The following is a 57,186-nucleotide window of genomic DNA, read 5'->3' as shown; positions in this document are numbered from 1 at the left end:
GCCCTGTCATAGCCCGGACAATATCACCCCAGATCAGAGGTAGATTTTCGTTTTCCCATACGGTCAGTTTAAACTGAGGCGCAAGTTCGCGCAGGTCTTCGATCATGCTGAGCCAACTGAGGCAACTGAGGTCGGTGCTGGCCAGAATATCTCGCCGGTGGTCTTCGTGAATGGACATCAGCGTTTTGGGAATAAAAAGTCCGGGGTTCACCAGGCCGATAAACAGCTCAAGCTGCGCGCCTTCCAAAAGGGTCTCGGTAAAGGCTGCCCGCCTTCCCGCAAAAGGATAAATCTGACCATGTTGCAATGCAGTCCGTCGGGGCCCAAAGAACTTGTCGCTCGACAAAATTACACGCTCCAGGTTGACGTCTTGTGGAAAAAGAGGGGCCAGACTGTCCCGCGTTTCTTCGATCGATGTCCCATGGATCAGTGCATCCGACATGATCTTGACGAAATGACGGGACATGCGCGGGCCCATCGGAGCAGTCTTCATCTCTGCCAACATCTGTCTGTTTGCAACAAGCGACGACAAAATGTGGCCTTCATCGGCAAAGGCTGCACCGGCATGAATGATTACCCGCATGTCGTCTTCCGTACCCCCAGCCAATGTGCCCAGCCTTGCACATGTCCTTTACTTTACCAGACGTATGCGGTGTTTTTGCCTGTGTGGTTTTTGCACTTTCTCAGGAAAACGGACAATACCCTAGTTCAAGTTGAAAATGAGGCTTGCAGTCCCCCGCCAGAGGAAGTAATCGACTGCCAAAGCCCCTATAGCTCAGCTGGTAGAGCAACTGATTTGTAATCAGTAGGTCCGCGGTTCAAGTCCGTGTGGGGGCACCATTTAAAAATCAATGGTTTACACTAACGTTACACCATTTGTCTCGTATCGCTTTTTCACGCTGGGGGACAAATAGGGGACAAAGTGCGTGAATTTCTGCATTTGGCGCGGAAATCGAATCGCGTGGTGAGAAAGAGATCGAAGCCATACGCCGAATGGATTAGAACCCAAGATAGCGTTCCCTACCATTGACCAATTTAAGCAATTCGGTACTTCGACACTTCACATTTTGGTTCACGTTCATCGGAATCAAGCATGTGCATTGATAGCCTGTAGGCAATGCTTCTACTTTGTTGAAGGTAGAGCAGTTAACCGCAACACAACTTGAAGTTAAAGAACAAGAGGAACATTCTCACCCTTGTTACGCGCAATATCGGTTATATCAAAAGTTCCTCTTTCGAGCTCTGCCTCGCCCCGCACAACCAATACGGAATGGTTCTTGACGATGACTTCTCGAACAACATCAGGTCTGCAGGCACAGGCAATGACACATTGAAGCACCAAATTCGCCAATCCCTCTTTGTCCTTGAAGTAATCGGACTCGTAGTACTCCTCCATTGTAGACCATTGCCAGTCTTCGATAACAAATACTCCGCCTTCAGACATACGCGGGAAAACAAGATTGAATGACAACAACGTTTCTAGATAGTGATGCGAGGCGTCGTCGATAGCGAGATCGATTTTTTCGTTTCCGAACTCAAAATCCAGCAATTCAGTAAACCGGCTAAGGTCAGCCTGGTTCACTCCTTTGTAAACTCGCACATTTTCTTGTCGAGATTGCTCTTCGACATATGCATCAAGATGCGGCAACTCTCGGGTCGAATACTCTATTGCTAACAGTTTCTTGGGCCGAAACACGCTATCGAGAAGAGCAACGCTACCCCCCTGCCACACTCCAATATCAACGATGTTTTGAACTTCAAGTTTCGAAGTCCACTCAAGCTCCGCTTCAATCATTTCTCGGTTTTTTACAATAAGCAGCTCGTTTTCGTTTGAAGTGATCGAGTGATACTCGTCGCTGTTGACAGTAGCAAAAAACTTGACGTCTCCAACGCGACACCGGTTCGTCGAAGTCCAAACAATTGGTTGGATTTTTTGTTTTGACGACCCACCTAACAGAGAACGCAATACAGCTGAGGTAGTTTCTTTAAACGTGCTCACCACACAATGCCCTTATTTGATGACTTTCTCGTTACTACGCGCGAATGCTGGACTCTTGCAAGTCTCCTTATTTTGCAAATAAATAGAGTGCTTTAGATAGTGTAGTGCAGCCTTCGGAGTGGGATTAATCTCCTGTGAATAACTAGTCGCTCAAATGAACTAATAGTCAGGTTGCAGCAGGTGTCCGACTTGCACGATGGGAGCATTGAGACATCTCGCAGGCTCTATATTTTGGCTGGTCTTGTCAGAAGAACTTTGCTTGAGCGGGGCAGGGCGGTTTCGTAGCGTTTAAGGATGACCAATCCTGCCTCTTTCAAATATTTCAAAACCAGACCCGAGATCATCCGCCTTGAAGTGATGCTTTGAATTCGGTTTCCACTCTCGCGTCATAATGGCTTCGATCAAACAGAAATCCTCAGTTGCTCAATACCCTAAATCTACCCGGTAGGTGCAGAAGTCAGTCCGGCAATAGATGCCTAGTTAATTGACCGTTGCCAACCAAAGCTCTAAAGGACCAAAGGGATTTGTTCCCCTTTGTTGCGTGCAATATTGGAGATGTCGAAATCGCCGTGATGCAGTTCTGTTTCACCGCGTATAATGAATACAGAGTCCTTGTTTACGACGACTTCGCGAATAATGTCGGGTCGGCACGTGCAACCGATCACGCATTGCATTACCAGATTTGCAAGCCCAGGCTTGTGGGCGAAATAATCTGAATTGTAGTGGTAGTCCTTTGTCGACCACCCCCAATCTTCGATTACAAAAACTCCGCCGTCAGACAAGCGAGGAAAGAGAACATTAAACGAGGACGTGGTTTGCACGTATTGATGAGACGCATCATCAACTACGAGATCAATCCTCTCAGTTCCGAACTCGGTATCAAGAATTTCGTTGAGCCGTCCTGCATTCCCTTGGTCAACTCCGTTGAACAGACGAACATTGTCGCCGCGCGCATGCTGCACGATATATTCGTCAAGCGTTGGGAGATCGCGGGTTGCGTACTCAATGGCTACTAGCTTTTCGGGTTGAAAGATGCAATCAAACAGGGCGACACTACCTCCTTGCCAGATGCCAATATCAACAATATTCCGCACGTTTAAGCTCGCCGTTATTTTAAGCTCCGCTTCAATCATTTCCCGAGTTTTTACAATAAGAAACTCTTGGTTGCTTGAAGTCGTTGAGTGATATTCGTTTGCCCTAACGGTCGCAAAAAAGTCGACTCCACCTACATGACACCGATTGCTTTCCGTCCAAATAATGTCCTGCATGCTTTTTTCCTGCTTAAAACCAGCGAAATTGGCTCACACGTATCATCGGACAGTTGAATGCCTCAAGTCCTTACCCGTCGGAGAAAACGAAAAGCCTCTGAAACAGTCAGCTTAACGATTTTCAAAGAGGGGGTACGAGTTCGGCGCGTCGCACCCCATATCGATCCCTTGCTTTCCGACAATAGACTTAACGTCAGCGTTCGATAATTCCTTTCCACAACAAAGCTTGAGCGCCAATTCCGGGCAGTCAGCCGCGACTATGAATTGAAGGTCCTCGTCGCTCAGCTCGTTGGAACGGCATTTTTCTAAACCCTTGGAAGTCGCGTAAGCCTTGAACGCTCTTTGACAGAACTCGCCAAGGTTTTCGCCTTCTTCCCTGTGAAACCCGCCGTCAAGCCCGGGGACAATCGCCCATTGCGTATCCATACCTTCAAAGGCAACGAATTTCGGTGGCAAAACAAGACAGTCAGTTGAACTTGCAGTTTCAAGCTTCTTCAGCCGGTTCTTAATCGTCATTATTTCTGCCCCTCATTACTCGGTCCGCAGCGGCAAATGCCGTCTCTCGTTCTTCTTTGGTCATGCCCTCAATGTGCTTTCCACCTGCCTTGATGGCAAAAACCCGACGTTCGAATTCGCATTGGCTTTCACTTTTATGTGGGCAGATCCGGCCAAGACTGAGGCCAGGAATTGTTGCCGGGCCATGCTCTCTTTCGACTACTCGACTTGTTCCCTCAGTACCTTTCTTGATCCCGTAGATTTGATAAAACACGATGGGAAGCTCGAGCGCGTTTGGCGAACTCGCTTCCAGCTTCTTCACTCTTCGTTTGATGCTCATTTAGCGGCCTCCAGTGCGGTGATCCTGCGCTCCAGTTCAGTGGTTTCCAGCACCCGTCTGTACTGCTCAACCAGCCCCATGACTGTTGCCCCTTCCAATGGGGTCACCTCACCGTGAGAAACGGCCTGTAGCACCGCCTGAGCGGCCTTCGCGGCGTCTGCAGCGGATTTAATGGGGGGAAGGTCGAAACTGACCGGTGCGTCCTTTCTGGTGGGGGCAATCCGCTCCAGACAGAGACGCAGGGCCGTGCTGTCGCCTTCGAGCGCCATCTCGACCGCTTTCTGCGTGATTTGCTCAGATTGGCCCTCCAGCAGATCCTCAACTGCCCGTGTGACCCGGTGCCGTGCGCCTCTGGGCCTGCCCGAATTTCCGGGTGCAAAAGTACCGTCCGGGTTGCGTTCGTCCGTTGTCGTGCCGTTGTTACGGTCATCATCCGTCATTGCTCATGTCTCGCTGTGGTTGGTTGTCGGTGGTTTATGGGTGCAGAGCCCCTTTTTGACCGGAAGCGGTCAACATAAGTAATTGATAAACCCCTCCCCCCCGCATCAGGACGCCTCCTTGGCCACTAGAAGCGAACGGACGCTAGGCGCATTTGGGCGAGAGCGCGTCAGTTGGTACGACCGAGGATGATTGCCGGCGGAGTATTCCTTTGCGATGCTCAAAAGGCCCGCAGAGCGTAGTGTTTGTACGGCAGCACTGAAGCGGCGGCGGCCAAGGTTGGTGTGCCCCGATTTGGTCATGGCAGCATGGTCGAGCGGGAACGTCTGGCCGGGAATATGCCCGTGGTTGGATTGAAGGATTACAAAGAGACCAATGGCCTCAAATGCATTGTCAAAAGCTGACAGCCTATCGAGAGCAGTTCTGTTGATGGGAAATTCACTGTCGCGGTCGCGGTACACCTTTCCCTCCAACCTTTTGTTCCAGGCCCAATCGGCAATCTTACGAAGCTCACTGTCAGGTAGGGATGCTGGATCTTCGCATTTGTCGTCGCGGACGAAGACGAGATTGCAGAATAGCTCGTCGGGCGTGTCGACTGCTTCCACCATCCCGATGGCAGTAAGGCTAAGTTCCCGATTTCGGTTACCCTTTGCCATTGCACCCGTACCGATTGCAGCCGCACTTGGTTGCAGTGATATGGCGGGCAAGTCGTCGGCCCCCAAAACGCCTTGGACGGGCTTGTAGACGCCACCGTCAGGCCGTGTTGAATGGGGGCCGACGACATAGCTGTTGGATCCTCGTTTCAGGTCTACAGGGAAGCCCTGTGCGCGTAGGTTGGGTGTCTGACCACCATTGTCCCTGTAGTAAAGGTGAATGCCGCGTGGCGTAGAAACCTGGACGGGCGACGGCCCAAAGCGGTCTTCCATCTCATCAACCAGTCCGGCGCTGTTCTCGTCACAATCAATGACGACCAAACCTGGCAACCGAACCCCATAGCAAGCACTACCTTTGCCGAACATCGGGCCAAGTACACGCTTGAGTGGGTATCTGTTTTGCTCCTGAAGGCTGCACAAAGGGGCCTTTGCATCGGACCCTCCACCCAGGGGCAACAAATCGAACCCGGCACCGTGAAGCCGGGCAATCTCTTTCACTGGGATTTGAGGCAAGGGGTTACGAACAATTGCCGTTATTGCTTACCCCCGTCCCGCGCAAGGTCTGTCGGTGTCTGGCGACAGGTCACGCCATGCGGTAACCCACAATGCGTTTCTTACGAGTAGTTCGCGTGTTTTGGTATTCATGCTCAATTCCTCAAGCTTGCGCTTTAGGTCAGAACACGTTACATTTCTCTTAGTCATTGAGCCGACTAAAAACGAAATGCCTCGAGCCCATGGTGACCTATGGTGTGCGGGTTTCGTTTATGTGGCAGCGCGTTGCGCCTTGGCCTTCTCAACTAGATTATAGATTTCGGATTCGAACCAACGTGTAGTCCCGTCCAGTTTAACCGGCGGGGGGATTTTCCTTGCGGCGGTCCTGCGCCAGACGGTAGCGACGCTGCAGCCAAGAATTGCTGCGGTATCCCTTACCGAAAGTAGGCGGTCTCCTGTAATTGCGTTCATTCTCGCCCCCTTGCGACTGATTGCAAGGATAAGATAAGAAACGCTAAAGCATTGATAAATAAATAAAATAATGACAAAAATTAGGAAAGTGCGGGCTTTCTGTCCCTACAGAATTGCCCAGAATTTTGATATTCTGTCCCCCTCTTTCCTGTAGAGAGCCACAAGTTCTTTTCGGCCTCACTTCCGAAGGGAAAAAACGTACCCTTGTAGCCGTTTGATTTAATGGCAATATCGGCCAATCGCCCAAAATTCTCACTATCCATGCCGGGAATTCCATTACAAAAGCGTGTCAAAAACCCTTCAAAGCTCCGAACGGGAAGGTTTCGCGCGGGCCTGTAACCCGTAACACTCAGGAAAATATCAGCGGCGTCGCGAACGAGGTAGTGGTGTACCCAGTTTGGCGGAGCGCCCCTGGTATTTATTTTACCCGAGAATGCCGCAATAAATGCCTCTACGGTGCCTAACTCGCTCTCTACAATCTCCAATCGGGCGGTAATCGCTGACAGCGCCCCCTCCATGGCGTCTTCAAACTGAATCTTGTACGCAAACCTACGAACGCTTCGAGGGACTGCATTTACTTTCACAGCTACTTGTTTCTGATGCGCTAGCGCGTCTAGCAATGCCTCCCGCGCCTTTCTCAATTCTCCGACGCTGGGTACGCCATCAGAAACAAAGAGCATTTGAATTGTGGCGATCCGGCAAAACAATTCTTCCGACCTTGCGGTGTTTAGCAGAACCATATTGTCGAGGCTTAGGCCTTGCAGCCAAGCAACGGCTTTGAATTGCTCAGTTTCTGTTATCTTTGTCTCAATCCCACGCTCGTTAAGCTCGTCAACAATTTTCTGTATTCTTGGCGTCGGCAGATGCACCCATCCGTAGTATTTTGCTGAACGCTCGGGGGGCATGAGGGCCTTCACTAGACCTCTGGGGGGGAGCAGTGGTTCGCTCATGGTCCTGTCCCTCTAATTTCTATCACTTCAGCACTATCCCGAGTTACCAGCTCTGCCCACTTATCCAGCGCTACCGCGCGCTCTGCCAGCAATTCGGCCTGATTGTAGATACGAGCAACGGCGCTTGGCTTTGATCCAGTCGCAGCGTGGTTCAGCACTCGATCCACCACAGATTCCGATACACCACGCTCGGCCATGTGAGTTGCGAATGCAGTCCTGAAATCGTGAAGCCGCCACGGCTCAAAGTCTTCGCCAAGAAGCTCATCAAGACGTGCTTTCATTTTGCTCCAACCGGAAATTGGAGTGCGTCCCGTGGTCGTGAACAAGAGGTCGGATGTAGCGGATGTAGAAGGGGTCCTACCCGATTTCTTACTTTTTCTGGCCTCGGTCTTTGCTTGTTTTTGACGGAACAACAAGGCTTGAATCTCGGACAGCGCAGGGGGTGAAAGGTGGGTAATGTGCCCACGGTCGTTCTTTTCCTGTGAAATAGCCTTTTTGAAGCGGGCCTTTGAAAGTTCCAGTTCGCTTTCGCGCAAGTTATTGATCGAGGTGCGCCGCTGAACCGTTAGGATCAAGAGCCGAACTGGCGGACCCCACAAGTCCCCGAGCTCGGAGGTTTTCCGCCAAATGGATCGGATTTCATCCAGGCTGAGAACGCGCTCCCGGATTTGCTCCTCAGTTGCGCGCTCAAGGCGGTCCCCGAGATCCTGTTCCAGATATTCCCGACGCCATGCCCAGCGTGTGAAGTGCTTTAGAGCGGCCCGGATGCGGTTGGCCATGAACAGCTTGCCCTCTTTAGCCTTTTCATCGATTGGCCTTTGCAAGCTGGCGCGTGACAGATCCCCGATAGGCAGGGCAAGGTGTTTCCCTAGTGCGTCTTCAAGCTGGCGCTTTCTTTCACCTTGACGCTTCAAATTGGACAAATGCAGTTCGTCATAAGCGTCCAATACGTCTTGTAGCGTTTGAGCCGTGGCTATGGCTCTTTCCTGTTCTCTGCGGGTCTGTTGGGCCTCCAACACGCGGTCAAAACCACGCGCTGCTTCGGCTTCAATTTCCAGAGCGAGTGAACGAGCCTCAGCCAACCCAAGTGCGCCATCCTCACGTTTTCCGGTTGGGGACCAGTTGCAATAGGTGCCAAAGGTATGCTTGCGCTTTGCTCCGCCCTTTACCCGTTTTTCGTACATCCAAACCGCGCGGGCCGGGTAAACCCTCAGCCGCAAACCGATGCGCTTTGTGTCTGATATCTCGTTCCGCCCATCCGCTGGCGGCTTGATTTTCATAAGGTAAGCGTTGGTAAGCTCTTTTCTCACAGTTTTTGCCTCTGGGGGACTCATGGGGGACAAAATGCCCAAGATTGAATGATATGGATTGCGACTATACTAGACGTCATTTACTCAGTGGGCAACCGGCCAAACCCTAAAACGGCTTTGTTTTAAAGGTTCTTTGCGACTAGTTGCGACGACGTGAGGTTGCCCGAGGCTTTAGGCTTAAGTTTCGGTATTTCTGATTTGTAATCAGTAGGTCCGCGGTTCGAGTCCGTGTGGGGGCACCACTTTAAATCATAAAAAATATTAAATTTCATCGTGTTAAAGCGCATTCGCTGGATTCGAAGGTGACATGCAAGGTGACGCTATGCATCTAGTCATCGCTGAATTTGGAGCGACTTTGATCTCAGCGAAGTACGTTACTCAGAAGAAAGTGGGTGGTGTTTACTACTTTCTTAGGGGAGTTTAGGAAGATATGCGTCGCACCTCTCGGTTGTTGCCGGCGGCGCAAGGCGTTCAAAATGTCGAGAAGTCGAGCGACGTGCAGCCGCTTTGGGCTGGGTGTCGCGACCAACACGAATTGCAGAGAAACTTTGTTGATCTACTCGCTCTTCGTCTGGGATGGCAACTCGCCAAAGAACATCCTGTAGTCGCGTGCGAACTGTCCCATGTGCCAAAATCCGTGCCGGTTGGCAGCGTCGGTTATTGTGCCCTCTGAGTGCCCTGCAAGAAGGTCTTCACGAACTCGGTTCAACCGAAGCCGCAAATAGTATGACTTGGGGCCTTGTCCGAACTGTTCTTTGAACGCGCGATCCAGTGTTCGCCAGGACGCCCCGCTTTCCTTGCATATCTCTTCTATCGATTTTGGCTCTTCCAGATTGACGAACATGAGGTCGATTGCACGGCCAAGAACGCGCCGTCGGGTATCGACCTGACTTTTGTCGAAATGTGCTTCGTTGTCAGTCAGGATGTTCAGGGCGTCAAGCATCAGAGTTCCCTCAGTCTCTTGAGACCATCGCGCATCGGTACAGGTAAGCAAGTGGGATACACGACGCTCCAACTGCATTAGGCTGGCTAAGCCTTCTTTTGAGCTCAATTTTCGAGCATCCGGTTTGTCGCCATCCAGGTGAAATCCACAGGTCTCAGCCAACTTTTCCAGCCGCCGGGTTTCAAACGAAACAACATTGCCCGTAAATCCGGCCGTAGAAACACCATCAAACCCGTCGCTATCTCCAAAAGACAAGAATGCGCTATCGGTTACGTCCTTTGTTTGCCATCTTTCGACAGCACCCTGTGATGGAATGCCAAATGTTATCCATCCGCTTGGAGATACACCCCGCTGGTGTACACGTTGATTCATCGCGATGTTCAAAGCGGACACCGAGTGCCCTGAGCGCACTTTTATTCTCGTAGACAATCGACCTGGGTCAAGCTGTCGAAAGTCGATCTCCCAAGGTGTAAAGTCACCGATCATATTGGGATGGTCAAAATCCAGCGCGATTGCCGGTGCCACCCCTTCCCATCTGGGGGGGGCAGTATTCTGCAAATTTGGCGAATTTTTGATGTGGTCCATTTACAGAGCCTGACAGTTTACCGGTAATGTAGCTAATTCGATAGGCGAGGTGTCAAGTGACTGGGGGGTCCTCAAACGATACGACTATGGGTCGCCCGCGGCTTGCTGAAGCCGATGCGCGGTCAGAGCGGGTCGTGACGTTCCTTACGCCACCTGAGCACCAACGCCTTTTGGAGTTGGCGCAGAGATCAAAGCAATCGCTCTCGGCCACGTGCCACGCACTGATTGTTCAGGCCATGGAATCCATGAGTACTCAAGGGGGATCTAAGAGTGACTAACGTTACACAGAAGATTGGTATCGCTGCCTGTATGCTTACAGTGCTAAGTGCGGTGCCAGCGGTCGCACAACAAGACGCAATTGTGCATGATGGCGAGTATGAGTTCCTGCGCGCTCAATTTGGCGAACAATGGGATGCGCAGGACACCGAGATTGAAGCGAGGTTGGCGGAAATCCGGGACGCCAACGGCGGCAAGCCACCGAACTTTCTGTACATCCTTATCGATGACATCAGCTTCGGCCAGATGGGCGAGCGCAAGATGAACTACGTGATGGGGATAGAAACCCCGAATATCAATGATTTTGCCAGCGAAGGCATGTCGTTGATGCGTATGTACACCGAGCCCTCTTGCACTCCAACGCGTACGGCCATGTTGACCGGACGCCATCCGATCAGGGCCGGTGTGGAAGAAGTGAAAGTTGCTTTGGTCGGGGAAGGGCTGCCTGCCAGCGAAGTGACGCTGCCGGAAATCCTGAAACAGGCGGGTTACAATACAACCCACGTCGGAAAGTGGCACCAGGGCGATATCGAGGAGGCCTACCCGCACAATCAAGGCTTCGACTGGGCGGCTTTCCCGTTGCATCAACAGGTTCAGCTAAGCCTGATGACGCGCGAAGCGATGCAAGCGAATAATATGCTGGGATACCATGCGTCCGGACAGAACAATGCGTTTCTATTGGATGAGCGGTTCAAACCCTACGGTTTGGTAACGGGCGTCGAGGCGGAAGCAGGCGGGCCAGCGCGCGAGGTCGAAATGGCTGTGGGTGAAGAATGGACTCAAGCCAAGTATGAAGAGATGAACGAACGCTATCAGGCACAGGCGATCGAGCAGCTTGAGCGCGTTGCAACCCTGGATGAACCGTTTTTTCTCCAATACTGGCCGCTGTATCCGCTGAACTTTGCCTATCCTGATCAAGCACTGTCGCGTAACGGAGGGTTTCACGCGGACAAGTTGCAGCTTCTGGACGGCTGGATAGGTGAGGTCCTCGCCGCGCTGGAACAAACCGGCGAGGCGGACAACACCATAGTCATGATCATGGCTGATAACGGGTTGATGTACCATTACGAAGGGACATCCGGCTTGAACCAGCTGATATACCGGGGGGGCAAAACCCAACACCTCGAAGGGGGGGTGCGCACTGATGCGTTCATTCGCTGGCCCGGTGTGATTGAAGCTGACAGCGCTGCTGGTGACATTTTTCACGTCTCGGATATCTACACCACAATCGCGCGTATCGCGGGCGCTACGGACTATATCCCGCGTGACCGGGTGATCGATGGCATCGACCAGACAGCATTGCTGCTGGAAGGTGAAGGCAATGGGCGCAGAGACTACGTTTATGTGTACGAAGGTCCGGTCCTGCGCTCGGTCGTAAAGCAGGAGTTCAAGATGCACCTGCCGGCACCAGGCGCACCCGGAGCCGCAGCACCCACTTACAACATCTATCGCGACCCGCGCGAGCAGCATCCGCTTGTGGGGTACTCGCTTTGGGCCGGCGCGTCGTTTCAGGACATGATCAAGCGCCACCAGAAGATGATCGCCAAGTATCCGAACTCTGAGATCGGCAAAGACATCCCTTACGGCGGTATCGAAAACCTGCGCCCCGAAAGCGAAGAAGCACGACAGGTCTTCATGAGCTGGCAAGAGTGAAGCCCCAAGGGCGCGCGGGGCTGTCCACGCGCGCCTCAAAGGTAACGAAAGTGCATCGCGATGAGTAGCCAGCACATCAACAGGTCAATGTCATGATTGAAAGAACCACACCAACCCAAAGACAACATCTGGCCGTCACAAGCGTTGCCCTTTTTTAGGCTGGTCAGCAAATGGGAATGCGCAAGACGCGGACTGGGATTTCACAGGCTACCTATACCTCTGGGGCCCGGCACTGAGCGGCGAAACAACAACCGGTCGCAGCATTGACATCAGCTTCAGCGAAATACTCGACAATCTCGATTTCGCATAGATGGGCGCGGTCGAGGCGCGGCGTGGCAAATTGTTGGTTTTTTGCGGACACGTTGTATCTGGATCTGAGTGATGACCAGGACGCCGCCGTGGGTCCAGGCATTCCAGCCAATGCGGATGCCGAAGTGCGCGGGACAGTATTTTCCGACTCTGTTGGCTATGATCTTGTCGACAGCACTGACACGCAGGTCGCCGTTTTTGGCGGGTTTTGAGCCAACCAATGTCAGACCTCGTCGATCTACGCGGGGCAAAGACATCAAAGACCTAAGTCCTACACGGCAATGGAGAGAGACATGAACCTGGTTAGATCAATTGGCGTTACCCTCCTTCTGATGACGGTTGGCACATTTCCCGTTATCGCGGATGAGGAGCGGGCTGTTCCCCTGGAAGGTGTCCTCAACACCCGAGACCTCGGTGGCTTGAAAACGGAGGACGGTCGCGTTGTACGTGCGGGGCAACTCATCAGATCCGGCGAGATAGACGAGATCAGTGAGCGCAGCAAACAGCGCCTGGACGACATGGGGGTCAGCGCAATTGTTGATCTCAGAACCACATCCGAAGCGACGGCCCACCCGGCGCAATGGCCAGAAGGGGAGGGACCCAAACGCCATAATTTCCCTGTGATGGAAAGTGAAAGTCAGATGATTGAAGACATGCGCGCCAGCATAAAGTCAGGGACGGCCACCGCGGAGGGAACAGATGCCTTGTTTGCCGGTGCCTTTGGTTACATCGCAACGGATTATACAGACGAATACCGCGATCTGTTCGACGTTTTGCTTGGCCAGCCGGAAGGGGAGGCAGTTCTATTTCATTGCTCCGGCGGGAAGGATCGCACCGGTGTCGCGACCGCGCTTGTCCTGACCGCGCTTGGTGTCACAAAGGAAGACATTCAAGCCGATTTCATGATGAGCAACGTGCTTAAAGATGCTGACAACAAGGCCGAACAGATCGCGGCGGAAGTCAATGCGGCTTACGGCACAAATATGACGGCAGCAGCCGTCTGGCCTTCGCTCGGGGTTCGGGATTCCTATCTCGACGAGTTCTACAACAGCGTTGAAAAGAGCTATGGTTCGGTCGAAGGCTACCTTCGCGAAGGTCTTGGTCTTACAGATGAGGACTTGGACTCTCTACGAAACAGATACCTTCAATGAGGCTACCCTCTCCTCCCGCAAGTAGAGAGGGTCCGCCCCAAAGATTCCCCCAGGGCTGTTAACAAGTGGCTCGGGTGGTGGGGGCATAAACGGGGGCATTTCCCGGAGCGTTTAGCCCCAAGTGCCTGTCGTCGTTCCATGTTCTGATGAACTGGCTGGGGTGGTAGGATTTTTTGTCAACATGTTGAAAATTAACAAAATAAAGGAAATGGGGTCAATGGGTAGTGTTCGGAAATTGGTTTAAGTCCAGTATTGTGCCTCACTTTTCTGCTTTTGACTTTGTGTTTGCACTTTGTATGTCCGGAACGGACCGAGCGAGTAGCCTTAGATTGGAGGTACGGCACGTACGGTGACCAACTGCCTGGCCGCCATCCTTTCGCGATGTATCATATACAGCCCCGCACTGATGATGATCGCAATGCCAAGCAGGCTAAGCGTGTTCGGGAAATCATTGAAGACAAGATAGCCGAACAAGGTTGCGACCGGCAGCTCAAAATACTGCAGCGGTGCCAGCGTGACGGAAGGTGCAAAAGACAGCGCATAGGTCATCATCATGTGGCTCACCGTCGCGAAAAAGCCAGCGCCCAAAAGCCACAACAACGCGATATCTGTCGGCCAAACGGGATCAAACAAATCAGAGCCGGAACCTTGCGCAACAATTAGAGCTGGAATGCAAACCAGGCTGGCGATCAGGCCGGTGTGGAATTGCAGGGTCACAGGGTGCACCCGACGCGACAACCCCCGGGTTAAAAGAATGTAGAAAGCGAAGGCAACTGCCGTGCCAAGCGGAATAATAGCAACAGCGCCGAAAGCTGCGAAACTTGGCTGGATGACGAACAACACCCCGACAAACCCCACAAGCGCCGCGCCAACGCGACGCGGGCCAACGGCTTCTCCAAGATAGAACTTGCCGACCAACAAGACGATGAAAGGGGCAACGAACACGATTGCCAGCGCATCGGCAAGGGGCATCACCCGGATCGCGGCAATGAAGCAAAATGTTGCGAACACCAGCAGCAATGAGCGGAAAACCATCACCATCACCTGATCTTTCGCCACGCGCAACGACAGTCCCATTATCCAGATGAAAGGCGCCATTAGCACACATTGCACCACAAACCGAGCAGCCGTAATCTGCCCAACCGGCACACTGGTCGACGCGAGTTTCGCAGACACATCCAGCAAAGGAGCGGTTAGACAAAACCCCAGCATCAGCGCAACGCCAACAAGGGTGCGATCCGGAGATTGAGGTATGGGTTCGGCAGAGGTCATCGTTTCATTTAGAGATGTTGCCAAATGCTTGTCTGTTCTCAATACGACGACAGGCAAAAGTCCCGCAATCCACGAGTTCGGGTTGAATTGGATGTAGCGCTCGTGGCGAATTTCTCCTCTGAAGGGCCGCACAGCCGCGTCAGGTGGCCGGGCCAAAGGGCAGCTAAGGGCCGTTCACAAACTTCTCGATTTAGACTTAGAATTTTGAGATTTTCACTGCCAAGTCGACCTGAAGACGTCGAAGCACGCAATCAGCATGCCGCCTTACATAGCCTGTAACGTGTGGGTGAGGCCGTTTCGGATGTGATCCTCCAACAGTTTCTTGGCCGTGTCGGCGTCTCTGGCCAGCGCGGCATCGAACATGCCCTTGTGCTCCTTGACCGCCTCTTCGCCGCGATAAGTCAGCACAAGCATCTGATACCGCAGGTACTTGTCGTAGATGATTGAATGCAGAGACAGAAGGTTCTTGGAGTTACAGGCTGCGATCATCGCTTGGTGAAACTCCCAATCATATCGTTTCCAGGTTTCTTTCTCGGACTCGTCGCCTTTGAGAAGCTGCTGTTCCATCAGATGCAGTTTGTGGTGTGCGGCAACAAGGTTGCCTTCCCAGTCTGTGTCGCCATTCGCGATGGACAACTCCAACGCGTGGCATTCCAACAAGACTCGCAGCTCTGATATCTCGGTCAGGTCTTCTCGTGAAACCGGTGTGACCAGGAACCCCCGTTGCTCAGGAGCTTCAACAAATCCGTCGCTGGCGAGCCTGTTCAGCGTTTCACGAAGTGTCGAAAGGCTTGCCGAGTAGCGTTCCTTCAAGGCGTCCAGCTTCAGTTTGGAGCCGGGCTGCAACTCCCCGAAGATGATGTCCCGCTTGATTCGCTGATAGGTGCTTGCACCTATCGTAGACGGCTGTTTCGCCATGCGTTTCACCCGATATTATCAGTTTCCTCGTTCAATTAGCATTTTTCAGAGACATCAGCAATCCAAACTGATGTATGGTAAAAATAAAAATATCATACATTATTGCGGAATCGCGAAAACCCCAATACGGTCGTGGCCAAGTTGGGCAAAGCAGCCCGATCGCAATCATCGGTTTCGGGATTCGCCGGGCCCTCCGGAAGGAAGCAAAGTGTCTAAGAACTTTCGCATTGCCATTGTCGGCATTGGTCTTGTTGGACGCCGCCACGCGGACGCTATCCGAGCGTTGCGCCATGTTGATCTCGTCGCGGTGGTCGACCCCAGCGATGAAGGTCGTGCTTACGCCGTTGAGCACGGGGTCGCATGTTACGAGACCCTTGAGGAAATGTTTGTAAATCAGACGCCGGACGGAGCTGTCCTTGCGACCCCGACCACGCTTCATGTTGAACAAGGCCTCACGTGTGTTCGACATGGTTGTCCTCTTCTTGTCGAAAAGCCGATCGCCGTGGAAGCCACCGCTGCACTTGAGCTTGTTGAAGCAGCGGAGAAGGCCAATGTGCCACTGATGGTCGGACACCATCGTCGACACAATCCTCTGATCCGGTCGGCTAAGGAAGCCATTGTCGATGGGAAGATTGGAGATGTGCGCGCTGTCCATGCGAATTGCTGGTTTTATAAGCCAGACGAGTATTTTGATGCTGCGCCCTGGAGAAAGAAACCCGGTGCAGGGCCCATCTCGGTCAATCTTGTCCACGATGTGGATCTGCTGCGGTACCTGGCCGGAGAAGTCTTGACCGTTCAGGCTCAGTCGGCTGTATCCAAGCGCGGTTACGACAACGAAGATGTTGCCGGTGCTCTGTTGACGTTCGAAAGCGGGGCGATTGGAACCATAAGTGTGTCCGACAGCATCGTCGCTCCATGGAGCTGGGAGATGACGTCTCAGGAATATCCAATCTATCCTTCAACCACTGAGAGTAGCTACATGATAGGTGGCTCTCATGGTTCGTTGTCCGTTCCCGATCTTCGATTGTGGAGTTACCAGGGTGAGCAAAGGGACTGGTGGACGCCAATCTCATCAACCGCGCTGAAGAAGGGGGCGTCTGACCCTCTGGTCAATCAGCTTAGGCACTTTGTTGAAGTAGCTCGACACGAAGCAGAGCCGATTGTGTCTGGATGGGAAGGTTTAAAAACACTTCAAGTTATTGAAGCTATTCAGAATTCCTGCAGAACAGGTGAAACAGTCAGGATAAGAAACCTTCAGGAAACGCAGCAACAGAGATTGCAAGTAATGAAAAATATCTGATATTTTGTAAAACATCTTGCAAAATGTCCAAAATAGGTCAAAACTCTGAATCGCAAAAAAGAAGCATCATGATGTCTCAGGGAGGAGCAAAGTGATTACCAAACTTACCCGCCGGGCTGCTGTATCAGCCCTGGTTGCAACCGGTGTTCTGTTTAGCGCAACAAGTGGTGCGCTGGCGGAAGACAAAGTGCAACTTCGCCTCGCAACATCAGGATCAGAGACCGATCAACGCTCGGTCGCTATGGCCGAGGTTTTCGCGCCCATGGTCGCTGATTTCGCAAGCTACGAGCCCAGCTATAATGGAACCATCTTCGCCCAAGGAACCGAGTTGGACGCCATCAGCCGGGGTAACCTGGAAATGTCGATCACCTCGGCGCAAGAACTGGCACAGTTCTTCCCCGAGTTTTCGATATTTACAGCAGGCTATGTCCATCAGGACGCCGCGCATCAGGTGGCTGTCTTCAACGATCCCTTGATGGATGCCTTCAAGCAAAAGGCCGAAGAAGAACTGGGCGTCAAACTGCTGTCGGTCATGTATTTGGGCCGTCGTCAGGTGAACCTGCGCCAACCCAAGGATGAACTGACCGTCAGCACCCCGGCTGATCTGGAGGGTGTGAACCTGCGGATGCCGGGCACCGATGCGTGGCAGTTCCTTGGCAAAGCGCTGGGTGCCGCCCCGACACCAATGGCGTTCTCAGAGGTTTATACAGCTCTGTCGACCGGCGCCGTTGACGGTCAGGACAACCCGCTGCCGACCGTGGTTGATGCCAAGTTTTACGAAGTGACCAATCAGATCATCCTGACATCGCACTTGGTCGACTTGAACTATATCGCCATTGGCAAAGAAGTTTGGGACGGGTTGACGCCGGAACAACAAGCCAAGGTTCAGGAAGCTGCGGACGCAGCAGCGGAATCAGGCCGTCAGAAGCAACTTCAGAAAGAAGAGGATCTGGTCAGTTTCCTGAAAGAGCAGGGGATGGAAATCTACGAACCTGATCTGGCAGCCTTCCGCAATCAGGTACAGTCCATGTATCTGGATAGCGAATTTGCGGGTTCCTGGCCGGATGGTGTTCTGGACCAGATCAACGCGCTGGGCAACTGAATCCAGTAAATCGAGGGAGGGAGAACCACTATGAAAGCCTTTGTCAAGGGGTTCTCCCGACTGACCGAAGCGATTGCCGGCGGGATGCTGGCGGCAATCTTCCTGATCTTCCTTCTGCAAATTCTCTTGCGGTATTTCTTTACCCCCGCCGGTTGGACGCTTGAACTGATCGGCATCCTCTGGGTCTGGGTGATTTTTTTTAGCTGCGCCTTCATCGTGCGTGAGAGGGATCACGTGAAGTTCGACATCATCTACCTTTCGGTGCCGATGCGCGTGCGGCAGGTCTTTGCGATGCTGGCGGCCGCAGCGATTGTGGTTGGGATGCTCTACAGCTTCCTTCCGACATGGGACTACATCGACTGGATGAAAATCCGCAAAACCTCGACCGTGCGAAACCCGTTCTCGGGTGAGAAGATACCGCTGCGCACCGTGTTCTCAATTTATGCGGTGTTCATGCTGGTCGTGGCTGCGCGGTATGGATGGCTGTTCTTTGACATCCTGCGTAATGGCCCACCTAAGACCGAGTTGGAACTGGTCGTTGGGTACAACGTGGTTGACGATCATCCCCGCGTCGACGGTGAATACGACGAGGAAGCAGACAAATGAGTTTTGAACTTCTTTCCTGCCTGCTCGCTCTCTTTCTTCTGGCAGGCATCGGGACACCTATCGGCTATTCCATCCTCTTGGCCTCATTGGTGTACCTTGGCACGGCCGGATTGGACGTCGCCCTCGCGGGTGAGAAGATCCTGCAAGGCTTCTACAAAAGCACGATTCTGCTTGCCGTGCCTTTGTTTATCGTCGCCGCTAATATAATGAACGCTGGGTCGATCACAGACCGCTTGCTGAACTTCTGCGTCGCTGCGGTCGGTCGGTTCAAGGGCGGCCTCGGGCACGTCAACGTGGTTGCGTCGTTGATTTTCTCCGGCATGTCCGGCTCTGCCGTCGCGGATGCTGCCGGGATCGGCAAGATCATCATTGAGATGATGACCAAGGACGGCCGCTACAGCCGAGGCTACGCAGCTGCAATCACGGCGGCGTCGGCAACGATCGGCCCTATTATTCCGCCCTCGATTCCAATGGTTTTGTACGCGCTTGTTTCCAAGGCCTCTATCGGGTCGCTGTTCCTGGCAGGGATTCTGCCGGGCCTGATCATGGGCGTCGTCCTCATGGCGATGAACTACTATCTTGCCGGCAAGCGGAACTTTGCATTGGAAGAACCTGTTCCACTGCGCGAATTGCCTGCAAAAACCGCCAACGCGTTCCCGGCACTGCTGATGCCAGCAATTCTGCTCTACGGTATATATGGAGGCGTCACTACGCCGACCGAGGCCGCCGCAGTTGCTGCATTCTACGCCCTGCTACTGGCAGCGTTGTTCTACCGCGCACTGACCTTCCGTGGCCTTTACCAAGTGTTCGTCGACAGCGCGCGTTCTTCTGCCGCCGTCGGGGTGGTCATTGGTGGCGCGTTCATTCTGAACTTCATCGTCATTCAGGAGCAAATTCCTCAGTCGATCTCAGCCTTACTGGAAGGTTCGGATGTCAGCCCGATTGTGTTCCTGATCCTGGTTAACCTGCTGATCCTCGCGCTGGGATGCGTGTTAGACGCAACAACGATCATCCTGGTGATTGTGCCCCTGTTCATTCCAACCTGCGAAGCGCTTGGGATTGATCTGGTGCATTTCGGAGTGCTGGTCGTCGTGAACTCGATGATCGGTCTGATCACGCCGCCCTACGGCATTCTACTCTTTGTGATCAACGCCGTGACGGACATTCCGCTGCGAGAAATCATCTCGGAAATCTGGGCTTTCCTCGCGGTTCTCATCTTCGCCTTGGTGATCATGATGCTGATGCCGGATCTAGTCCTGTGGTTGCCGCGTTTGTTTGGATATCAAGGATAATGTGCCTCTCGGTTTCGACAACGTCGATCCCCGGTGATCTGGCTGAAAAGCTGAGTGCTATCGCTGACGCGGGATTCGGGGGTGTCGAATTACACGAACCGGATTTGACCGCTTTTGACGGATCGCCATCGCAAGTCCGCAAAATTGCATCGGACCTCGGCTTGAAGATTTGCCTGCTGCAACCCTTCCATAATCTTGAAGGCCAGCCCGATGTCGGACGTGAGCGCGCTTTTGATCGACTGAAGCGCAAACTCGACCTGATGAGCGAGTTGGGCACGGAATTGCTGCTTATCGGGTCTGCCTTCGAGGTCGATGTCGCCGCGACCGAAGAACAGGTAATCGCAGATCTTAGCGAGGCGGCCCAGATCGCTAAAGAAATGGGGATGCGTCTGGCCTATTTGGGTTTACCATGGTCGGATCTTAGTCACTCGGATGAACAGGCGTTAGGCGTCGTTGATGCTGTCGACAGCCCTAATCTGGGGTTGGCTTTGAATTCCTTCTTCTCGCTTGCCGACGGATCCAAACCAGCCCGCCTTCGGGACATTCCCGGAGAGCGGCTGTTCCATGTGCAACTGTCCGATGCACCCCGGCTTGAGATGGATATACGTCGGCTCAAACGGCACTTTGGACTTCTGCCGGGGCTTGGGTCGCTGAACCTTGCGGGCTTCGTTCGCGTTTTGTCCCGCGCCGGATACAAAGGGCCTTGGTCGGTTGCACGCGTCAACGAAGCAGCTCCTCAACCTGGTGGCCGAACACTGGCCCGAGACAGCTACAGGTCTCTGGTGAACCTCCTGGATGAGGTATCACGGACCGAGCCGGGAACCGATTTCGGCATCCCGGAACTGCCGGAACGCGTCTATGCATCAGGCTTTGAGTTCGTCGAATTTACAGCTGATGAAGTAAGCGGCGCGCAACTGGCAGATATGCTGTCAGCAATGTGTTTTCGAATGGAGCGAAAGCATGTGAGCAAGTCCGTCGAGCTGTGGCGGCAGGGCGCGATAAACATCGTCGTGAATACCGAAAAGGAAGGATTTGCCCATTCGGCGTTTCTGGGCCACGGCCCCTCCGTTTGTGATATGGGGTTGCGTGTCAAAGATGCGGATCAGACGGTTCAGCGAGCGACCGCGTTGGGCGCGCCGAATTTCGCACAGCCTGTAGGGGCCGGGGAACTGGATATCCCGGCTATTCGGGGCGTTGGTGGCAATGTTGTCCATTTCATAGATGAGAAATCCGATCTGCATCGGGTTTGGGACATAGAGTTCGAGCCGGTTGCGAAAACCAAAGCCACCCAACCTGCCGGTCTGCGTTGTATCGACCATCTGGCACAGACGATGCGTCACGATGAGATGCAAAGCTGGCTGCTCTACTACATTTCGACTTTTGAGATGGCAAAATCCCCGATCGTGAACGTTGCCGACCCGTCGGGTGTTGTGCAAAGCCAAGCCATCGAAAGCCCCGAAGGCGAAGTGCGTTTAAACCTGAATGGTGCAGTTGGGCGTCGAACACTGGCGGCTTCATTCCTTGAAGACGGATTTGATGCCGGTGTTCAGCACATCGCCTTCCAGTCGGACGACATATTTGAAACCTCAGCCCAATTGCGGAAGTCCGGTTTTCCCAGCCTGTCCATCCCAGAAAACTACTACGCTGATCTGCAAGCGACATTCGGATTAGATGACGAATTGGTTGCCCAACTGCGCCGAGGCAACATTCTTTACGATCGGGCAGCGGGTTCCGAGTATTTTCAGATATACAGCCGCCCCATCTTTAACGGCTTCTTCTTCGAAATTGTTGAACGCCGCATGGGTTATGCCGGTTACGGTGCGCGTAACGCGCCCATTCGCCTCGCCGCACAAAGCAAAACCCAGACGTTCAAAGAGGTGAAGACTCAATGACTGTGCTGGATGAAAACATGACGATGGATGAGCGCGCCGTTCGCCAATGGTGGCGTACCTCCATCATCGACATGAAGCCCGGTCAGATCGCGTTTCGTGGCAACGCCATAGAGGACCTGATCGGGAACGTATCTTTCCCGCAAATGATCTGGCTGATGGTGCGGGATGATCTGCCCAGCGACGCACAAGCGCGCCTGTTCGAAGCTGCTTTGGTCGCAGGCGTGGATCACGGCCCACAGGCTCCCTCAATCGCGGCTGCGCGTATGGCCGCCACCTGCGGGGTAGGTCTCAATAATGCGATGGCGACCGCGGTGAACATGCTGGGCGACGTGCACGGCGGGGCAGGAGAGCAGTGTGCAGAGCTGTACTATGATATCGAAGTCCGCATGGATGCGGAAGCTTCGCTGAATGACGCTGTTCGGGATGGCTTGGACAGCTGGCGCGAGACCTACGGCAAGATCGTATCGGGCTTTGGTCACAGGTTTCACAAGCCCGTTGACCCACGCGCACCACGATTGATGCAACTTGTTCGAGATGCGGCGGCAGAAGGCACAGTTTCTGGCCGGTTTGCCGATATCGGAGAAGAGGTTCAAGCCGAACTCGGTCGTCAACGAGGCGGTCGGCCAATTGCCATGAATATTGACGGCGCGACAGCTGTGATCTTCTGCGAACTTGGCTTTCCTGCGCCCTTGTCGCGGGGGCTGTTTTGCCTGTCCCGCTCGGTCGGAATACTCGCCCACGCTTGGGAACAGATGAACCAGGGTGGCCGCAACAAAGGGCCGATGCCCCCGAATTACTTACCCCTCTACGAAGACAGGAATGATGACACGTGAGACATCGAAATCCTTCCGGGTCGGCCTTATCGGCTGTGGTCGTATCAGTGATATTTATCTAAAGACACTATCCAAATTCTCAAACGTTGAGGTCGTGGCTTGCGCAAGCCTTGATCCTTCGGAAAGCCGCGTCAAAGCGGATCAATACGGTGTCGCCAAGGCCTGCACGCCAGATGAAGTGTTTGACGATCCGACGATTGACTGCGTTCTGAACCTGACAATTCCCGCGGCGCATGCGGAAATCAGTTTGCGCGGGTTAGAGGCGGGCAAGCACGTCTATTCCGAGAAGCCGTTGGTTATGAATCGAACGGATGGTAAGGCGATCCTGCACATGGCCTCTGAAAAGGGGTTACTGGTCGGTTGCGCGCCCGACACGTTTTTGGGCGGTCGCTGGCAGACCGTTCGGCGCTTGATCGACGAGGGTGCCATTGGCAAACCGACAGGGGTTTTTGCCCATGTCGGCACCCACGGGACAGAACGCCACCATCCCAATCCGGATTTCTACTATAAGGCGGGTGGTGGGCCCTTGCTGGACCTTGGGCCGTACTACCTGACCGCCATGATCTGCTGCCTTGGTCCCGTTGACCGGGTCGCCGGAATGGCGCGATGCACGTTTGACAAAAGGATGATCGAAAACGGCCCTCGCAACGGCGAATGGATGGACGTCGAGGTCGACACGCACTCCCTTAGCCTGCTGCAGTTCTCCTCCGGAGCTATAGGGTCGATGACCATGAGCTTTGACGTCTGGGACAGCGAAACGCCGCGGTTCGAGATCTACGGAGAAAACGGCACCATCAGCATTCCTGATCCAGACCCGGTTCATGGTGCCAATATCTTTCAAGGGGATGTCTGGCTGAAAACGCAGGAGACCTCACGCTGGTCTCATCAGCCTCGTCCAACCGGTCGCGAAGACTGGCAGGTGGTCGAAAACAAACACGGGTTCAATGAAGACAGCCGCGGGCTCGGCCTTTTGGATCTGGCCCTGGCGGCGCAAGAAGGACGCCAACCCCGTGCAAGTGGAGCGCTTGCCTACCATGTTTTTGAAGTCATGGACGCAATTGAACGGGCACCAAGATTCGGCGCCTATCAGACTATAGAAAGCCGGTGCGAAGCGCCGATGCCTCTGCCTGTCGATTTCCTCAACGATGAGAGGAAGGAGCTGGTCTATGCCTATTCAGACTCTTGACTTTGCCCAGCCATTTTTTCGCGTCCAGCACATCACTGATGAAGACAGAGTATCTGTCGAGGGTCGCGCCATTGTTCTGAATCTCGGGGAGAGGGGCCTCTCTGTCGAGGATCAAACCGTTGCACCGCTTTCCTCCGTGATCGTGCAAGACAGCACGCTTGGCGGCGTGGAACGCGCAGTCATTGTCCACGGTTTCGACTTCCATGCCGATGAAAACGAGTTGTTCGCATGGGTGAAAGACACCTGGCCATCCGCTTTTGATGTTCGCCAAGAGGAGCGTTTGCGCGGTGTCAGCCACTACATGTCGCCAAAGGTCTTCGTGGGTAACGTTGGGCTGACCATGTACCATTCCGGTTCGGTCCCATTGAATGTCGGATTGCACAAGGATCATCCTTTCTGCCCGGTACCGGGGTTTCGCGAAGTGCATACGCAAATCGTAGGCTTTGGCAAAATGCAGCAATGCCGCGAACGGGACGTTGAAACTCTTTACCTGGAAGAATTCATGGCCCCCGGCACGACGCACAGGCCGATGTATGACGCTGAAGGCAACTATCCCTGGCATCAGTACGAGACGATTACCCCCAGCATTTTCATGGCGGTGGAAATGCTGCCGGAAGGCGTACGGGTCCCGGAAATGGAGATTCAGAATGGCTGAGAGACTATTGCCCGAAGACCTGAACTTTGACGGCCCTTTCCCCCAGTTGTCTCGCCGTTTGCGGCTGGGCGTTGTTGGCGGTGGGCGTATCTCGGTCACGCAGGCAACGGCGGCCCGGATGACCGACCGGTGGGAGGTCGCTGCAGGTGCGCTCAGTTCCGACGCTGCGCGCAGCAAGGTGCGTGGGGCCGATTGGTATCTGCCGGCCGACCGGTGCTACGCGTCCTTCGACGAGATGGCAAAGGCCGAGGCGGCACGCCCGGATGGTGTGGACGCGGTGATGATCACCACCCCGAACCACGTTCACTTCGACGCGGCCAAAGCCTTTCTGGAGGCGGGCATTGACGTGCTGTGCGACAAGCCCCTGACCAATGAAGTCGCCGAGGCAGAGGGGCTTGAGGAGATCACCGCGCGCGCGGGACAGGTCTTTGCCGTCGGATATGCGATGTCGTGCTTTCCAGTTATCCGGCAAGCCAAACAAATCGTGGCGGAAGGAGGCATCGGTAAAATCAACCAAATCCACGTCGAGTTCATGCAAGACTGGATGACGCCCGATGATGTGGCTGATGCGCCCCACGTCAAATGGCGGCTGGACCCAAAGATTTCTGGCCCGACCAGCTGTGTCGGCGATATTGGAACCCATGCCGCGCATTTGGCCAGTTTTGTCTCGGGCCTGCCCTTGACCAACCTACGGGCCGAGTTCCATGTCTGCGGCGCGCCCAAGCCTTTGGAAGACACGGTGTTCATGCTCACCCGTTATCAAAACAAAGTTCCCGGAACCTTGATGGCGACACGCCTTGCCCCCGGGAATCGGGGAGGGTTGCGTTTGCGCATATTCGGGAACGAAGGAGGTCTCGAGTGGGATCTGGAGAATTCGGAGCAGCTGAAGTTCAATCGGTTCGGTGAGCCGGATCGTATCATCAGCCGAGGTCACGGGCATGGCATCGGCCCCGGCGCAGAACGTCTGATCCGTACCGCGCGCGGCTTCCCTGAAGGGATTATCGAAGCCTGGGCCAACCTCTATACGGAATTTGCCATGGCCGTAGCCGCGCGTCGGGATGGGGTCGCCGTTCCGGCCAATTGGCTGGCGTATCCCGGTGTCGGTCAAGGCGCGGATGGCGTCCGATTCATAGATGCCTCTGTGCGCTCTCACCAGTCCGGAGGCGACTGGGTCACCGTCTAAAGCCGCGCCAGCACAAAGATAAAACACGCCCGGGCTATTGCTCGGGCGTTTTCATTTTCTGCTCAGTATTAAAAGTTGATATTTTTAAAAATATCAGATATTTTTTACTACGTGTGATGAATTTGAGATTCGCAGACACGTGGAGCTGTCGTTCATGGTGAAACCCGAAGAGGCTGGCGCAGGCCCCTCTCTCTATTCCTTGGCGCATCTGACGCTGATTGGCTGTACGCCGCCCGAGTTGGTCTATATCGCCGCGCGGGCAGGCTATGACGCTGTCAGCCCTCGGTTCATTCCGATGCATGTGCCCGGAGAGTTCACTCAATCCCCGATCGACAAGGCGCAGGTGCAGGCCACCAAAGCTGCTCTTTCCACCACTGGTCTAAAGGTTCTGGATATCGAGATTGCGCGTATCACCGAAGATGTTGACCCACGCAGTTTTGAGCCTTCTCTGGAGATCGGCGGGGAACTGGGCGCCAAACGCATGATCATGAGCGCGTGGACCAACACCCGCGATGATCGTGACTTTCTGATCGACGTCTATTCCGAAACCTGCGAACTGGCGGCGCCCTACGGGCTAACAGTGGACTTGGAATTCCCAAGCTTCTCTCGCTTGCGCACTCTGGATGAGGCCCTGGATATTGTCCGCGCCTCTGATCAACCGAATGGCGGTATTCTGGTCGATACGCTTTATCTGCACCTCAGTCGCGTTGATCTCGGAGAGCTTCTGCACGTCCCCTCGGAGTTGTTTCACTTCCTGCATATCTCCGATTGCCTGCCCGGCATCGCCGATACGCGCGAGGGCATGATCCAGTTGGCGCGCGATGCGCGGCTCTATCCCGGCGAAGGTTGGATCGATTTCACCGGCATCATCGAACGGATGCCGCCCGTCGACTATTCCATCGAACTGCCCAACCAAAGCCGCGTTGCCGAGTTGGGATATGAAGAACACGCGCGTCGCTGTCTCAGCCACGCCAAGCGAACATTCGGCGAGGCGCGGTCACAGCGTCGTGTGCCCGATGCTGCAATTCTAAAACACCAAGAGGATCATCATGGGCAAAGAGCTCACTGAAAACGACCGCAACATGGCGGCCGATATGCTGGCACGCGCCCGCGCTGCTATGGCCGAGATCGAGGATTGGGATCAGGACAAGCTGGACCGTCTATCTCAGGCCATTGCGTGGTATGCTGGGAACGAGAAGACCTTCACGCGTCTGGCCCAGCAAGGCGTGGACGAAAGCGGTATCGGAGATCGCGAAGGGCGCCCTGCGAAGCGATTTAAGATTCACATGGTGCTGCGTGATGTTCTGCGCACGCCCTCGACGGGGATCGTCGAAGTCGACGAAGAAAAGGGGCTCGTGAAATACGCCAAACCTGCGGGTGTGATCGCATCCTTGATTCCCATGACCAACCCTGCGATGACGCCACCGGTGACCGGCGTGTCCGCCGCGAACGCCCGGAATGCGGTCATCTTCAGCCCGCACCCGCGAACCGCCCATACCACCTTTGAGATGGTCGAGGTCATGCGCGCAGCCTGCCGTGCCGCCGGTGCCCCCGAAGACCTATTCCAGTCGATCCGCAAACCATCGATCCCGTTAACACAGCACCTCATGGAGATTTGTGACCTGACTCTGGCAACGGGTGGCAAGCCGATGGTCAAAGCGGCCTACAGTTCTGGGCGCCCGGCCTATGGCGTTGGCGCGGGCAATTCGTCCATCGTCATCGATGAAACCGCCGATCTGGACATCGCCGCGCAGAACACTCGCATTTCAAAGACCTCCGACTTTGGGTCGGGCTGCTCGGCCGACGGCAACATCATCATCCAGCGCTCAGTTTACGACGATATGCTCAAGGCGCTTCAAGCCGAGGGCGGCTACCTGTGTTCGGATGAAGAGAAGGCCATGCTCGAAGCGGCCATGTGGGACGAAAAGGGAAACCGTACGTTTCCGACCATCGCCTGTCCGCCGCAGCAAACGGCCAAGGTCGCCGGTTTCAGCATTCCCGAAGATCGCAAGTTTCTGATGGTTGAAAATCAGGGGCAAATTGGCCCGCAGCACAAGTTCTCCAAGGAAAAGCTGACCACATTGATGGCGCTTTATCACTTTGACACGTTCGATGACGCGCTGGAAACGGTCAGCCTGATCTACAACACCGGGGGTAAAGGCCATTCCTGCGGGATTTATAGCCACAATGATGATCACATCGATCAGCTCGCGCGTTTGGCCCCGGTCAGCCGCATGATGGTGCGGCAGCCGCAATCCAAGGCCAACGCGGGTGCCTGGACTAATGGCATGCCTATGACCAGCAGCTTGGGTTGCGGCATCTGGGGCGGCAACATCACCAATGAAAACGTCACCATGAAACATATGATGAACTACACTTGGGTCAGCCGCCCGATCCCTGAGGATCGCCCCTCGGAGCCGGACCTGTTCGGTGAGTTCTACGGACAGGAGGTCGCGTGATGGACGGGGCAAAACTGGAAGGCAAAACCGTCGCTGAACATATCATCGACTTTCTCGAACGTCGTGAGGTCAAACATGTGTTCGGCCTGTGCGGACATACGAATATCGCGGTTCTGGCCGCTTTGGCCGAAAGCCCGATTGATTTCGTCACGGTGCGGCACGAACAGATCGCCAGCCACGCGGCAGACGCTTACGCCCGCGTGACGGGCAAGGCCTCGGTGGTGTTGTCACACCTCTCCCCAGGTTTGACAAACTGTGCCACCGGGGTCGCCAATGCCGCGCTGGACTGTATCCCGATGGTTGTGATCGCAGGCGACATTCCTACGCATTACTACGGCAAACATCCGCATCAGGAGGTGAATCTGCACGCAGACGCGGCCCAGTGGGAGATTTACCGCCCTTTTGTCAAACGTGCCTGGCGGGTGGATCGCGCAGACCTGATGGCCGAAATCTTGGAAAAGGCGTTTCATCTCGCTGAAAGCGGCCAGCCCGGGCCGGTACTGGTCAATGTCCCCATGGACGTCTTTTCGGAGGTGATCCCCTCGGACAGTTTCGACCGTATCCGCGACAACACGCGCGCGTTCAAGAAACCATCGATTGACGACGAGACAGCGCGTGAGATCGTCGAAGTGTTGGCGAAGGCCGAAAACCCGGTTGCCTATGTCGGAGGTGGTATTCTTCTGGCACAGGCCAGCGAGGAGTTGCGAGAATTTGTTGAACATATGGGTCTGCCAGTCGCGCATTCCCTGATGGGTAAAGGCGCGCTGCGAGACGACCATCCGCTTGTGCTGGGAATGACTGGGTTTTGGGGCACCGAGTTGGTCAACCAGTCTTGCCTGAATGCGGATTACATCTTTGCGGTGGGAACCCGGTTCAAAGAGGCCGATTGTTCCAGCTGGTATCCCGGATACACATTCAACATTCCCGGTTCGAAGGTCATTCACATCGACATTGAGCCGCAGGAGATCGGTCGGAACTATCCCACCGAGATCGGCGTCGTTGCTGACGCCAATGCCGCTTTGCGCGTCCTCAACCGGGTCGCCCGCGAGATGTATCCGGACGGTTTCAAACGCCCCGCTCTGGAACAGAAGATCGCCGACTTCCGAACGGATTTCAAAGCGCACAACGTGGAAATGGCGACCTCATCGGCCTTTCCAATGATGCCCGAGCGTATTCTGGCAGACACCCGCAAGGCACTGCCCGAGGATGCCATCATCACCACGGACGTCGGGTGGAACAAGAACGGTGTCGGGCAACAGTTCGATATCCTGACGCCCGGTTCAATACTTACCCCAGGCGGGTTCGCCACGATGGGCTTTGGCCCCCCCGGCGCGATCGGCGCGAAACTGGCAGCGCCAGATCGCGTGGTGATCAGTCTGGTCGGCGATGGTGGCTTCGGTCAAAACCCGTCGATGCTCGCAACGGCCGTCGAACTCGATCTGGGCATCATCTGGCTGGTTATGAACAACAACGCCTTCGGAACAATCGCCGGCCTTCAAAAAGCGCACTACGGATTGACCTATGGAACCACGTTCCCCGGATCAGCCGCCGCGCCCGCAAACGGACCGGGCTATGCCGACATAGCGCGAGCCTACGGCGCGGAAGGGCACAGGCTCAGTGCTGCCGACGAACTGTTGCCCGCACTGGAAGCGGCAATCGCCAGTGGCAAACCAACCGTGCTCGATGTGCCAATGATCAACAACCCAACACCAACGACCGGACATTGGAACATTTTGGACATATACTCGCCGGACAAAGACATATCTCACGTCGCGACTTGACGAAACTGGGCGCGTTCAGGCGCGTCCCGTTTCTTGTGCGAATGCACATCCGTGCTCGAGGAAATACCCGTCTTAGTGTTGCAAAGGTTGCCATGGCAAGCCGAAGGTTAGTCGCGGTCTGACATCAATTGGCGTTGGCTGAAAGAAAGACAGAAAGAAAACCTGAGGCGAACCTCTTCATTGAACATGTCTATCCAAATTCAAAAAAGCTTTGTATTTTGGCTGATCCAGCGCACATGCACTGGATCAGTAAGTGTACTGTTATGCCAGTTGGGCAAGGTTGCCTGACCGGAAGGCAAAGGGCCTGGGCGCGATTGACGGAGCACGGTTCAAGCACTGCGACCTAATTGACGACATGCTGGGATCCGAACTCGAGGTTTTCGTGCTGTTAAAAGACAGATGAGAGGTGCTTACTCGTCACCGAACAAAATTCATTCTTTGTTCGATAATAGGTCTTCGAGATTGTCATATGGCGCGGTGTCCCTAAACTGTTTCACGAGTTCAGCGTCGTTTGAACGGTCCCGCTCGCACGTTTTCAGTAGCCGCCATAGGTGAAGAAGAAGAATGATTGTCGCTCCCGCGGCCGCAATATTGAAGGCGATTTCCCACGTTGTCATTTTGATGTTCCCACAATTGATAAGTTGCATTCCCGTAACCGCAGAACCTGCCATGACACTTGACGAAAACCGGAACCTGTGGGTCTGAGCCCAACTTGCCACTGAAAGATCATGTCTCAGGATGACCTGAAAAACCTATTGCACTCTATCAGCCGGCCGACGCCGGAAGAAGAAGCATTTTTCGCCAAACGTCGCTCCCTTGGTCTCGGTGTCGGGCTCGATGAGCATGGGAAAATAGTCTATCCGAAAAAGCTCGTATTCATCGACTTCGAGGCATCCTCGTTTAGCCCTGAAAGCTGGCCGATCGAACTTGGTATTGCGTGGATCGAACAGCAAGACGTCGTTGTCGAAAGCAAGCTCATACAGCCAGATCCTGACTGGTTGCTCGATGATTGGTCAGAGAAAAGCGCTGCCGTACAAAATATTCCTTTCAGCGCCTTGAAGACGGCGGAACCCGCGGAAGATGTAGCACGCTGGTTGAAAGAAATTGTAGGCGATAACGTCCTTGTCAGCGACGCTCCTGAGCTCGACCAACGCTGGCTTGACTGTCTTCTCGCAACGCTCGGTGAACGTGCGAGGCAGATCGATGACTTTGACCGGATCGTCTGGGTCTCGTTTTCTCAGGAAGACGGCGTTGTTGCACCCGGTGCGATCGAGCAAGTCTACGAAACGCGAGCGGAGCGTCCAACAACACATCGAGCAGGCGCAGATGCCGCAAATATGGCCCACGCGTATAGATCCGGGTTACCTCGGCTTTCTTCCCCCGACTTTCTCGAGCCAATGTCCGAAGAGGATCTGCAGCGCTGGGAAGGTGGAGCGGAGGACAATAACTGAGTACGCCGAGGGAAGCATATCCTCACCGCACCAGTTACAGCTCAGTCTGTAGATGCTCCGACCCGTCTTGGCTGGCAAGTCTTATATCCGAGGCTTGGCGGACCGGGCATTGCGAGCGGTGCACTTGCACGGTTTCAAAGCGACAGGCAAAGAAACTGGTTTGGGACCTGGTTTGATAGTTTTTTTGGCAGGCGTTTTCGGAAATAGAAAATACGGCCGCGGCGCATGAGGTAGGGGCCCGCATAATAACGGGGTTTGCGCGACCGCGCGCCGGGTCGATTTCTTGCTGGCGGTGTCACAGCATGTGTCACAGTTTCCGAATGCTGTGACACATTGGATTTTCCGGAGGCTCTGTCGCCCCTTATTTTCCTGGCTTTTCTGGAAAAGGTGGCTGGGGTGGTAGGATTCGAATCTACGATACACGGTACCAAAAACCGGTCCATTGTGCTCATGTAGTTGTTTTTATTGCACAAAAATCAACAGGTGCGGCACAAGTGTCCAATGCGCGTGGACACTATGGACACCAAACTGGACACCTACTTGCCCCGGTTGTTGAGCCAATCGACCGCAGCATCCGCGTGCTGGGGCAGGGCGTGCGTGTATGTGTCCAAGGTCTGTTTGTTGCTAGCATGTCCCATGCGTTCCGAGACGACCGCGACCGGCACCTGATGGGCCAGCATTTCCGACGCCATGCCGTGACGCCTGCTGTAGCTGCCCGTCGTCAGGCCGTGCTTGTCCGCCATCCGTTTGATGACCTGACCCGCCTGTCGGACCGTCCAAAGCTGTGCGGACTGCGACGGAAAGACCAGCCCGTCTTTCGGCCAGATGCCGCCCGAAGCTAGGTGCAGTTCTGCGTGGTGCGCCTTCAGTTTCCGCAGCGATGCGATGGTCCGCTGTGACAGCGCGACCCGGCGAACGGACACATCATTCTTCGGCGTTTCTTTGATCTGGTAATGGTTGGCACTGATGCGTTCCTGCGCCCGCCATATGTCGATGACACCCGCATCCAGATCAACCGCATCCCACATCAGCGCGAGAACTTCACCCGGTCGTGCGCCACTGTCCGCGATGGTTTCGACATAGGTCGCGGCAATGGGTTTCCCGGCTAACCAAAAGTGATCGGCAAGGGTGTAGCTGTCATCCAGCGATGCGACCTTGGCCCGCTTCTTGGTGATCTTTGGGCGCGTGGCATCGATCCACGGTTCACCCGAAATCAGTTTCCACTTTCGCGCCTGACGAAGCGCGGTGCGCAACACGTCATAGAAGTGACGCCGCATGAAATCCGAAACGCCATCGGTCACCATCTGGGCAACCATTGCGTCGATCACCTGCCCGGTCACTTTGTCCAATGGCTTGTCGCCAATGTATTCGAGAACCCGCGCGACCCGCTGTTCATTCGTCCTGGCTGTGGTGACGGACGTGTGCGCCCGCACGTGCAGCAACCACTTGTCGGTGATGAAACCCCGCAGTGTTGTCTTGCGGCCTTCTGTGGCCGTTGGTGCGGCCCGTTCGGTCGCTTCGATGTGGTTGGCTTCGGCCACGGCTGCGCGTTTGCCACCGGACCCGGTGAACATCTTCGACCGTTTGGACCGCTTACCCGTCACCGGGTCGGTGACGGTCCACCGCATGAGCCATTGGCCCGGTTTCTTTTCAGTTGCTGTTGCCATTAGCTTGCATCGACAGCGACACGTGACTGATTGTTCGTTGATTGATTGTGATCTGATGTGACGCACGCACAGTGACGCACACACCATCCATCCCCATCACTATCTTCACGCAATGCAACGATGATGACTGATCACTGATCGATGACGTGACGATGTATATACGTTTGATGGACGGTAGCTGATCGATCTAGGGCGGGGGTCGAGTGAAGCATCGATAGGGAGTTCGTCACCGGCGTGGGTCCAAAACTTTTCGTACTAATTTCAGATTTGACCGGGGTTCACGCAAAAATCTTGCAACAGATAGTAATTTGACGCCACAATAATACCGTTGGAACACACTGATTCAGGATGATTTACGCGCAATTAGACAGGATTTGCACGAATGCCCCGTAAACAGCACAAGACACGCAATGACAGCCTGACCGGCTTACGACAGGCCGCACAGGCCGACGAACCCGCCAGCGTGGCTGTGCCGGATGTGGCCGGATTGGAAGTGTTGAACGATCTGGGCAAGCGTACGTTTGCGAACCTCTATCGATCCGCACCGGACAAATGGACCGAAGCCGATCTGAACATGACCGTTGAACTGGCGTTCGTGACGCAGCAGATGGCCGACAACCGCATCCTGTGCATGATGACACCCGCCATCGTGACGCACGTGAACGGATCGTCAGGACGCAGCCCGATCCACGCACATCAGCAGGAACTAAGCCGACAGATGCAGGCACTGGCCCGCGATCTGGGTTTGCGCACCAAGGATGGTATCGCCTTGGCGGCATCATCGGTCAAAGCACCCGACACAGCCAGCGCCAGCCCCGACACACCCGACAATGTGACCAGCTTCGAAGACTTCCTGAATAACGCGATCAACGGGGGGTAATGTGGTCCACTTACCGTCGGACATCACCGAAAGCGAAATGATCCTAGCCAACGGTGGCAAGCCGCTCGAATGGCCGAACGATCCGTTGCAACGGATCGCCTATGTGCTTTGGCTTCGGTCGAACCTTCAGACCTTCGTTGAACAGGAACGGATGGACCAAGCGTTACTGATTGGATCACACGGCAACCAAGACACCGCCCACAAAGTTCACACGGCTTTGCGCACGCTGGCCAAGATCAACGGCTATCACATCCACCACGGCTGGCCGACCGGGTTGTAAGGCATCATCAAACTGATCAAGACCGACCCGCAAGACTGGCCAGCCACGCCGCAGAAATACGGGTTGATCTGATGACCAAGCGCAAACGTGAGAGACAAGCCAATGCGAAGACATCACCTAAACCACATCAGCGCGGATGGCCGCTCAGAGCGGCGAACCGGTCATCCGACGAAAAGCCTCAGATGACGGCAGTGAGCCCAAAGCGGTCAATTGGTAGAACAGTATCCTTTCCGAAAATCGACTCTAAGCCTCAGGATTCTCCGAAGAACTCCCGAGCTTGGCGAGGTCGTCCCAAACGCCTTCAGGGATGGGCCACTCTGCCCATTCCATTGCCTGTTGAACATGCTGAGGCCATGTCACTCCGCAAACCGTCGAAGTAATGTCGTCGTTTTTTAAAGAGTATTGCAACGCGACCGCTCCGACTGGGACATCGTAGTGCCCGCATACCTCTTCAACAGCACGTATTGGCGCAAGTACTTCATCATCTGCAGGTCGATAGACATAAAAGCGATGGATCGCGCTGCCTCGGGCCAGTGCACCTCCGGAATACGGTGCCGCGTTCAATATCGAAACGCCTCGTGATTTCGCGAGTTTTATTAGAGGTGCCGCGTTATCGTTTACCACAGTATGCCTGTTGTGTGTTAGGACCACGTCAAAATCCCAACTCTCCAAAATTGGCATCATCAAGTCGATACGTCCCGCCGCGATTCCGACCGCCTTGGCCAGACCTTCCTCCTTGATACGGAACAACTCTTCAATCGCGCCACCCCGCCCTTTGACCTCAGATAGGTCACTTGCATATTCGAAATCATGGACGTGGAGTATATCAACGCTGTCGACGCTTAAGGCCGTAAGACTTTCCTCGAATGATCTACGTGCCTGAGAACCATCAAAAGCACCGGTTTCCATGTCCCGGTCGATTTTGGTGGAAAGCACTCGCCCTTCCGGCCAACCACCAAGCTCACGAATGACTTTGCCTATGCGCTCTTCACTTCGTCCCATGGCATAGCAACGGGAAGTGTCCAGGAACGCATTTGGCTGCGAAAGAATTGCCCGAATTGTATCAATCGCGCGGTCTTCCTCAACTTCATACCCATAGATTTCCGGGATACTTCCCAACCCCGTCGATCCAAACCCGATGCGAGGAACCCGTATCCCAGTCTTGCCAATTTCGCGTAGCTCTGCCATGCCACCCCCCCAGTTGGTTCAGGACATTCACAGATGTTGCGCGAGTAGTTTATTGAAAGCAAGTCAGGCTTGTCGCTGGAGTTACTCTCTGGTCTCAACGCAATCGTTCAAGCCTCAAATTCACCAAGCTTTTTCGCGAATGGTAGAAGTGTCCACAATGCAGACATTCACTGAATTCTGCTTAACAGCCAGCTTAGCGCGGCACTGCGAAACGTCTCGGGGCTTTAGTCGAATGCTCTATGGATGTTCTTGTCACTCGTCCACAACACGAAACTCACCAGAAGGCGCGTCAGTTGGTGGTTCTTCAAACTCATTGGAAATCAGACCACGACGGATGAGTTCTCGAATGGCGGCCGCTCTGGATGGCAGTCTGTTCTCGAACCGCCAATCATCTATGGCTTTAAGCTCTTCGAGGTCGAGCATCAGTTGCAGTTTTTCCGTGCGTTTTGGCGGTCGATTTGGATCAGACACTGGCATGACCTCAGTAGCTTACGTCAGTTACTCCAAGCATGTATGCCAATGGGCCTGCGTGTCTACATCAATCTTGGCATGTTGTGCCGGATACCCAGGATCATGAAGCGCCCCATGATGTGTCGGATACCTATATTAAGTATATGATTTTATTTGAAATTTTATGAGTTACTCTTAGGTGTTACTCCACAAGCAACGAAACGGAGTGAAAATGATACAGCAAGTTTTGAAGTCTGAAGTTCAGGAAGAAACGAACGACACAGGCATCGACAAAAACGCCTGGATCGCCAACGCGGTGACGGAAGTACTGGCCGATACCATGGTTCTGATGGTGAAAACACAAGGCACACATTGGAACGTCGTGGGCCCGCTATTCCTGCCGATCCATGAACTAACAGAGCGTCAGTATCGCGACCTGTTCGAAGCTGCGGATGAATTGGCCGAGCGTGTGCGTGCGTTGGGTCAGGTGGCACCGATCTCGTTCACGGACATGGTTAGCCAAGCCAAGCTGACCGAAGAAGAGACGGTTAAAGATGCAGAGGGCATGATCAAACAATTGGTCGCAGACAACGAAGCGATTGCTCGGAACCTGCGTGAGACTGCCGCGACCGCAGCCCGTTATGGCGATGGAGCTACAGAGGATCTGATGAACGCCAGGATGGCGAAGCATGAGGAAGCTGTCTGGATGCTCAAGGCAATTGTTGCGGCCTAATTGGCGGCTCCCCTCGATTTGAACCAAGGTTTGCGAAGAAAGGAAAAACGATGACACGTGTTGGGTACGAGAAAAAGGCACAGCTGCAACTGGATAGTTGGAATGCCCAGATTGATGTTCTCGAAGCCAAGCTGAAGGTGGCCGAAGCGGACGCCAAACTCGAGCTCGAGGAGCAGCTCAGCAAGCTCTACAAGGCAAGATCTGACGCAGAGGCTCAACTGAATGATTTGAAGTCGACTAGCGACGAGGCCTGGGAAGATGTCAAAAAGGGCTACGAGGCTGCATGGAGCGATATGCAGAGTGCTTTGAAAAAAGCAGCCGACCGGTTCTCGTAGAGCTGTGTTTGTGAACAAAGCTCGTGTCGTAAATGGGGACCGGAATGCAAACACCTAGAGAATTAGTGAGGTACTTTCGCGGGTTCCTAACTATCCCTGCCGCCATTAGTCTTTCAGGGCTTTTGGTGGCTGGGATTGTCTTCAAGACGGAGCAAGCGCTCGCGAGTTGGGGTTGGTCCGCTTCCGATTGGCTGAGCGTTTCTAATCGTACTGCGAGCGATGTACTAAGCGCAATCTCGGCAGCATCCATGTCCGCGTTGGTCATGGTCTATTCCATTGTTTTGCTGGTCTACACCTTAGCAGCCGGATCAATTGGGCCCAGGCTCTTGCAGCGCTTTGGCGAAGACAGGGTAAATCAGATTGCAGTTGGCTCACTTGGAGCGACGTTTTTATACAGCTTGTTGGTCTTGTGGCTGATACGCGATGACACATCCGTAAATTTGGCCGTTGCAATTGGAATAGTCTATTCGATCATCTCAGTTCTTTTGCTGTTGCTCTTCGTTCATACAGTATCGACGCGCGTAACCATTGATCAGGAGGCGGCGCGGATTTCGGAAGCCTTGGATCGCCAAGTGAGCACCGCAATCGAAAACAGTGCAGATATCCCATCTTCAGTGGCAGTCCCTGAGGTGGGAGACAAGCGCCAAGTCTTGTCTTCGGGCACTGGATATGTGAACTCCATCAATACCGAAGGTCTGGTGAGTGCGGCCAAGAAGGCAGGAGCAGTCGTCGCTTTTGATGTGCAGCCAGGTGACTTCATGGTTCCAACGGACACTTTGGCCAATGTTTATGGTGATAGTGACGAAAGTCTTAATGATCTGGTGCAAGCGGCAGCTCCGTTAATCTCCGCGCGAGATCCTAATGGCGATATCCGCTTTTCTGTCCATCTTCTCGTTGAAATCGCACTTCGGGCGTTGTCACCGGGTGTCAACGACACGTTTACCGCAATAGTCTGCATCGACCGACTGTCGGCGTCTCTGGCTCGAGCGTGGTCGTCAAAGCTCTGCACGGGTGTGTATCGGGATGATGACGGAAACGTGCGGGTGATTTACCCGTCCATCACGGCTGAGGCACTGTTTCACGACTCGATGCCAGCTCTAAGACGCGCTGCCCGGGGTAATGGCCTCGTAACGGCCGCCCTTATTCGCGCTTTGGTGCGCATCGCAGAGGCAGCTCCAGAAGAAGATTTGCTGGCTGTTGTAGATGAACTATCTGCGGTCAGAGATGAGACCCGAGAAAGCGATATGCTTGAGCGCGATATTGATAAGTTTTGTGGCCAGGTCGAAACCGCAATTGAAGGCTTTTAGTCAACCGTCCTGGACAATTGCAGTCCAGTGCGGCTGGGGGGTGGTTTGTGAGTGGGCCATCCCCCAACTTATGGAAAAGTGCTCTTCGAAAGGTCTTAGTTACATTTCAACGAAAGGTAGTCAGCGAGTGGCGAAACCAAACGGCTACTTTGGCCTGACTGCACTTATCGAAACTCTGTGTTCCATTGCTCTGGCGAGGCAATCTTGTAGCATTTGTTTTGAGAGATATAGCGCCGAACCCGAAGGCACTTGGAGCAATAGTTCAGCTGTGTTCAGCCAAGAAAGCCAGGGCATCCCTCTCAAATCGTGGCCATTCCGGGTCGTTGTCCGGGATGGTATGGTTCGAGCTTTCGTAGGCGATGAATTTCGCGTTGGGTAATCCCTTTGCAAACAATCGTCCTTGTTCGACCGGTTGCATCCTGTCACTGTTCCCATGACAAACAAGGCACGGCACCTCGACCTTGGACAATATCGGTGAGATATCGATGTTATCAATCACGCCGCGATACCGCCCCATGTTTTCGGGTGAAATCATCTTGCGCATGTCTTCGGCATATTGCCGCCGTTCTTCTTGGCTCGCGCCTGGCACGATGATTTGCGCCATCAAATCACGCAGAGACGGATAATCATCGTCCCACCCGGCAGTCATCATTTGCTTAATTGCGTTGGCGCGTTCCACATCTTTTTGCGATGTTCTTTTTGCCCGACCAACGGGGAACCCACCTATCATTACGATCGCAGACACGCGGTCAGGTCGGCGCGCTGCGAAGGCGGCTGCCACTGCGGACCCCTGCGATATCGCAAGTATCGGCGCGCGCCTTATACCCGCTGCGTCGAAAACGGTTTCCAAGTCATCAACGAACCGTTCGAACGTACAAGTTTCGGCGTCCCAGTCGGATAGACCGTTGAGCCTGGCGTCAAAACGAACCAAGCGATGCCTTTGAGCGATGGAAGTGTAAATTGGAGCTTTCCCAGGATTGCGCCAGTCAAGTTCCAAGTGTCCAATCCAACTTGGCGCCTTCACGACTGGAGGACCGTCTCCAACTGAGCTCCAGGCCAGACTAATGTTGTCGTCAGTTTTACAATAACGAATTTCCTGTGTTTTGGCGAAGTTGGCACGCGATTTGGACACACGTTCATCGGTGAAGTTGATCGACAACACTTCGATCGGCTTTTCAATCCCTTTGAACGTGTGTAGCCCTTCTCGGCGCAAACGTTTGGCGTAATCCGCTCCGGCAAGATCACAAAGTACCTTTGAGGCCAAAATGCCCCCGGGGTCTGCTGCCGATTGGAGCCGCGCAGCGATGTTAACGCCGTCTCCGAAGATATCTTCGCCATCGACGGTAACGTCGCCGACATGCAAACCCGCTCTAAGCTGAATACGTTCCGGAACCAAATAGTGATGGTCTGGATCTCTTAGTTCGGTTTGAATCGCAATTGCCGCTTCTAAAGCGTTCCCTGCTGACGGAAATTCAATCAATGCTCCATCGCCCAACAGCTTGACCACCCTGCCAGATTTTTGTTCAACGATCGGCGTAACCAAATCGCGGTACAAGGTGTTCAGTGTTTTGAGAAGTAGCTTGGAGCCGCCCTGCATCATCCGACTGAAGCCGACGACATCGAGAGACACGATTGCAGCAAGGCGACGTTGGCTCATAGTTACTTCTCGCAAGATGGCTCGAAGACACTACCACTTTCATAAATTGTTAGAACCGGCAACTTGCCTAATACCTGTGAACGTGCGGTGGAAAGATCAGTAGCTAAGGTCTCGAATTGTCGGAAGACGTGTGGAGGCGATTATTCAAAAGGTATGCCTATCCGTTTTCGTGGAGAACGGCGGGTTTGTCCGCAAATCGGACGTTTGACAGCAACGCAGCGAACTTTCTGCAGTTCATGTCGTCTTTGTGGCTTTTTTGTCGAATGAGTATGTATCTCTTAGGCACAGAAACTCGCAAGAAGTCTGTCGAACTTACTGCGAGACTCTCATGCGCTATTCTGGTTTCCGAGTAATCAAAGAAGCCTTCGGCGGGCATAAAGGCTGGAAACCTGCCTGGCGGGATCCATCCCCTCAAAAGGACTATGACTTCGTCATCATAGGTGGCGGGGGTCATGGGCTTGCAACAGCCTATTACCTTGCCAAAGAGTTCGGCGAGAGCCGTATTGCGGTGCTCGAAAAGGGTTGGATCGGCGGTGGGAACGTTGGGCGTAACACCACGATGATCCGTTCGAACTACCTGCTAGATGGGAACGAACCTTTCTATGAAATGTCCCTCAAGCTTTGGGAAGGGTTGGAGCAGGATTTCAATTTCAACGCGATGGTATCCCAGCGCGGGCTATTGAATCTTTTGCACTCTGACTCACAGGTCGATGCAGCACGCCGGCGCGGCAATGCAATGATCCTGAATGGGTCCGACGCAGAGCTTTTGACACCTGAAGGTGTGCGCAAGCTGTATCCATTCCTGGATTTTGAAAATCAGCGCTTTCCGATCTATGGCGGTTTGCTTCATCGTCGCGGCGGTACAGTGCGTCACGACGCGGTTGCGTGGGGGTATGCGCGTGGTGCCGATCAGCGTGGCGTCGATATCATCCAGAACTGTGAGGTCACGGGCTTCAAGATTGAAAACGGCAAGGTCCTCGGCGTTGAGACCTCGCGCGGATATATTGGTGCCCGAAAGGTCGGGTGTGTCGTGGCCGGGTCTTCCAGCCGTGTGATGCAGATGGCTGGCATGCGACTTCCGATCGAAAGCCATGTATTGCAGGCCTTTGTTTCGGAAGGTCTGAAGCCGGTCCTGCCTGGCGTTATCACCTTTGGTGTCGGGCATTTCTATGCAACCCAGTCGGATAAGGGTGGCTTGGTGTTTGGCGGAGATCTTGATGGCTACAACTCTTACGCTCAACGCGGAAATATGCCTATTGTAGAGCATGTTGCCGCAATCGGCGCGTCCTTGTTCCCGGCACTCAGCCGAGTGAGGATGCTTCGGTCATGGGGTGGCATCATGGACATGTCAATGGACGGGTCGCCGTTCATTGATCGCACTCCCATAGACGGCCTCTACTTCAATGGTGGCTGGTGCTACGGCGGTTTCAAAGCAACCCCTGCATCGGGTATGTGCTTTGCGCATCTTCTCAGTACCGGCAGACCACATGCGAATGCACAAGCTTATCGTTTGGATCGCTTCATGAGCGGCCGGATGATAGATGAGGCGGGCCAGGGCGCCCAACCAAACTTGCACTGACGGGGGGCGTATCATGATTATAAATCATCCGCTTTTGGGGCCGCGGGATTCTCAGGAATTCACCTATCTGGGCGATGCGAGTCTGTTGGATCGTCCGGATTGGCAGGACGAGAGTGCTCTGCAGAAATTCCACGACTATCTTTATCTGCGTGACAATCCGGCCGGCGAGCACAGAGAGTTGTGGTATCACGAAGCCGGGGATCGTTCGTGGCTGGTGGTGACGCGCAACACACTTACCCACGAAATCTCCAAGGTCGAGCTGGCGCAGGACGTCGCTGTTCGGAAAGATCACAAGAAATGACTCAGTTGAATCGTTTGAACGGTGGCCTGATTAGTCGCGGCAGCCCCCTGAACTTCACCTTTGATGGAAAAGAGTACGCCGGATACCAAGGAGATACCCTTGCGTCCGCACTTTTGGCCAATGGCGTCCGGCTCATGGGACGATCGTTCAAGTATCACCGGCCTCGCGGTGTTATTGCGTCTGGGTCTGAAGAGCCGAACGCTTTGGTCGAACTCCGCACTCGGGGACGGCAGGAACCGAATACACGTGCAACTGTTACCGAGCTGTTTGGCGGCCTTTCCGCCCGTTCGCAGAACCGATTTCCGTCATTGAAGCATGACTTTATGGCGATCAATGATCGGCTTAGCAATTTTCTGTCGGCAGGTTTCTATTACAAGACATTCATGTGGCCGGCCCCCTTGTGGGAAAAGCTTTACGAGCCGATCATCCGCAAAGCCGCAGGTCTCGGGAGCGTGTCGCTTGATCCTGACCCGGATACGTATGAGCATGGTTATCTGCACTGCGATTTGCTGATTATTGGGTCGGGCCCTGCGGGTCTGGCGGCGGCGCTGACAGCTGCGCGCGCGGGCGCGCGCGTGGTTCTTGTGGAAGAAGATTTTGAGATGGGAGGGCGACTGATTGCTGAAAGTTCTTCTTTCGTCAACCAGTCCGGCGCCGAATGGGTCGCCGGGGTTCTGGAAGAACTGGGTGCCCTGCCAAACGTGCGTTTGATGAAGCGTGCAACCGTTCACGGTGCTTATGACCATGGTACCTATGGCGTTGTCGAGCGTGTGGCAGACCATTTGGCAGAACCACCCGCCGGGACACCCCGGCAAATCCACTGGCGCATCTATGCCCGAAAGGCGGTGCTATGTGCGGGTGCAACAGAGCGACCCATTGCGTTCGAAAACAATGATCGACCAGGGATTATGCTGGCTGGTGCGGTGCGGGCCTACGTCAACCGATGGGCTGCTGCACCGGCTCAAACCGTTGCGGTTTTTACCAATAATGACGATGGCCACCGCACGGCAAAAGACCTGCTTGCCAAAGGTGTCAATGTTTCAGCAGTTATCGATGTGCGTCACGACGCGCCCGATGTGGATGGTGCCGAACTGTTCAAGGGGGCTCAGGTCGTCGACAGCACGGGCAAGTTGGGGCTCGAAAGTGTCAAACTGCGCCTATCCAACGGTGAAACCAGAACCATCGACTGTGGCGCTCTGGCTGTGTCAGGAGGGTGGAACCCTAACGTTCATCTGACCTGTCATCAACGCGGCCGACCTATATGGGATGACGAAATAGCCGCCTTCGTACCCGATACAAAGTTGCCGGTTGGGTTGTCGGTGGCGGGTGCAGCCAATGGTGTCTTCTCGACCGCTGCTGCGCTGGAAACTGGTAAGAAAACCGCGCAGAAAGTGCTTTTAGATCTTGATATTCAGGCACCCACGATTGCTCTGCCCGAGGCCGAGGATTCGGTCATGAACCTCAAGCCCTTCTGGTTTGTCAAAGAGGGGCGTGGACGGGCATGGCTAGATTATCAGAATGATGTGACAGTCAAGGATGTGCGACTGGCGCATCAGGAAGGTTACAAATCCCCTGAGCATCTGAAACGCTACACCACCCTTGGTATGGCGACGGATCAAGGGAAAACGGCCAATGTTCTAGGGCTGGCGGTTATGTCAGAGATGACCGGGGCGTCGATCCCGGAAACTGGGACAACGATCTTCCGTCCGCCTTATACGCCAATCGCTCTTGGCACATTGGCCGGAAGCACAACAGGCAGGCATCTGGCGCCAACGCGCAAAACACCTAGTCATGTCTGGGCGCAAGAGCTTGGTGCCGAGTTTGTTGAGGCCGGAAATTGGCTGCGCGCGCGTTGGTTCAAGAAGCCCGGCGAAAAGACCTGGCACGAAACTGTGAACCGGGAAGTCACGACCGTCCGATCTCGGGTAGGTCTCTGCGATGTTTCGACCCTTGGCAAGATTGACGTGCAGGGTACCGACGCCGCAGAGTTCTTGAACAAAGTATACGCAAACGCATTCGCCAAACTGCCGGTAGGTAAGACGCGCTATGGCTTGATGTTGCGCGAAGATGGTATCGTCTATGACGACGGCACAGCCGCGCGACTTGCAGAGGATCATTTTGTCGTAACGACAACCACGGCAAATGCTGTGCTTGTATACCGAAACATGGAATTTGCCCGGCAATGCCTGTGGCCGGAACTGGATGTGCAGCTCATTTCGACCACGGAAGCCTGGGCTCAATACGCCGTCGCTGGTCCCCGGTCACGTGATCTGTTGCGAAAGATCGTGGATGCCGAGTTTGATATTTCGAATGAAGCATTTCCGTTCATGGCATGTGGCGAAATTACGGTGTGCGGCGGTTTCAAGGCCCGTTTGTTCCGGATCTCGTTCAGCGGCGAGCTGGCTTATGAAATTGCGGTTCCCCGCCGATATGGTGACGCGCTGATCCGCGCCCTGATGGCCGCCGGAGAAGAGTTTGGCGTTGCACCCTATGGCACCGAGGCGCTTGACGTTCTTCGGATCGAAAAAGGTCATGCCATCGGCAACGAATTGAACGGAACCACTACCGCGCTGAACCTCGGTCTGGGGAAAATGGTGAACAGGAAAAAGGACTGTATAGGCCAGGTTCTAAGTACCCGCGAAGAATTGGCTGACCCTGAAGGGCTGCGATTGGTTGGGTTCAAACCCGTCAATCGCACTGACAATATTGTTGGGGGCGCGCACTTGATGAACAAGGACGAACCGACTGACATCAAAAACGATCAGGGTTACATCACCTCAGCCGGTTTCTCGGCGACCTTGGGGCACTCGATTGCGATCGGGTTCCTGAAAAACGGATCCGGGCGGATCGGTGAGCTGGTTCGGGCAGTAAACCCACTGCAAGATAGCGAAATCGAAGTCGAAGTCGTAAGCGCCCATTTCGTGGATCCAGAAGGAGACCGTCTCCGTGCTTGACCTGAACCCAATCACCCCTTTGGGGGCAACAACTCTGCATCAAGAGCAGTACGAAGGCCTTATGATCGGCGAAGTCTTTGACCGGGCAATGGTATCGATCAGCAGCCGCCATGGCCGAAATCAGGATTTGATGTCGTGCCTGTCCGAAAAGCTGGACCTAAAGTTGCCCGGCGTTTCGGAGTTTATCGAGAATGGGGACTTCGGCGCATTCTGGACTGCCTCGGATCAGTGGATGTTTGACGCACCGCATGATGCAAAAAGTTGCCTTGCCGATAAGATAAAAGAGATTGTCGATGACGCGGCGTCTGTGACAGATCAGACAGATGGCTGGTGTCGCTTCCGGTTAAGTGGCCCACGAAGCGTTGAAATTTTTCAGTTCCTTTGCACTGTTGATGTTTCTGCTTTGGTGCAAGGGCAGGTCGTCAAAACTTTGATTGAGCATACTGGCTGCTTTGTCCTATGTCGCCAAAAAGCAATTGAATATGAAATCATTGGACCTGTTTCAGTGGTCAGTGATGTGCTGCATGCGCTGCAAGCAGCAGCACGGACTTTGAACGCAGTGCACAAAGCTTAGAAGCCGGAAAAATGATTACATCGAGATTTTCCCGGGAGTGGGTGTAAATTTGGAGAATTAGCGATCGCATTGGCGCGCGGGCACTTCTCAGCGGCTTACCAAAAGCTGACTGCTTGCTGGGGGACCGCACTTTGGTAGCGACAAGTTCCGAGACGCCTTGAGAGACAAAAGGTTAAGATAGGGCTGTTCTGGTCGCAGTCCCGAACACCTAAAGGGACGCAACCCGGCGCATGTTTTCGAGCAGCCAAAAGTGGAGCGGACTGTTGGCATTGCGTGCGTGTCGAACAGCTTGCAGTTGAAAACCGCCGACCTCAATCGGCAATGGTCTGTGGACGATATCGAAATGTTGTCCATTGGTTTGGGCGACACGCTCGGGCAGCGTTACGAAAAGATCCGGTTTTTCGATGATCGAGAGCGCCGAAAAAAGCGAGGGAACGACCGTGCGAATATTTCTTTTGTAGCCTTGAATTCGCAACGCTTCGTCCACCCTGTTTCTGATCAGACCGTGGGGCGACACAAGCAGGTGGTCCACTTGCGCCATGTCATCGAGTGTCGGGTTTGCAGTCAAGAGAGGGTGGTCGCGGCGACCAGCCAGAACGTAGTGCTCTGTATAGAGGTCCTCGACAACAAAAGACGCCCCGCTTTTTTGTGGAATATCAAAGTATCCAATGGCGAGGTCGATCCGTCCATGCACAAGAGCGTCGAGCGCCTCGCTATAGACGAATGGATAGGCCTGTACATCAATGTTTGGGCTGAGGTTGCACATTTCGGCAACAAGCTTTGGTATCACACTCGTCAGTTCGTAATCGAACGCGCCGATCCTGAGGTCGGTCGCAGTGGAAAGTGGGTCGAATTTTTCCGGGTCTGTTGGGCCAAGCCACGGGTTCGTGCACGTGAAAGAGGTTGGAACGCCGGTTACGATCTTCGGCCTGTCGATCAAGGACGGTGACCTTGTTCATGCCGACCGGCATGGCGCTCTGGTGATCCCGCCCGAGGTGGTGGACGAGTTTGAACGGGCGATCATCAAGCTGCTTGAAACCGAAAAACTGATCCTGGATCCCGCCCGCGCATCAGGGTTCGATTTCGACGCCTTCGAAAAAGCATGGGCGGCTTTCGAAGCCTCGAGGACTTAGGAGCGCGAGGCCGTTAACTGGAAAAAGGAGACCGGTCGAGCCGAGATATCCTGGAGGCGGTTACGCTCGCCCGGCTTACAAAGTTGAGCGGATGAGCTGAGCGCGGAAATAAGCAACATTGAACGCCAAACCCGGAAGCAGCCATTGAAACAGCTGCACAACAGCCAGAACTTCTGCCGGATCTGCGTCGCGGGCGGCGGCTTCGATCAGGTCTTCGGATGACAAACTGGTAACATTTGGCAAAGCGACAGCCAGTGCAACCGAGCGGCTATGGATTAGCGAAACCGCTGGTTCGTAGGCGGTAGACTGGATCACAGGCTTCAGATCGTGCCATGCCAAATTGAAGTAACTTGGCCAGCGCGCAAATGCCCGATAGTCCGTATTGACGAAGGGCAGCCCCAGTGTTTCACGAATGTCATCATAGAGCGCCGCCGTTTCCGGGTCAGCATGATGCGGTTCCATCAGAACCGGATGTGTCATGTCATCAGCCGGGCGGGGCAGCGTGGAGCCGTGGCCTCGACCAGTCCATTCATGACCTTCTAGCAGCGCCCGGGCCAGTGACGCCAACAGCAAATAGGGCATGTTTCCGGCGGAGAACACCTCGTTGCAGGTAGTGATCTGCGTGACCTCGGTGGTGTCATATCCGATCGCAGCCAGCCGTGCGCTGATCGCAGGTGGCGCAAAAACACCCGCCTGCGCCTCGACGCAGTCGCGGAGCTCGCGGCAAGCATCACCAAAGGCGTTTGTCGCTACGACGGGTTCGATCGAAGACCATAGGCGCTGGTAGAATTCGGGATAGTGGGCAAACGCCATGGCAACGACGCCCATCCACGGTACGCCGAAGCCGCGTTTGGTGCGATCATAAACTCGCGCCAAATCTGCCGTCGCAGCCCGTTCGGGCACCGGACGTATAGGTGGAATGGAGTTCGGTTTCAGTCGTTGCAATTGATCAGGCGTCAACAGTGACACTCTTTGGCAAGCCTTCGCTCCATTTGCGCAATTCGTCGAGGAAACCCAGAGCAGTGCAGCCAAGCTCGGTAATCTCATACTGGACCGATACCGGTGCTGTGTCGAGAACCTGACGCTGGACCAGGCCCTGAGATTCCAATTGACGCAGTCGTTCTGTGATCATCTTTTTGCTGGCGCCGCCGACCATGCGCGCCAAGTCATTGAAGCGAACGGGCTCGTCCTTCAGGTGCCACAGGATAGAGCCGGTCCATTTGCCACCAATAATCCGCATGCCACGTTCAATTGCGCACGGCTCGACACATGCATCATGTGCGGTGCGACGGCCTTTTTCGTCTTGTTCCACGCGTGCTCGCATCTGTCGCCTCCATTTATTTCAACAGTAGGTTACCTAAAGTATACTGGTTGATCTATTGCCCCTACTAACTTAAGTGGCCGCAAACCGCCAGCATGTCAAGTAGTTCAGGGAAGCAGCGATGGAGGGTGTGGAAAGCCCCGGCACCGATGACAATTAAATCGAAGCTTTCGGGCTACAAGCAAATATGTCCCGTGCGGCGCGCGGAAAGATCCCAGAAGAAAGAATGATACCCTCATGGCACTGCAAGACCACCCGATGTGGCGCAAGCCGCAGCATCATCACGACCTCGACCACGCGCATGAACATGTTCACTGGGCCGAGCTATTCTATGACCTGATTCACGTCGTGACCATATTCCTGCTTGGGAACTACCTCTCGCATCACCTGGATTGGCACGGATTCCTGGTGTTTACGGGGGTGTTCATTGCGCTTTGGTACGCGTGGGGCGAGCTTAGCATCTTCAACTCGATCTATGTGAGCACCGATGTCTGGCACCGTGTGATCATGTGCGTGATGATCTGTACGGTGATGTTCATGGCGGCGTCCATTCCAGCCATCGAAGGAAAAGGCTGGACATTCTTCGTACTAGGTTTTGCGGCCAACCGGGCCATGTTGGCGGCGCTGTATTTCAGGGCGCGGCGGGTGAATATTACCGGTCGCTCAATGACGTCCGAGAAAGTCCGTAACTTCTCGTTCTTCGCCATCGTTTTTGCCATCATCGCATTTTTGCCGAAACCGCTGGCCTATTGGGCGTTTGGCATCGCAATGGTGGCAACACAGGCGATCTACATGATCCCGGGCATATCTGTCCTGCGGTTTGAGCGGTTCGCGCCACGACTGGGGCATATGTCCGAGCGTTTTGCACTGCTGACACTGATCGTGCTGGGCGAGGGGTTCTTCAAGCTCGTCGTCACACTGTCGGAAAAGGGCATCTACAAGGTATCCCCGGACGTTCTGGTCAATTTCGTCATCGGTGGAGTGTCGATGTTTGTCATGTGCTGGATCTATTTCGACTTTGCCGGCAATGCCAAGCCGAAGGACAGGAAACCCGCGACCCTGGTGATCTGGTGGTTGGCCCATCTTGTTCTGATGGTATGCGGTGTGTTGGTCGGTGTGGCACTGGCCGCAGAGGTCAAAATCGGATTCTGGGATCCTTATCCGACCGAATACGCCGCCATCGGATGTTTCGGCCTCGCAGGCTATATCGCCATGCTCTGGGTGCTGAGGTCAATCATTGAGCATCGTGTTGCCTCCGACTTCGGACGAGGGGATGTGCGCCTGTTTGGCATTGTGTTGGCAATCGCCTGTTTCTTCATTGTTCCGCACGTCCCGGCTCTGGTGGCCAACCTGATCTGGGGCACGGCGCTGCTGTCGCAGATTGTTGTGCCCGTTTCCCGGGCCTGGCTGACATTCCGCCATGAGTAGCTTTGTACAGGACCTGAAAAGTCTGCGCGCCGGGGTCTATTGGTGGCTGGAGCGTCCCAACCGGGACGCAGACGGCCCCCGGTTTCTGGACATTGCCCTGATCGTCCTGATTACGCTGAATGTCGCGGCGGTCATTCTGGAAACGGTAGATTCCATCTATTTCGAATGGAATGCAGCGTTTGAGCTGTTCGAAAGCTTCTCGCTGACCGTGTTCGTTGTGGAATACGCGGCAAGACTGTGGGCAGCGCCGGAAAATCCTGAATATGAGTCCAGGCTGTCCTGGGCGACGTCTCCATTGGCACTGATCGACCTGCTGGCGATATTGCCCGCTCTGCTGTACCTGTTCATTCCCATCGATCTGCGCATTCTGCGCGCGTTCCGGATGCTGCGCCTGCTCAAGCTTACCCGGTATTCACCCGCGCTTGGCATGTTGCTTGCCGTGTTCGAGGAAGAGGCAGGCGCTTTCTTTGCCGGGTTTTTCATCCTGATGGTAATGCTGATCTTTGCCGCCAGCGGCGCCTGGCTGGCCGAGCACGAAGTTCAGCCCGACGCGTTCGGCTCGATCCCGGCGGCCATGTGGTGGGCGATGGCGACGTTGACAACCGTAGGATATGGCGACGTGACGCCTGTGACGGTGGCCGGAAAGATGTTCGGAGCTGTTATCACGGTCATCGGCATCGGAATGGCTGCCTTGCCTGCCGGTATCATCGCCAGCGGTCTCAACGATCAATTGCACCGTCGGCGTGCCAGTCTGGAGCGCGAATTCCGCAAAGCGTTAGAGGATGGCACGATCTGTGAGGCCGAAGAGGCCGAGATCGAGGCGCTGCGCAAGCAACTGGGCCTGTCACGCCGGGCTGCAGATCAGATCCGGGATCGCATCCACGCTGAAGCTGAGGCCAGACGGGGACATTGCCCTCATTGCGGAAAAGTACTCTCCGAACCTTTGTGAGTGCCACAATTCCCGCCGCTATGACGACGAGGCATATTCGATCATTCCAAAATGCATGGCCTGACCTTTCGTGGCCCAATCATCCAGAACGATATAGGCTCGAAGCGTGTTTTGCGGTCGCCGGCTGCGCCATACGGGCGGTGTGTTCCTGGGGCAGGAATACGTTGGTTTCAGGGGTTTTTCGATCTTTTCAATTCCAACGCTGATTAGCGTGCGGTCCGGGATCATTGAGGTTATTGGCACGGCTCCCTTGCACGCAAGCGAGTGGGTCGCAGGTCCACCCAAGTAGTAGGTTACAAAAAGTATACTAATTGTCTTTTCCTCCACAGTGAGCAAGTTGTCACCTGAACAGCGGAAAGGCCCGCTGAATCACTGAAAACCGCAAGGACGAGACCATGAGCAACATTTTTATTCTGAACGGCCACCAGCCTTATCCCTTCGCCAAGGGCGAGCTGAACGCAGCGCTGATTAACCGGGCAGCCGAGTTCCTGAAAGCCGCCGGACATGACGTGCGTGTGACAAAGATCGCCGAAGGTTATGACGTCGAGCAGGAAATCGCCAACCACCAATGGGCCGACACCGTTATCATGCAGTTCCCGGTAAACTGGATGGGTGTCCCGTGGTCGTTCAAGAAGTACATGGACGAGGTTTACACGGTCGGCATGGATGGTCGTTTGACCAATGGTGATGGCCGCGTGGCTGAAGCCCCGAAAGAAAACTACGGTATGGGCGGCGCCCTGACCGGCACCAACTACATGCTGTCCGTCACGTTGAACGCACCAGCCGAATCTTTCGACAACCCCGCCGAGCCGTTCTTTGAAGGCGCATCGCTGGACGATCTGCTGCGCCCGATGCACTTGAACGCCAAGTTCTTTGGCATGTCGCAGCTGCCGACCTATGGCGCCTTTGATGTGATGAAGAACGCCGATGTAGAATCGGATTTCGCCCGTTTTGACGCGCATCTGGCCCGTGTCTTCGGTGCCAATTCCGTTTCGGAAGTAGCCTGATCGGCGCCTGCGGAAATCATTCCAAAAATGGAGGCTCATGAGATGAGCAACTCTCCCCTGATCACCGAAGGCCAGCGTGCACCGCTGGCCGACGAGGCATCGCCCGACATGTATGAAGAGCTGGTGAACACCGGCATCACGCGTCTGGTCCGCATGAAAATGCCCCCTGGTGCGACGGATGAGCCGCACCGCCACCCCGAGGAAATCGTCTATTTCATCAAGGGCGGCACGCTGTCCATCAAGCTCGAAGACGGTTCGACTGTCGTGAAAGAGGTGGCGGATGGCGATTACATGCATAACGGCCCCTGGACCCATCAGGTCAGCAATGTCGGAACGACTACGGTTGAGGCCGTGCTGTTCGAGCGTCTGGACAATGACGTGGAACTGAAGGACTGAGGCGAGAAACGACAAATGAGCAAAACTATCCTGATTACGGGTGCGGGCACCGGGCTTGGCAAAGGTGCGGCGTTCGAACTGGCGAAACAGGGCCATCGCGTGATCGCGACGACCCACGGCGCGGAAGGGGCGGAAACGCTCAAGGCAGAAGCGGACGCGCTGGGTCTGACGCTGGAAACAGTCAAGCTGGACATTACCAGCGCCGAGGACCGTCAGGCCGCCTTTGACCGCTTCGGTGCCGATGTGGATGTCGTGGTGGCAAACGCCGCCATCGGAGATACCGGACCGATTGCTGAGGTTGACGTGAACCGCATCCGGAACGTGTTCGAAACCAATGTGTTCTCGACCGTCGAATTCGTGCAGCCCTATGCGCAGGCTTTTGCCCGCGGTGGCCGCGGCAAGGTGGTGTTCGTCTCGTCGATCGCCGGGTTCCTGACCTTCCCCTATCTGGCCCCCTATACCGCGTCCAAGCACGCGCTGGAGGCCATCGCGGAACTGATGCGCGAGGAACTGGAACCGATGGGTGTTCAGGTCGCGACCCTCAATCCGGGCGCGTACCGGACCGGGTTCAATGACCGGATGTATGACAAGATGGACGAGTGGTACGATCCGGCGACCAGCATTACGCCGCCGGAAGCGATCCGCAAGGTCCGCGCCCTGTTCGCCGGCGACGAGCTACAGATGGACCCGCAGCCGATGATCGACAAAATGGCCGAGGTCATTGCTGCCGATAACCACAAGTTCCGCACGGTGTTCCCGGAAGAGGCGATCAAGGACGTGCTGGACTACCAGCAGAAACACTGGACGCTGGAAATCTGAACCAACCGGGCCTGCGCGACACCGCGCGGGCCCGAACTTTGCCCCTGAGGAGACAGCCATGAGCCAACCGGACATTCACCTTTACACCGCCGCCACCATGAACGGTTACAAACCGGTCATTTTTCTGGAAGAAGCCGGTGTACCCTATGACCTGACCTTCATTGATTTTTCGAAACAGGAACAGAAGGCCCCCGAGTTCCTCAACCTGAACCCGAACGGCAAGATCCCCACGATCTATGACCGGGCCGAGGGGCGGGCCATTTTCGAATCCGGCGCAATCCTTTGGCATCTGGCCGAGAAATACGGCAAGTTCCTGTCAGACGATCCGCTTACCCGGTCGGAAACGCTGCAATGGCTGTTCTTTCAGGTCGGCCATGTGGGTCCGATGATGGGGCAGGCGATGTACTTCCAGCGTATCGCAGCGCCCAACGGGCATGAGGAGCCGTTCTCGATCAAGCGTTATGTCGACGAATCCCGCCGCCTGATGGAAGTTCTGAACACCCAGTTGGACGGACGTGACTATATCGTAGGCGACTACTCCATCGTCGATATGATGATCTACCCCTGGGCGCGGGCTTACCCCTGGGCACGGGTCGAGGTTGACGATCTGCCGAACCTCAAGGCCTGGTTCGACCGGATCGACGCGCGCCCGGCCGTGCAGAAGGCGCTGACCATCCCCAAGGCGCAGCCGCAATTCTGGGACGAAAACGCAGATGCTGATGCCTTCCTCAAGGAAAACGCCGCGCGCTTCGCCGGCGACGTGAAAAAGGCTTGAGGCGATGACTGTGAAACTTGTCGGTTACCCGGTGTCGCCCTTTGTCCGCAAGGTTCGGGTGGCGCTGGAATTGAAAGGTATCGGGTACGATCTGGACCCGGTCGTCCCCTATACCGAGCGAGAAAAAGTTCTGCCGATCAACCCGGCTGGAACCGTGCCGGTTCTGCTGCCCGCTGAGGGGCAGGCACCCATCACAGAAAGCGCGGACATCGTCGCCTGGGCGGAAGAGACCGTGCCTTTGCCCGGCCTTATCCCACCACAACCAGAACTGCGCCAACGCGCGTTGCAGATTCAGCAATTCGCCGATAGCCAGATGGCGCAGGTCTTTGGCGGTATGATGTTCGGTCAGCGGATCGTGGTGCCTTATTACTTTGGCAAGGACCACGGAAAAGAGGATATGGTCGCTCAGGCCATGACCGACTACGCGCCGCAATTGCTGGACGCCATTGGCAACCTGCTGGGCGATGCCGACTACGCCGCTGGGTCGTTCAGCGTTGCTGACATCGCGATGTCAAGCTGGCTGCGCGGGGCGGAACTGGCCGGGTTCGCGCTGGATGCCGAACGCTGGCCCTCGATTCAACGCTGGCTTAACCGGTGCTTTGCCCAACCGGGATATGCCCGCGTCATCGACAGCGAAGAGGGGACAGAGGTCGTCCGCTGGGCCCGCTCGCGATACGGCGCCACCGTGTGAGGTTGAATTCTTGAAGACCGACCGGCCCGATATTCTGCTTTATACCGCCCCTACGATGAATGGGTGGAAGCCACTGATCTTCCTCCACGAGGCTGATCTGCCCTATGAACTGGTGCCGGTCGATTTTTCGAAAAAGGAACAGAAGGCGCCGGATTATCTGACGCTGAATCCAAACGGTCGCATCCCAACCATCGTTGATCGTGGCAACAACGATTTTGCGGTGTTCGAAAGCGGTGCGATCCTGCTTTATCTGGCCGAGAAATATGACAGGTTCCTGAGCCATGATCCCAAAGAGCGGTCCGAGACGATCCAGTGGCTGATGTTCCAGATGGGCGGCATCGGGCCGATGATGGGGCAGGCGATGTTCTTCCAGCGTATCGCGCGACCCAACGGTCATGACGATCCCTATGCCATCAAGCGCTATGTCGATGAATCCCGCCGCCTGCTCGAGGTGTTGGATTCCCGACTGAACGGGCGTGACTGGCTGGTGGGCGATGCCATGTCCATCGCCGATATTGCGACCTATCCCTGGGCGCGCTCGCATTTCTGGGCCGGGGTTGATGTCGCGGGCCTGGACCATCTGAACGCCTGGTTTGAGCGGATTGATGCACGTCCGGCCACGCAGGCAGCGCTGCAACTGCCGAAACCCAGACCATCCGTCTTTGGCGCAGGCGATACCGAGGCCGCTGCCGCCGAAAATGCCGCTAATTACAAGGAGTAACCCGATGTCCGACCAATCCCAGCCTATTCGCGTTGACATCGTCTCGGACGTTGTCTGCCCATGGTGCGCTATCGGCTATTACCAACTGGCCCGTGCAGTTCAGGAGACCGGCATCGACGTCGATATCCACTGGCACCCGTTCGAGCTGAACCCGCATATGGTGCAGGAAGGTGAGAACTTGCGCGAACACCTTGCCGCGAAATACGGCACCACGCTGGAAGGCTCGATCAAGGCGCGCGCGCGTCTGACTGAGATGGGGGCCGCGCTTGGCTTCACCTTCAACTATGCCGACGACATGCGCATGTACAACACCTTTCGCGCCCATCAGCTGATCGACTGGGCCGAGGAGAAGGGCAAGGCGCATGAGGCCAAGCTGGCGCTGTTCGCCGCTTTCTTCACCCGGCGCGAGAATGTGGCGGATATCGACGTGCTGGTCGAGGTCGCTGGTCAGATTGGGCTGGATCGCGATGCCGCCCGCGCGATGCTGGATAGCGGCGAACGTGGCGAAAAGGTTCGCGAGAAAGAACAGTTCTGGACCAGCCGTGGTGTTCAGGGTGTTCCCGCGATGATCTTTGAACGTCAGCACCTTGTCACCGGCGCGCAGGGTGAAGGGAATTATGCCAATATGCTCAAGCAGCTGAGGACAGTCGTGGCATGATTGAAATCATAGACTATTGCGATCGGGTCGAAGGGCTCTTTGACCCATATCGCGACACTATTGGCGACGATTTTCCGGCATACCGGGGGCATGTGTATCGCGTGATCACCTACGCCATGCATTTTCTTGGAAATGCGGACGTCCATCGCCCCATGGTCGAAACTGCGCTGGTCTATCATGACATCGGGCTCTGGTCTGAGAAGAATCTTGCCTATCTCGATCCTTCCCAGACGCTGGCGCTGCGCGACAACGACAAGCTTGGGCTTGGCCTCGATCCCGAGATTCTGCGTGCCGCAATCCACTGGCACCACAAGATCACACCTTATTCCGGCCCCGGCGCGGATGTCGTGAATGCTGTCCGCAAGGGTGACTGGATAGACGCATCCGGAGGGATGATCCGCAAGGGGCTGAGCAAGGCACAAGTGTCGAGAGTCGAGAACGCGATCCCGGATTATGGTTTTCCGGATGTTCTGCAACGTTTGGCCAAAGACCTTGGAGGCAATCGAATTGCCGGGAATTTGCGGGTGCTCAGGACTGTTTTCAAAATCTGAAACCCAAACCTATCACACACTAACATCGAAGGAGGGGACGATGAGCAAAGCACAAGTGATCCACAAGAAAGGACCGCCCAGCTGTATGCGATGGGAAGACTGGCATGTGCCCGACCCGGCCCCGGGCGAGGTACGCCTGCGCCATACAGCAGTAGGCGTGAACTACGCCGACACTTACCACCGCGCCGGCATCTCTCATCCGTGGCCAGTGCCAGACGAACCGGTGGTGATCGGTTTCGAGGGCGTCGGGATCGTCGAAGGTGTCGGAGAGGGTGTGACCGAGTTCAAGACTGGCGACCGTGTCGCTTATGGCATCCCGCCCCTGGGCAGCTACTCTGAGGTCCGCAACTATCCCGCTGACAAGCTATTGCACCTGCCGGACCGGCTGGACGACAAGCAGGTTGCGGCCTTGCTTATGAAAGGCATGACCGCGCACTACCTGTTGCACCGTACGTATGCGGTGCAGCCCGGCGACACTATTCTCGTTCATGCGGCCGCTGGCGGTATGGGATTGATCCTGTGCCAATGGGCCAAGGCCCTTGGGGCGACCATTGTGGGCACTGTTTCGACACCGGAAAAGGCCGACGTCGCACATGCAGCGGGTTGCGACCACCCGGTCGTGCGCTCAGAGCAGAGCTTTGTAGACGTTGTGCGCGACGTGACTGATGGCGAGGGCTGCGCCGTTGTGTACGAGGCGATCGGCAAAGACACATTGCAGGACTCGCTGGACTCCTTGCGCTTGATGGGCGTCTGCGCTGCCTATGGTCACGTCTCGGGTCCGCCTGATCCCATTGACGTGATCCAGGATCTCGGGCGCCGGGGGTCGTTGTTTATCACGCGCCCGGCAATCATGCATTACGTCGCCAAACGGTCTGACCTCGAATGGACCGCGCGCGATCTGTTCAAGGCTATCGGTGACGGTATTCTGGATGCCAACATCAACTACGAATATGCGCTGAAAGATGCGGTGAAGGCCCATGAAGCCATCGAATCCGGCACAACGCTGGGCGCGACGGTGTTGATCCCATGAGTCTTTCTGGCATCAAGGCTCTGACCTTTGACACCGGCGGCACCGTGCTGGACTGGCACAGCGGTTTCCGTGATGCATTTGCAGCGTCGGGGCAGCGTCATGGGATCGGCCGTGCCTGGGCCGCGCTGGCGAATGACCTTCGTCGCCGGACGATGCAGGCGATGCTTAATCTGGGTGAGAGCGGCCCGCCGGAATATAATTTCGACGACGCGCACCGCTTTTGTTTGGATGCCCTGCTGACCGAAGAAGGGCTGGATGTTTTCGACTCGCAGGACCGGCGCGCGATCTCGTGGGATGCGCCGCATAGCTTTGCCGCCTGGCCGGATGTGCGGCCCGGATTGGCAGCGCTGCGCGAGCGGTTCATAGTGACCTCGTTCACGCTGCTGTCCTATCGGCTGATTATCGACACCTCGCGCAGGAACGGGCTGGTTTGGGACGGGGTCCTGTCCTGCGAAGGGCTTGGCGTCTACAAGCTGCTGCCCGAGGCGTATCGGCGGGCCGCTGAACGTTTGCAACTGCAGCCCGATCAATGCCTGATG

At 55.0% G+C, this 57,186-nt stretch carries 56 protein-coding genes, 1 tRNA gene and 2 pseudogenes (2 of these 59 only partly in view); 40 read left to right on the top strand and 19 right to left on the bottom strand.

Going from position 1 to position 57,186, the window contains the following annotated elements; genetic code table 11:
• Positions 1 to 583 carry the 5' portion of a hypothetical protein gene (locus tag GS646_RS12700; RefSeq protein WP_171188294.1) on the bottom strand. It extends 287 nt beyond the left edge of the window, so 583 of the gene's 870 nt are visible here — the first part of the coding sequence; its start codon is at positions 581 to 583; its stop codon lies off the left edge, out of view.
• A gap of 181 nt (positions 584 to 764) precedes the next feature.
• Here GS646_RS12700 and GS646_RS12695 point away from each other — a divergent pair.
• Positions 765 to 840: transfer RNA gene (locus tag GS646_RS12695), tRNA-Thr, on the top strand.
• A 328-nt stretch (positions 841 to 1,168) separates the two neighbouring features.
• Here GS646_RS12695 and GS646_RS12690 read toward each other — a convergent pair.
• The 9 genes from GS646_RS12690 to GS646_RS12650 all read right to left on the bottom strand — a co-directional run bounded on the left by GS646_RS12690 (position 1,169) and on the right by GS646_RS12650 (position 9,359).
• Positions 1,169 to 1,999, bottom strand: a complete 831-nt coding sequence (locus tag GS646_RS12690; RefSeq protein WP_171188292.1) for a class I SAM-dependent methyltransferase — start codon at positions 1,997 to 1,999, stop codon at positions 1,169 to 1,171.
• Positions 2,000 to 2,505: 506 nt separating this feature from the next.
• On the bottom strand, positions 2,506 to 3,267 hold the full coding sequence (locus tag GS646_RS12685; RefSeq protein ID WP_171648726.1) for a class I SAM-dependent methyltransferase: 762 nt from the start codon (positions 3,265 to 3,267) through the stop codon (positions 2,506 to 2,508).
• A gap of 111 nt (positions 3,268 to 3,378) precedes the next feature.
• Positions 3,379 to 3,783, bottom strand: coding sequence for a hypothetical protein (locus GS646_RS12680; RefSeq protein ID WP_171188288.1), 405 nt, complete (start codon positions 3,781 to 3,783; stop codon positions 3,379 to 3,381).
• The gene (locus GS646_RS12675; RefSeq protein WP_171188286.1) at positions 3,773 to 4,102 is read right to left on the bottom strand and encodes a hypothetical protein; all 330 of its coding nucleotides are present in this window, start codon (positions 4,100 to 4,102) and stop codon (positions 3,773 to 3,775) included. The genes GS646_RS12680 and GS646_RS12675 overlap by 11 nt, the downstream gene beginning before the upstream one ends.
• Positions 4,099 to 4,542: a DUF5681 domain-containing protein gene (locus tag GS646_RS12670; RefSeq protein ID WP_171188285.1), complete on the bottom strand. Its 444-nt coding sequence runs from the start codon at positions 4,540 to 4,542 to the stop codon at positions 4,099 to 4,101. The genes GS646_RS12675 and GS646_RS12670 overlap by 4 nt, the downstream gene beginning before the upstream one ends.
• Positions 4,543 to 4,647: 105 nt before the next feature.
• Entirely contained in the window at positions 4,648 to 5,691 is a 1,044-nt protein-coding gene (locus GS646_RS12665; RefSeq protein WP_171188282.1) for a bifunctional DNA primase/polymerase, read from the bottom strand.
• Between the two features lie 545 nt (positions 5,692 to 6,236).
• Positions 6,237 to 7,106 (bottom strand): hypothetical protein, encoded by an 870-nt coding sequence (locus tag GS646_RS12660; protein WP_171648724.1) that lies wholly within the window; start codon positions 7,104 to 7,106, stop codon positions 6,237 to 6,239.
• The gene (locus GS646_RS23225) at positions 7,103 to 8,416 is read right to left on the bottom strand and encodes an integrase family protein (RefSeq protein WP_171188278.1); all 1,314 of its coding nucleotides are present in this window, start codon (positions 8,414 to 8,416) and stop codon (positions 7,103 to 7,105) included. The genes GS646_RS12660 and GS646_RS23225 overlap by 4 nt, the downstream gene beginning before the upstream one ends.
• 556 nt (positions 8,417 to 8,972) lie before the next feature.
• Positions 8,973 to 9,359, bottom strand: a complete 387-nt coding sequence (locus tag GS646_RS12650; protein ID WP_171668878.1) for a helix-turn-helix domain-containing protein — start codon at positions 9,357 to 9,359, stop codon at positions 8,973 to 8,975.
• A gap of 855 nt (positions 9,360 to 10,214) precedes the next feature.
• Here GS646_RS12650 and GS646_RS12645 point away from each other — a divergent pair.
• The 3 genes from GS646_RS12645 (at position 10,215) to GS646_RS12635 (ending at position 13,333) form a co-directional block, all read left to right on the top strand.
• Positions 10,215 to 11,873, top strand: coding sequence for a sulfatase-like hydrolase/transferase (locus GS646_RS12645; protein WP_371732079.1), 1,659 nt, complete (start codon positions 10,215 to 10,217; stop codon positions 11,871 to 11,873).
• Between the two features lie 332 nt (positions 11,874 to 12,205).
• Positions 12,206 to 12,394 (top strand): hypothetical protein, encoded by a 189-nt coding sequence (locus tag GS646_RS12640; protein WP_171188274.1) that lies wholly within the window; start codon positions 12,206 to 12,208, stop codon positions 12,392 to 12,394.
• 120 nt (positions 12,395 to 12,514) lie between these two features.
• The gene (locus tag GS646_RS12635) at positions 12,515 to 13,333 is read left to right on the top strand and encodes a tyrosine-protein phosphatase (protein WP_171188272.1); all 819 of its coding nucleotides are present in this window, start codon (positions 12,515 to 12,517) and stop codon (positions 13,331 to 13,333) included.
• A gap of 324 nt (positions 13,334 to 13,657) precedes the next feature.
• Here GS646_RS12635 and GS646_RS12630 read toward each other — a convergent pair whose 3' ends face one another.
• Positions 13,658 to 14,605, bottom strand: coding sequence for a DMT family transporter (locus GS646_RS12630; protein WP_371732109.1), 948 nt, complete (start codon positions 14,603 to 14,605; stop codon positions 13,658 to 13,660).
• 264 nt (positions 14,606 to 14,869) lie between these two features.
• A complete protein-coding gene (locus GS646_RS12625; RefSeq protein WP_171188270.1) occupies positions 14,870 to 15,523 on the bottom strand; it encodes a GntR family transcriptional regulator in 654 nt (217 codons plus the stop codon).
• On the opposite strand from GS646_RS12625, the gene GS646_RS12620 reads away from it, so the two are divergent.
• The 13 genes from GS646_RS12620 (at position 15,522) to GS646_RS12560 (ending at position 31,263) form a co-directional block, all read left to right on the top strand.
• Complete coding sequence (locus GS646_RS12620; RefSeq protein ID WP_253758608.1) at positions 15,522 to 16,823, top strand: Gfo/Idh/MocA family protein; 1,302 nt, start codon at positions 15,522 to 15,524, stop codon at positions 16,821 to 16,823. The two genes, GS646_RS12625 and GS646_RS12620, sit on opposite strands and share 2 nt — an antisense overlap.
• 91 nt (positions 16,824 to 16,914) lie before the next feature.
• Positions 16,915 to 17,925, top strand: a complete 1,011-nt coding sequence (dctP, locus tag GS646_RS12615) for a TRAP transporter substrate-binding protein DctP (protein WP_171188269.1) — start codon at positions 16,915 to 16,917, stop codon at positions 17,923 to 17,925.
• Positions 17,926 to 17,955: 30 nt separating this feature from the next.
• Complete coding sequence (locus GS646_RS12610) at positions 17,956 to 18,531, top strand: TRAP transporter small permease (RefSeq protein WP_171188267.1); 576 nt, start codon at positions 17,956 to 17,958, stop codon at positions 18,529 to 18,531.
• Positions 18,528 to 19,823 carry a TRAP transporter large permease gene (locus GS646_RS12605; RefSeq protein ID WP_171188265.1) on the top strand — a complete coding sequence of 432 codons (1,296 nt, stop codon included), beginning with the start codon at positions 18,528 to 18,530 and terminating at the stop codon, positions 19,821 to 19,823. Before GS646_RS12610 ends, GS646_RS12605 begins: the two co-directional genes overlap by 4 nt.
• Positions 19,823 to 21,715, top strand: coding sequence for a bifunctional sugar phosphate isomerase/epimerase/4-hydroxyphenylpyruvate dioxygenase family protein (locus GS646_RS12600; protein ID WP_171188264.1), 1,893 nt, complete (start codon positions 19,823 to 19,825; stop codon positions 21,713 to 21,715). Before GS646_RS12605 ends, GS646_RS12600 begins: the two co-directional genes overlap by 1 nt.
• Positions 21,712 to 22,548, top strand: coding sequence for a citryl-CoA lyase (locus tag GS646_RS12595; protein ID WP_253746776.1), 837 nt, complete (start codon positions 21,712 to 21,714; stop codon positions 22,546 to 22,548). Before GS646_RS12600 ends, GS646_RS12595 begins: the two co-directional genes overlap by 4 nt.
• A complete protein-coding gene (locus tag GS646_RS12590; RefSeq protein WP_253746775.1) occupies positions 22,538 to 23,734 on the top strand; it encodes a Gfo/Idh/MocA family protein in 1,197 nt (398 codons plus the stop codon). Before GS646_RS12595 ends, GS646_RS12590 begins: the two co-directional genes overlap by 11 nt.
• Entirely contained in the window at positions 23,715 to 24,389 is a 675-nt protein-coding gene (locus GS646_RS12585) for a hypothetical protein (RefSeq protein ID WP_171188262.1), read from the top strand. Before GS646_RS12590 ends, GS646_RS12585 begins: the two co-directional genes overlap by 20 nt.
• A complete protein-coding gene (locus GS646_RS12580; protein ID WP_171188261.1) occupies positions 24,382 to 25,572 on the top strand; it encodes a Gfo/Idh/MocA family protein in 1,191 nt (396 codons plus the stop codon). The genes GS646_RS12585 and GS646_RS12580 overlap by 8 nt, the downstream gene beginning before the upstream one ends.
• A gap of 154 nt (positions 25,573 to 25,726) precedes the next feature.
• Entirely contained in the window at positions 25,727 to 26,641 is a 915-nt protein-coding gene (locus tag GS646_RS12575; protein ID WP_171188260.1) for a sugar phosphate isomerase/epimerase, read from the top strand.
• The gene (locus GS646_RS12570; protein WP_171648718.1) at positions 26,622 to 28,031 is read left to right on the top strand and encodes an aldehyde dehydrogenase family protein; all 1,410 of its coding nucleotides are present in this window, start codon (positions 26,622 to 26,624) and stop codon (positions 28,029 to 28,031) included. Before GS646_RS12575 ends, GS646_RS12570 begins: the two co-directional genes overlap by 20 nt.
• Positions 28,031 to 29,812, top strand: coding sequence for a thiamine pyrophosphate-binding protein (locus tag GS646_RS12565; RefSeq protein WP_171188257.1), 1,782 nt, complete (start codon positions 28,031 to 28,033; stop codon positions 29,810 to 29,812). The genes GS646_RS12570 and GS646_RS12565 overlap by 1 nt, the downstream gene beginning before the upstream one ends.
• Positions 29,813 to 30,540: 728 nt before the next feature.
• A complete protein-coding gene (locus GS646_RS12560; protein ID WP_171188254.1) occupies positions 30,541 to 31,263 on the top strand; it encodes a hypothetical protein in 723 nt (240 codons plus the stop codon).
• A 536-nt stretch (positions 31,264 to 31,799) separates the two neighbouring features.
• Here GS646_RS12560 and xerC read toward each other — a convergent pair.
• On the bottom strand, positions 31,800 to 32,930 hold the full coding sequence (gene xerC, locus GS646_RS12555) for a tyrosine recombinase XerC (RefSeq protein WP_171675757.1): 1,131 nt from the start codon (positions 32,928 to 32,930) through the stop codon (positions 31,800 to 31,802).
• A gap of 382 nt (positions 32,931 to 33,312) precedes the next feature.
• Between xerC and GS646_RS12550 the strand changes: the two genes are divergently transcribed.
• Together GS646_RS12550 and GS646_RS12545 are read left to right on the top strand one after the other, a co-directional pair.
• Complete coding sequence (locus tag GS646_RS12550; RefSeq protein WP_171188251.1) at positions 33,313 to 33,810, top strand: hypothetical protein; 498 nt, start codon at positions 33,313 to 33,315, stop codon at positions 33,808 to 33,810.
• Position 33,811: 1 nt separating this feature from the next.
• Positions 33,812 to 34,090: a hypothetical protein gene (locus GS646_RS12545; protein WP_171648714.1), complete on the top strand. Its 279-nt coding sequence runs from the start codon at positions 33,812 to 33,814 to the stop codon at positions 34,088 to 34,090.
• A gap of 243 nt (positions 34,091 to 34,333) precedes the next feature.
• On the opposite strand, the gene GS646_RS12540 is transcribed toward GS646_RS12545, so the two are convergent.
• Complete coding sequence (locus GS646_RS12540; protein ID WP_171679257.1) at positions 34,334 to 35,278, bottom strand: aldo/keto reductase; 945 nt, start codon at positions 35,276 to 35,278, stop codon at positions 34,334 to 34,336.
• Positions 35,279 to 35,530: 252 nt separating this feature from the next.
• Complete coding sequence (locus tag GS646_RS12535; protein WP_170429673.1) at positions 35,531 to 35,749, bottom strand: hypothetical protein; 219 nt, start codon at positions 35,747 to 35,749, stop codon at positions 35,531 to 35,533.
• A gap of 211 nt (positions 35,750 to 35,960) precedes the next feature.
• Between GS646_RS12535 and GS646_RS12530 the strand changes: the two genes are divergently transcribed.
• From GS646_RS12530 to GS646_RS12520, 3 genes are read left to right on the top strand one after another with little or no spacing between them, the layout of a single operon-like run.
• Positions 35,961 to 36,461: a Dps family protein gene (locus GS646_RS12530; RefSeq protein ID WP_170416161.1), complete on the top strand. Its 501-nt coding sequence runs from the start codon at positions 35,961 to 35,963 to the stop codon at positions 36,459 to 36,461.
• Between the two features lie 50 nt (positions 36,462 to 36,511).
• Complete coding sequence (locus GS646_RS12525; RefSeq protein WP_170416163.1) at positions 36,512 to 36,796, top strand: coiled coil domain-containing protein; 285 nt, start codon at positions 36,512 to 36,514, stop codon at positions 36,794 to 36,796.
• A gap of 44 nt (positions 36,797 to 36,840) precedes the next feature.
• Positions 36,841 to 38,103, top strand: a complete 1,263-nt coding sequence (locus GS646_RS12520; protein ID WP_171185243.1) for a DUF2254 domain-containing protein — start codon at positions 36,841 to 36,843, stop codon at positions 38,101 to 38,103.
• A 262-nt stretch (positions 38,104 to 38,365) separates the two neighbouring features.
• Here GS646_RS12520 and GS646_RS12515 read toward each other — a convergent pair whose 3' ends face one another.
• Entirely contained in the window at positions 38,366 to 39,760 is a 1,395-nt protein-coding gene (locus tag GS646_RS12515; protein WP_171646574.1) for an alpha/beta fold hydrolase, read from the bottom strand.
• Positions 39,761 to 40,088: 328 nt separating this feature from the next.
• Between GS646_RS12515 and GS646_RS12510 the strand changes: the two genes are divergently transcribed.
• The 5 genes and pseudogenes from GS646_RS12510 to GS646_RS22905 form a co-directional block, all read left to right on the top strand.
• Positions 40,089 to 41,339 carry a sarcosine oxidase subunit beta family protein gene (locus GS646_RS12510; protein ID WP_171185239.1) on the top strand — a complete coding sequence of 417 codons (1,251 nt, stop codon included), beginning with the start codon at positions 40,089 to 40,091 and terminating at the stop codon, positions 41,337 to 41,339.
• Positions 41,340 to 41,352: 13 nt separating this feature from the next.
• Positions 41,353 to 41,640 carry a sarcosine oxidase subunit delta gene (locus GS646_RS12505; RefSeq protein ID WP_170815449.1) on the top strand — a complete coding sequence of 96 codons (288 nt, stop codon included), beginning with the start codon at positions 41,353 to 41,355 and terminating at the stop codon, positions 41,638 to 41,640.
• Positions 41,637 to 44,594 (top strand): sarcosine oxidase subunit alpha family protein, encoded by a 2,958-nt coding sequence (locus GS646_RS12500; RefSeq protein ID WP_171646575.1) that lies wholly within the window; start codon positions 41,637 to 41,639, stop codon positions 44,592 to 44,594. The genes GS646_RS12505 and GS646_RS12500 overlap by 4 nt, the downstream gene beginning before the upstream one ends.
• Entirely contained in the window at positions 44,587 to 45,168 is a 582-nt protein-coding gene (locus GS646_RS12495) for a sarcosine oxidase subunit gamma (RefSeq protein ID WP_171185235.1), read from the top strand. The genes GS646_RS12500 and GS646_RS12495 overlap by 8 nt, the downstream gene beginning before the upstream one ends.
• 53 nt (positions 45,169 to 45,221) lie before the next feature.
• Positions 45,222 to 45,346 (top strand): annotated as a pseudogene (locus GS646_RS22905) (IS5/IS1182 family transposase); the annotation flags it as partial.
• 30 nt (positions 45,347 to 45,376) lie between these two features.
• On the opposite strand, the gene GS646_RS12490 reads toward GS646_RS22905, so the two are convergent.
• Positions 45,377 to 46,108 carry a LysR substrate-binding domain-containing protein gene (locus tag GS646_RS12490; RefSeq protein WP_171185234.1) on the bottom strand — a complete coding sequence of 244 codons (732 nt, stop codon included), beginning with the start codon at positions 46,106 to 46,108 and terminating at the stop codon, positions 45,377 to 45,379.
• Here GS646_RS12490 and GS646_RS12485 point away from each other — a divergent pair.
• A pseudogene (locus GS646_RS12485) lies at positions 46,026 to 46,301 on the top strand (RraA family protein); the annotation flags it as partial. The gene GS646_RS12490 and the pseudogene GS646_RS12485 overlap by 83 nt on opposite strands.
• Positions 46,302 to 46,376: 75 nt before the next feature.
• Here the strand turns inward: GS646_RS12485 and GS646_RS12480 are convergent.
• Entirely contained in the window at positions 46,377 to 47,261 is an 885-nt protein-coding gene (locus tag GS646_RS12480; RefSeq protein ID WP_171675385.1) for a halocarboxylic acid dehydrogenase DehI family protein, read from the bottom strand.
• Positions 47,251 to 47,625 (bottom strand): helix-turn-helix domain-containing protein, encoded by a 375-nt coding sequence (locus tag GS646_RS12475; RefSeq protein WP_170335162.1) that lies wholly within the window; start codon positions 47,623 to 47,625, stop codon positions 47,251 to 47,253. Before GS646_RS12475 ends, GS646_RS12480 begins: the two co-directional genes overlap by 11 nt.
• Positions 47,626 to 47,859: 234 nt before the next feature.
• Between GS646_RS12475 and GS646_RS12470 the strand changes: the two genes are divergently transcribed.
• The 12 genes from GS646_RS12470 to GS646_RS12415 form a co-directional block, all read left to right on the top strand.
• The gene (locus GS646_RS12470) at positions 47,860 to 49,050 is read left to right on the top strand and encodes a low temperature requirement protein A (RefSeq protein ID WP_171185230.1); all 1,191 of its coding nucleotides are present in this window, start codon (positions 47,860 to 47,862) and stop codon (positions 49,048 to 49,050) included.
• Positions 49,043 to 49,999: an ion transporter gene (locus tag GS646_RS12465; protein WP_171185229.1), complete on the top strand. Its 957-nt coding sequence runs from the start codon at positions 49,043 to 49,045 to the stop codon at positions 49,997 to 49,999. The genes GS646_RS12470 and GS646_RS12465 overlap by 8 nt, the downstream gene beginning before the upstream one ends.
• Positions 50,000 to 50,394: 395 nt before the next feature.
• The gene (locus tag GS646_RS12460; RefSeq protein ID WP_171185227.1) at positions 50,395 to 51,006 is read left to right on the top strand and encodes an NAD(P)H-dependent oxidoreductase; all 612 of its coding nucleotides are present in this window, start codon (positions 50,395 to 50,397) and stop codon (positions 51,004 to 51,006) included.
• A gap of 42 nt (positions 51,007 to 51,048) precedes the next feature.
• Positions 51,049 to 51,402 (top strand): cupin domain-containing protein, encoded by a 354-nt coding sequence (locus tag GS646_RS12455; RefSeq protein ID WP_170525391.1) that lies wholly within the window; start codon positions 51,049 to 51,051, stop codon positions 51,400 to 51,402.
• Between the two features lie 15 nt (positions 51,403 to 51,417).
• Complete coding sequence (locus tag GS646_RS12450) at positions 51,418 to 52,221, top strand: SDR family oxidoreductase (RefSeq protein ID WP_171185225.1); 804 nt, start codon at positions 51,418 to 51,420, stop codon at positions 52,219 to 52,221.
• Between the two features lie 58 nt (positions 52,222 to 52,279).
• On the top strand, positions 52,280 to 52,996 hold the full coding sequence (locus GS646_RS12445; RefSeq protein ID WP_171096362.1) for a glutathione S-transferase family protein: 717 nt from the start codon (positions 52,280 to 52,282) through the stop codon (positions 52,994 to 52,996).
• Between the two features lie 4 nt (positions 52,997 to 53,000).
• Complete coding sequence (locus GS646_RS12440; protein WP_171096360.1) at positions 53,001 to 53,687, top strand: glutathione S-transferase family protein; 687 nt, start codon at positions 53,001 to 53,003, stop codon at positions 53,685 to 53,687.
• Positions 53,688 to 53,697: 10 nt separating this feature from the next.
• Complete coding sequence (locus GS646_RS12435) at positions 53,698 to 54,408, top strand: glutathione S-transferase family protein (protein WP_256368439.1); 711 nt, start codon at positions 53,698 to 53,700, stop codon at positions 54,406 to 54,408.
• A gap of 4 nt (positions 54,409 to 54,412) precedes the next feature.
• Positions 54,413 to 55,066: a DsbA family protein gene (locus tag GS646_RS12430; RefSeq protein WP_171096357.1), complete on the top strand. Its 654-nt coding sequence runs from the start codon at positions 54,413 to 54,415 to the stop codon at positions 55,064 to 55,066.
• On the top strand, positions 55,063 to 55,617 hold the full coding sequence (locus tag GS646_RS12425) for a phosphohydrolase (RefSeq protein ID WP_171096355.1): 555 nt from the start codon (positions 55,063 to 55,065) through the stop codon (positions 55,615 to 55,617). Before GS646_RS12430 ends, GS646_RS12425 begins: the two co-directional genes overlap by 4 nt.
• Before the next feature lie 40 nt (positions 55,618 to 55,657).
• A complete protein-coding gene (locus GS646_RS12420) occupies positions 55,658 to 56,647 on the top strand; it encodes a quinone oxidoreductase (protein ID WP_171185221.1) in 990 nt (329 codons plus the stop codon).
• Positions 56,644 to 57,186, top strand: the 5' portion of a protein-coding gene (locus GS646_RS12415; protein ID WP_171096351.1) for an HAD family hydrolase. Its footprint extends 180 nt past the window's final position; only the first 543 of its 723 coding nucleotides appear in the window; it begins with the start codon at positions 56,644 to 56,646; the stop codon falls past the right edge of the window. Before GS646_RS12420 ends, GS646_RS12415 begins: the two co-directional genes overlap by 4 nt.

The organism is Ruegeria sp. HKCCD4315, from assembly GCF_013112245.1.
In the GTDB taxonomy this organism is placed as follows: domain Bacteria; phylum Pseudomonadota; class Alphaproteobacteria; order Rhodobacterales; family Rhodobacteraceae; genus Ruegeria.
Note: the sequence above shows the minus strand (reverse complement) of the source record. Positions and strands in the feature narration are given on the sequence as shown.

Excerpts from the sequence above, each read along its gene's own strand:
- GS646_RS12685 (WP_171648726.1), bottom strand. The coding sequence starts at position 3,267 with ATGCAGGACATTATTTGGACGGAAAGCAATCGGTGTCATGTAGGTGGA.
- GS646_RS12680 (WP_171188288.1), bottom strand. The coding sequence starts at position 3,783 with ATGACGATTAAGAACCGGCTGAAGAAGCTTGAAACTGCAAGTTCAACT.
- GS646_RS12675 (WP_171188286.1), bottom strand. The coding sequence starts at position 4,102 with ATGAGCATCAAACGAAGAGTGAAGAAGCTGGAAGCGAGTTCGCCAAAC.
- GS646_RS12670 (WP_171188285.1), bottom strand. The coding sequence starts at position 4,542 with ATGACGGATGATGACCGTAACAACGGCACGACAACGGACGAACGCAAC.
- GS646_RS12660 (WP_171648724.1), bottom strand. The coding sequence starts at position 7,106 with ATGAGCGAACCACTGCTCCCCCCCAGAGGTCTAGTGAAGGCCCTCATG.
- GS646_RS12650 (WP_171668878.1), bottom strand. The coding sequence starts at position 9,359 with ATGCTTGACGCCCTGAACATCCTGACTGACAACGAAGCACATTTCGAC.
- GS646_RS12635 (WP_171188272.1), top strand. The coding sequence starts at position 12,515 with ATGACGGTTGGCACATTTCCCGTTATCGCGGATGAGGAGCGGGCTGTT.
- GS646_RS12630 (WP_371732109.1), bottom strand. The coding sequence starts at position 14,605 with ATGACCTCTGCCGAACCCATACCTCAATCTCCGGATCGCACCCTTGTT.
- GS646_RS12620 (WP_253758608.1), top strand. The coding sequence starts at position 15,522 with ATGCGTTTCACCCGATATTATCAGTTTCCTCGTTCAATTAGCATTTTT.
- GS646_RS12625 (WP_171188270.1), bottom strand. The coding sequence starts at position 15,523 with ATGGCGAAACAGCCGTCTACGATAGGTGCAAGCACCTATCAGCGAATC.
- GS646_RS12610 (WP_171188267.1), top strand. The coding sequence starts at position 17,956 with ATGAAAGCCTTTGTCAAGGGGTTCTCCCGACTGACCGAAGCGATTGCC.
- GS646_RS12605 (WP_171188265.1), top strand. The coding sequence starts at position 18,528 with ATGAGTTTTGAACTTCTTTCCTGCCTGCTCGCTCTCTTTCTTCTGGCA.
- GS646_RS12600 (WP_171188264.1), top strand. The coding sequence starts at position 19,823 with ATGTGCCTCTCGGTTTCGACAACGTCGATCCCCGGTGATCTGGCTGAA.
- GS646_RS12595 (WP_253746776.1), top strand. The coding sequence starts at position 21,712 with ATGACTGTGCTGGATGAAAACATGACGATGGATGAGCGCGCCGTTCGC.
- GS646_RS12590 (WP_253746775.1), top strand. The coding sequence starts at position 22,538 with ATGACACGTGAGACATCGAAATCCTTCCGGGTCGGCCTTATCGGCTGT.
- GS646_RS12585 (WP_171188262.1), top strand. The coding sequence starts at position 23,715 with ATGCCTATTCAGACTCTTGACTTTGCCCAGCCATTTTTTCGCGTCCAG.
- GS646_RS12580 (WP_171188261.1), top strand. The coding sequence starts at position 24,382 with ATGGCTGAGAGACTATTGCCCGAAGACCTGAACTTTGACGGCCCTTTC.
- GS646_RS12575 (WP_171188260.1), top strand. The coding sequence starts at position 25,727 with ATGGTGAAACCCGAAGAGGCTGGCGCAGGCCCCTCTCTCTATTCCTTG.
- GS646_RS12570 (WP_171648718.1), top strand. The coding sequence starts at position 26,622 with ATGGGCAAAGAGCTCACTGAAAACGACCGCAACATGGCGGCCGATATG.
- GS646_RS12565 (WP_171188257.1), top strand. The coding sequence starts at position 28,031 with ATGGACGGGGCAAAACTGGAAGGCAAAACCGTCGCTGAACATATCATC.
- GS646_RS12560 (WP_171188254.1), top strand. The coding sequence starts at position 30,541 with ATGTCTCAGGATGACCTGAAAAACCTATTGCACTCTATCAGCCGGCCG.
- xerC (WP_171675757.1), bottom strand. The coding sequence starts at position 32,930 with ATGGCAACAGCAACTGAAAAGAAACCGGGCCAATGGCTCATGCGGTGG.
- GS646_RS12550 (WP_171188251.1), top strand. The coding sequence starts at position 33,313 with ATGCCCCGTAAACAGCACAAGACACGCAATGACAGCCTGACCGGCTTA.
- GS646_RS12540 (WP_171679257.1), bottom strand. The coding sequence starts at position 35,278 with ATGGCAGAGCTACGCGAAATTGGCAAGACTGGGATACGGGTTCCTCGC.
- GS646_RS12530 (WP_170416161.1), top strand. The coding sequence starts at position 35,961 with ATGATACAGCAAGTTTTGAAGTCTGAAGTTCAGGAAGAAACGAACGAC.
- GS646_RS12525 (WP_170416163.1), top strand. The coding sequence starts at position 36,512 with ATGACACGTGTTGGGTACGAGAAAAAGGCACAGCTGCAACTGGATAGT.
- GS646_RS12520 (WP_171185243.1), top strand. The coding sequence starts at position 36,841 with ATGCAAACACCTAGAGAATTAGTGAGGTACTTTCGCGGGTTCCTAACT.
- GS646_RS12515 (WP_171646574.1), bottom strand. The coding sequence starts at position 39,760 with ATGAGCCAACGTCGCCTTGCTGCAATCGTGTCTCTCGATGTCGTCGGC.
- GS646_RS12510 (WP_171185239.1), top strand. The coding sequence starts at position 40,089 with ATGCGCTATTCTGGTTTCCGAGTAATCAAAGAAGCCTTCGGCGGGCAT.
- GS646_RS12505 (WP_170815449.1), top strand. The coding sequence starts at position 41,353 with ATGATTATAAATCATCCGCTTTTGGGGCCGCGGGATTCTCAGGAATTC.
- GS646_RS12500 (WP_171646575.1), top strand. The coding sequence starts at position 41,637 with ATGACTCAGTTGAATCGTTTGAACGGTGGCCTGATTAGTCGCGGCAGC.
- GS646_RS12475 (WP_170335162.1), bottom strand. The coding sequence starts at position 47,625 with ATGCGAGCACGCGTGGAACAAGACGAAAAAGGCCGTCGCACCGCACAT.
- GS646_RS12470 (WP_171185230.1), top strand. The coding sequence starts at position 47,860 with ATGGCACTGCAAGACCACCCGATGTGGCGCAAGCCGCAGCATCATCAC.
- GS646_RS12465 (WP_171185229.1), top strand. The coding sequence starts at position 49,043 with ATGAGTAGCTTTGTACAGGACCTGAAAAGTCTGCGCGCCGGGGTCTAT.
- GS646_RS12460 (WP_171185227.1), top strand. The coding sequence starts at position 50,395 with ATGAGCAACATTTTTATTCTGAACGGCCACCAGCCTTATCCCTTCGCC.
- GS646_RS12455 (WP_170525391.1), top strand. The coding sequence starts at position 51,049 with ATGAGCAACTCTCCCCTGATCACCGAAGGCCAGCGTGCACCGCTGGCC.
- GS646_RS12450 (WP_171185225.1), top strand. The coding sequence starts at position 51,418 with ATGAGCAAAACTATCCTGATTACGGGTGCGGGCACCGGGCTTGGCAAA.
- GS646_RS12445 (WP_171096362.1), top strand. The coding sequence starts at position 52,280 with ATGAGCCAACCGGACATTCACCTTTACACCGCCGCCACCATGAACGGT.
- GS646_RS12440 (WP_171096360.1), top strand. The coding sequence starts at position 53,001 with ATGACTGTGAAACTTGTCGGTTACCCGGTGTCGCCCTTTGTCCGCAAG.
- GS646_RS12430 (WP_171096357.1), top strand. The coding sequence starts at position 54,413 with ATGTCCGACCAATCCCAGCCTATTCGCGTTGACATCGTCTCGGACGTT.
- GS646_RS12425 (WP_171096355.1), top strand. The coding sequence starts at position 55,063 with ATGATTGAAATCATAGACTATTGCGATCGGGTCGAAGGGCTCTTTGAC.
- GS646_RS12420 (WP_171185221.1), top strand. The coding sequence starts at position 55,658 with ATGAGCAAAGCACAAGTGATCCACAAGAAAGGACCGCCCAGCTGTATG.